Origin of the sequence: Methanoculleus nereidis, assembly GCF_032944295.1 — an archaeon.
Taxonomy (GTDB): Archaea; Halobacteriota; Methanomicrobia; order Methanomicrobiales; family Methanoculleaceae; genus Methanoculleus; species Methanoculleus nereidis.
Genome location: NZ_JABFFQ010000006.1, coordinates 1 through 53,945, shown reverse-complemented (window position 1 = coordinate 53,945; position 53,945 = coordinate 1). Strand labels below are relative to the sequence as shown.

Genomic DNA, 53,945 nt, shown 5'->3' with positions numbered 1-53,945 from the left:
GGGCAAACTCCGGGCGCACCTCATAGGTCTTCACCTCGCGGGCGATCTTTCCGAAGTAGATTGCGGCGACCCCGCTCCCGGTTCCGGCGTCGAGGACACGGTCGTCACGGTTCATCCCCGTGTAGGCGATCACCATGCCGATGTCCTTGGGGAGCATGGGCGCCCCGCTCCGTTTTGCGTGGACGAAGAAGTCGGTCGGCCGGGGGCGAAGCACCCTGAACGGGACGCTGAGGTGGGTCCGGATCTCGTCTCCCGGGTTCATGCCCGCGAGCGCCGTAAGATCGATCATCCCGCGGTCGGTGGAGAACTGCCCCTCGCCCGCCGTCACGAAGTACTCGCGGTCCTCGCCGACGAGCAGGAGACGTTCGCCAACTTCGATCATTGCTGCGCGAGTTTCAGGATCGCTTCGGCGATGTCGCCGCGGGTCTCGACGAGCGCCGCCCTTGCCACCTCATCCGTCGCACCGGTCTGGGATGCGACGAGGGCGACGTCGTCGTCGGGGATCTCCGGGACCGCCTCCTCAAACCGGGCCTCCCCCGTGAGCTGGTAGGTGGTGGTCCCCTGCATGGTGGTCGCGACGACCTGGGCATCGTCAAAGACGTAGTTTCCCGCGGGCGTGTAAATGACGACCTTCTCCACGCCCTCGATCTCCTCCATCTCCATGCCCATCTGCTTCATCATCTGCTTCATCTTTTTCGGGTTTACCTTTCCTGGAAACATTCGGATCCTCTCCCCTGCCGTACTTTTACCGCTACACCGTAATTAAATGCCAGCATCTCCCGCCCGGAGAGCAAAGCCGCCCCGGTGGCGAGGAGCATGTCGTCGCCGGTCACCACCAGCACCTCGTCTCCTGCGCGGATACCCTCGTCGGCAGCGACGACGTGCTTCGCCATTGCGTTCTTCCCGTCCGCGACGAACGGCGCCACGTCTTCCTGCACCGCCACCCGGTAGGCCGGGGGGGCCAGATGGGCGCAAAGTCGCGCCGCTGCGGTAATCCCGAGGGTCAGGCGGCCGTCCTGTGCGCGAACGGTCGCGAGCCTCTCCTTCCCGAGACGCACCTGGCGGATGCGCCCGGTCGTGGAGAACTGGAAGGTACATTCGTCGGGGAAGATCGCAACTCCGGCCCCGGCGCCGAACTGGAAGTCAGCAATCGTCCGGATCCGCCGAAGCGAACTGTCGTTTGAGTATTCGGTTGACACTATCAACAAACTCCTCTTCTGTATCGTGGGGGATGAATGCCCCGGCGGCGATCCGGTGCCCGCCGCCTGCGCCGCCGATCTCTGCCGCCGCCTCGACGAGGGCTTTCTGCAGGTCGACCCCGCGGCCGAGCGCCCACTCGTTCGTCCGCATCGAGACTTTCGTCACCTCCGGTTCGTCCACCATCGCGGCGAGCACCATCATGGGCTTCTTCCAGTTCAGTTTGGAGAGCGCCATCCCCGCCCCGATCCCGACGATGGTGTCGGGGAACCGGTCGCCGGTGTGGACGTACTGGAGATGCGAGAGCTCGGTCACCCCGGTATCAAGGATGTACTGGAGCAGGTCGCGGATGACCGTCCGGTGGTGGGCGAGCATGTGCTCCGCGTCGCGGTAGGCTTCCCCGCGCTCCCCGCGGCAGATGCTGCTCCCTGTCCGGGGCTTTGCCCATCGGCCGCAGGCGTTCAAGAGGGTGGCGTACTCGGAGGCGTTCCGGAGCGGTGTGCGCTCCGACTCGTCGGGGAAGATGTAAGTCTCGGCGAGCAGGCGGTCGGTCTCCCTCCCGTGGGCGATGAGCTGCTGGGCGAGGGCGCTGATGATCGTGCGCCGGTCCTCGAACGGGAGTTCCTCCCAGACGAGCCACCCGCCCCGCGGGTTCTTCAGCGTAACACCGAGCCGTTCGAGGAACCGGAGTGCTGCGTTCGTGTTGTTCGAGATCCCGTCGATGTAGGGGTCGTCGCAGTAGCCGAGGCAGACGTGGACCGGGCGGGTGGACGTCCCGTAGCAGTTCAGGTCATGGTCCTGCACGATGATGTTGCCGTACTCCACGCCGTCCCGGACGATCTCGCGTGCCGGGCCGACCAGCCCGCAGTTCTCCCGGGCCATCATGTCCCCGACGTTCCCGATGACGGCGAGTTTGGCGAGGTCGATGGCTGTCGGGTCGATTGCCTTCGCGACCAGGTACGCGATTCCGGCGGCGCTCATCCGGGTGATGCCGTGATCGAGGCTGTTCACCTGGGGGTAGGTCGTGCCGCAGGGCTGGCCGACGTGGTGGTCGAGGATCAGAACTTCGTCGCTGGAGAGGCCGTGGTCTTCAAGGAGGTTCTGCTGCCCGGCGCCGAGGTCGGTGAAGAGTTTCAGCGAACCATCCTTCGGGACATGGCGCATCGCCATCGGCTCGAGCTGGCGGACGAAGACGGAGTCGACAGCCATGCCCTCGCGGGTGAGTGCCTGCGCGAGGATCGCCTCCGTGCTGATGCCGTCGGCGTCGATGTGGGAGATGATCGTCACTGAGTCCGCATCAAGGATGATATCCGCCGCTCTCCGCACATCGTTTTCGAGGCTCATCTCCATTGTAGTGGGTGGTGAAGGGTCAATAATGCATGGGAGTGTGGAGGGAATCGGGGAGTTTGGGAAGGTCGGCGAAATGGAGGGTTGGAACATGAGCGGCTTGAGTCTTCAAGCGACGGACTATGCAACCCACACCCACTGGTGCTTACATCTTCTCGATTGCACATGCCCTTACACGGATTCCCACTGGATATCGCCACTGGGGGTGGGGCTGACGGCGAGGGGGGAGCATCCCCCCTCCCCTGTCTCTACCCCGTAAGGCTATGCCTGTGACCCCCACCCCGCCCGGCCTCCGGCCTCCTCCCCCTTCCTGCGGGGCGGGGGCAGTGCGTGGCGATAGGCGATGGTTCGGTGCGACTGACCAGAGACCGGGAGCGTGAGCACCGTGAGGTGCGAAGAATCGGAGCCGGAGAAGACCTAAGGTCTTGGACTGGTGGCTGGCCGAAGGTACGACGTTCTAACGGAATGCGACTGCCCTACAGGCAGGAGTTTGAGCACCGCAAGGTGCAGGGGCAGGAACTCGAGCACAAAGGTGCGACTTCCAGTGGAAATCCGTGCAAGAGCATATGCGAACGAGAAGAATATAAGCACCACTGGATACACCGGTTGCACTCTGGCTGCTCGTCTGCCACCCCTCCTCTAAACCGGCAGCCTCCCTGGCGTTTTTCCAGTCAGAAACTAAAACTATCTATGAAAGAAACGCCATAGCACCGATCAGACAACGCTCCTGGAGGTGCGGAACATGACGACAAACGATATGCGGGAATTTCTGGAGACCGGCGTGATCGACGCCGGCCGGATGAAAGCGGTCGAGGGGAACGCCGTTGCGCTCGGTCAGCCGTCGCTTTTGATGATGGAGAGCGCCGGCCGGGCGGTCGCGGATGCCGTCCTCGCCCGTGATCCCGCCCACGTTCTCATCCTCTGCGGGAGGGGAAACAACGGCGGCGACGGGATGGTGGCGGCCCGCTACCTCCAGCACCTTGATTTGATCGACGTCGTCTACCCCGACTGCGGCTCGACGACCGCCTCGGCCGCCGCCCAGCTCGCCCTCCTCCGGCACTGCTCCGTTGCCCTCCACCCCATCCGGTGCGCCGCAGATGTCAAGGCACTCTCCCGCCTCTTTGACGACGCCGACGTGATCGTTGATTCGATGCTCGGCACCGGGGTGTCGGGTGGGGTGCGGGAGCCGTTTGCAACCCTCATTGCCCGGGCGAACGCGAGCGAGGCGCCGATCATCGCTGTCGACGTCCCCACCCCTGGTATCCGGGCCAACCGTGTCGTATCGTTCCACCGGCCGAAGGTAGAGGGCGCGGACGTCGCGGATATCGGCATCCCGCTCGAGGCGGAGATATTCACCGGCCCGGGAGACCTCGTGCTCGTCCCGGCCCGGGCGTCCGGGGCCCACAAGGGTGCCGGCGGCGAGGTGCTCGTCGTCGGGGGCGGGCCCTACCAGGGGGCGCCCTACATCGCGGCGATGGGGGCGCTCCGCGCCGGGGCCGACATCGTGCGGGTCGCCTCACCCGCATACGTCCCCATGCCCGACCTGATCTACGAGCGCCTGGAGGGGAGCACGATCACGGCCGATCACCTGGAGACGATCCTCTCCCTCGTCGACCGGGCGGACGTGGTCGTCTGCGGCATGGGTCTCGGGAAAGAGAGCCACGACGTCGTGATCGCCGTCGCGGAGGCGGCGAAGCGGGCGGTCTTCGATGCCGATGCGCTCGCTCTGCCCCTGCCGGCGGCGAGGGAGACGATCTACACCCCGCACGCGGGCGAATTCGCCCGGATTGCCGGGATGGGGCCCCCGGCGGACCTTGCTGCGCGCGGGCGGTGCGTGAAGGCCGCCGCGACGGCGGGGACCATCCTGCTCAAAGGCCCGGTCGACGTCATCTCGGACGGGTCGCGGGTCCGGTTCAACCGGACCGGCACCCCCGCCATGACCACCGGCGGGACGGGCGACCTGCTCGCCGGCATCGCCGGCGCGCTCTTCTGCCGGATCCCCGCGTTCGAGGCCGCCTGCATCGCCGCGTACGTCAACGGCAGGGCCGGCATGCTCGCCGCAGAAGAGCGTGGAGAGGGCATGCTCGCCACCGATATGCCCGGCTACATCCCGGAAGTTCTCTTCCGGCGCCCTGCACCAGAATGAACTGCCGATAGCCGCCTTCTTTTATCCCTTAAGACAGAAGATCTCCTGCGATACACATGAACGAGTCCGGCGAACACGGCAAGACCCCGGTCTTCACCCACATCGAGAACGACCGCGCACAGATGGTGGACATCTCTGCAAAGAGCGAGGTCACCCGGGAAGCGGTTGCGAGCGGCAGGATCTACCTCCGGAGCGAGACGCTCCGCGCCATCCGGGAAGGAACTGCGGTCAAGGGCAACGTTTTAGCGACCGCACGGGTGGCGGCAACCCTCGCGGTGAAAGACACGCCGCGCCTCATCCCCATGTGCCACCCCATACCGCTCGGGGGCATCACCATCGACTTCGAAGAGGGCGACGGCTACATCGAGGCGACTGCCCGTGTCAGGTCCTACGGGAGGACGGGCGTCGAGATGGAAGCGCTCACCGGCGTCTCCGTCGCCCTTCTCACCGTCTGGGACATGGTCAAGTCGGCGGAGAAAGACGAGAACGGGCAGTACCCGGTCACCCGGATGGATGCCATCCGCGTCGTGGAGAAACGCAAGGGCGTGTAGGTCTTCCTGCAAGGCGGTGGGCAGCAAAAGCAATCCTTTATTTGCGCTCCCGTCAACCTGTTAGGAACCACGGGATACGTCCCGGAAAGGAATGTGGCGGAAACGCTGAACCTGAGGTGATTCTAAACATGGCAAAATCGATGTATGCCTACGTACGCGAGGCATGGAAGCGGCCTGACCGGTCCGAAGTGAAAGGTCTCCTCTGGGAGCGCCTTCAGGTCTGGCGGCGCGAGGGAAGTATCGTGCGCGTGGAGCGCCCGACCCGGATCGACCGGGCCCGGTCGCTCGGCTACAAGGCCAAGCAGGGAATCGCCGTCGTGCGGGTCAAGGTCCGCCGCGGCGGTCGGAGGAAGCCCCGGTACATCCGCGGGCGCAGATCCGCACGCATGGGCATGCGCCGGCTGACCCCGGCAAAGAGCCTGCAGCGCATGGCCGAAGAGCGCGCATCCCGCAAGTTCCCGAACATGGAGGCCCTGAACTCCTACTGGGTCGGTGAGGACGGCCGCTCCAAGTGGTTCGAGGTCATCATGGTCGACGGGCACCACCCGGCGATCAGGAGCGACCGCAACCTCGCGTGGCTGGCCGACCCGGTTCACCGGGGCCGGGCGGAGCGCGGTAAGACCTCCGCCGGCATGAAGGGTCGCGGGATGCGGACGCGCGGGCGTGGAACCGAGAAGACGCGCCCGAGCATCCGTTCCCACGCGAACCGCGGCAAATAAATACTTCTTTTTTCATACGGCCTACCCACAATGAAGATCACGGACGCCTGTGTACATCCTTATCCTGTCGGCGACTCAACGGTTGCGCGGATAGCGATCGAGGCAGCAGAACTCGGGTTCGACAGCATCGTTGCTATCGGAGATGACGGGGGTCGGTATCATGGAGTCGAAGTTCTCCGGGGTGCCGTGATCGGTGCTGCGGCCGTAAAAGAGGTTCTCAGGCGGGTGCGTGAGCCTGCAGTCCGGCGTGCCGACGTGGTCTTTGTTGACGCCGGGGATATCTCTTTCAACCGGGCAGTTGTCGCGGTGAAAGAGGTGAATGTCATCAGGAGCATCCATGCCACCCGGAGGAACGCCTTCGACCACGTCGCCGCACGGACGGCGGCGGAGCGTGGCGTGGCGGTGGACATCTCGATGGCCCCCATCGTCCACCTCCGCGGGACGAAGCGCCAGAGGGCGCTGCAGCGGTATGCGGATATCCTCTCGCTGCAGCGGCGCTACGGCTTTCCACTGACGATATCATCTGATGCACGCTCGATACTCAGGCAGCGGTCGGTCCGCGATATCCGGGGTCTCTGCGCACTCTTCGGCATGACCGGTGCGGAAGTGACCGAAGCGCTCTCGTCCATCGGCCGGATTACCGAACCACACCGGCCTGTGAGGGTGGTCGAATGAAACCGAGGCCCCCGACGATGCGGGGAAAGCGGCGCTATATCCTGGCGCGGATCCTCCCCTACGGAATGGCGGCGGACCAAAAACAGGTATACCTCTCGGTCATCGAGGCCGCGACCTCGCTCTTCGGCGATGCGGCCGTCGGGCTTGCGCAACCAGCGGTGATCTTCTGCGAAGGAGGGTATGTTGTCGTCCGGTGCCGGCGGGGAACGGAGAAGGATATCGCCGTTGCGCTTGCAACGGTCAACGCGATCGCCGACGAGCGGGCCGCACTCCGGACAGTTGCCGTCTCCGGGACCATTCGTGCACTGCGGCGCCGGATAAAGCCTGTTCGGCCTCTCTCCGAGGCCGGAGACGTGAAGTTCGGGGAAACCTATTTCACGGTGTACCGCTATCCGCGTCAAAAGGTTGATTTGGTTGAAAAAGGTATTAAGCATCAGAAGTCATTGTTTTTCACCGAAGCCGATTTGGAGGAACGATAATGCAACCACAATATCAGATGGGATATGACCGGGCGATCACTGTCTTCAGCCCGGACGGAAGGCTTTACCAGGTTGAATACGCCCGAGAAGCGGTGAAACGGGGCACGACGGCTGTCGGAATCAAATGCAGCGAAGGCGTCGTGCTGATTGTCGATAAAAGGGTGACTTCACGTCTCCTCGAACCGGTCTCCATCGAGAAGATCTTCAAGATCGACATGCACATCGGTGTGGCATCCTCCGGCCTCGTCGGCGATGCGCGGTCCCTCGTGGACAGGGCGCGGGTTGAGTCCCAGATTAACCGGGTCTCCTACAACGAGCCGATCAACGTCGAGATCCTCGCCAAAAAACTCTGCGACCACATGCAGACCTACACCCAGTTCGGCGGTGCACGCCCCTACGGGACCGCTCTCCTGATCGCAGGAGTCAGCGACGGGGAGGCCCGACTCTTCGAGACCGATCCGAGCGGCACGCTGCTCGAGTACAAGGCGACCGGAATCGGAACCGGACGTCCTGCGGTCATAAAGACCTTCGAGGACGAGTACCAGGAGGATGCGGACTTCTCCGGCGCCATCAGGCTCGGGATCAAGGCCCTGCACGCCGCGACGGAGGGCAAACTCGACGTGAGCGCTATCGAGATCGGCGTCGTCTCCATTGAGACCGGGGAGTTTCGGAAGATGGAGAAGGATGAGGTAAAGGCCTACGTCGACCAGTTTGAAGAGTGAGCCACCTGTATGATACCCCTGGACCAGGCTGTTGTAGCCCGGCTTGAGAGCTACGGAGAACGGTTTGAAGTGCTTGTCGACCCCGATCAGGCCATGCGCATCCGGCAGGGGGAGGAGATTGACATGGAAGAGGTTGTCGCAGCCGATTCCGTCTTCTCAAACGCCGCTCATGCCGAACGGGCTTCGGACGAAGCCCTTCTGAAGGTCTTCAAGACGACCGAGTTCGAACCGGCCGCACTCCGGATCATCCAGAAGGGCGAGATTCATCTCACCTCCGAACAGCGCCGTCACCTTACCGCAGAGAAGCGGAACCGGGTCATCACCTTCATCGCAAGGAATGCCGTCAATCCACAGTCCGGGTTCCCTCATCCCCCGCAGCGCATCGAGCTCGCCATGGAAGAGGCGAGGGTGAGCATCGACCCCTTCAAATCCGTCGAGGAGCAGGTCAAAGAGGTAGTCAAGGCGCTCCGCCCGCTCCTCCCCATCCGGTTCGAGGAGGTCCGTATTGCGGTGAAGATCCCGGCGGACTATGCCGCGAGGGCATACGGGGAACTCCAGACCGCGACGACGGTCGAGCAGAATGAATGGCAGAAGGATGGTTCCTGGATCGCCGTCGTCAGGATTCCAGCAGGTATCCAGGAAGAGTTCTACGACCTGATCAACAAAATCTCCAGAGGCAACGCAGAGACCCGTATCGTCGAGCGGGTGTTGTGAGTAACTATATTAATCGACAGCACAAAAACTAGAGGACATATTAGAGGTACTCGAAATGGCAAGTCGCAGACAGAAAGCCAAGGGCAGGGTAGTCGGAAGTTCTGGGCGTTTTGGCCCGAGGTATGGCAGGTTTATCCGGAAGAGAGTTAACCAGATAGAAAAGGTCACCCGCGCGAACCATGCCTGCCCCCGCTGCGATCAGCAAGCGGTCAAGCGTGAGGGAACGGGAATCTGGACATGCCGCAAATGCGGGTTCAAGTTTGCCGGTGGCAGCTACGTCCCGGAGACTCCGGCCATGCGCGTCGCCGCGCGGAGCATCGAGCGTTCGCTGCAGAAGGAGGGCTAATCGGTCGTGGCTGCCTATAAGTGCGCTCGTTGTAAACAAAAAGTCGAGATCGACATCAATATTCGCTGTCCCTACTGTGGACATCGCATCCTCTTCAAGGAACGCGGAGCCGCAATAAAAGACCTGAAGGCTCGATGACGGTCGTCACGACGTCACGCAAACCGGTCCCGGAGGTGCGGACTCTTGCACGGGATCTGGCGTTCTCGATCGGCGGGGAGTACGTCACCCGTGGGAAGGCGGGCATGGGCGAACTCCTCTCCCTTGACGAGCCTGTTCTGATTGTCTCAAAATCAGGCCCTTTTTTTCTCATTCAGGTATTTGACTGCGGGGAACCGGTTACGGAGATCCGCGTCAGGTCGTTTGCCATCGAAGAGCGGACCGGATCGATCGCCCGGGGGCTCTTTGTCTCGGACCGCTCTCTCTATGAGGCGCTCATGGATAACATCGACGTTGCGTTTGCCGGTGAGTCCCTCTCAGGGCACCGTATTGTATTTGACGGGACGCAACGGAAACGCTACATCCTGAAGGTTGCCGTATGATGCATACGGCAGTCTTCTGGTTCGCTACCGGCGATGCTCGTGCCCTCTATTTCTCCGTCTGCCAGGAGATGGGCGATGTGGGCGACCGGTCGTCCGCCCGGGTAAGGATTGAGGATGACGATACGCTCGTTCTCGAGGTGGCCGCCACCGATATACCCGCGCTCCGGGCGGCCCTGAACACCTGGCTGCGGCTGATAACCATAGCGACCGAGATGCGGGAGATTGCTGTCCTGCCCCAGCCGTCCCGGTAGGCGGGGCAGACGCCGGGCGGGAGACGAAGGTCTCTCTTTTGAACCCTCACATTTTATGGGCTTCACGCCCCTATCATGTAGAGAAAGGACAGGGAGCCGGGAAAGTCCCCTGTCCGCCACCCGAAATATTGTTACCAGTCTTCGTCCCAATCGAAGAGGTTGATGAATATGGAAAACATCCCACCGAAAGTGCAGAATCAGCTGGCGATGCTTCAGCAGATGCAGCAGCAGCTGCAGACCGTGGTCTCACAGAAAGCGCAGTACGAAATGACGATCCGCGAAGCCAGGCGGGCTGTCGAGGATCTTGCCGACGTCCCTGAGGATGCGGCGGTCTTCATGAACGTCGGCAGCGTCATGATGCAGAAGAGCAAGGAGCAGGTGGTCGCTTCTTTAAACGAGCGTGTCGAGACGCTCGATCTCCGCGTCAAGTCGCTCGAGAAGCAGGAGAAGGCGCTGCAGGGCAGGTTCGAGCAGTTATCCTCGCAGGTCAGGGGGGCGCTGGAAGGAAAACAGCAGCCTCCCGGATCCGCCTGATCCCTGAACTTTTTTTGTAAAAAGGAGTGAGTCGCTCACTCCTCCTGCTCGCGGTCGTTCTTCTGCGTCCGGCAGACGAGGTTGATCGCGTTGATCACTGCTTCGACCGATGCGAGGATGATGTCGTCGCTTGAGGCGCTGGCATCGAAGATCCGGCCCCGCTCGTCCTCGACGGAGATGGTGACGTGCCCGAGAGCATCGGTGCCCCCGGAGATCGCCTCGATGTTGAACTCCTTGAGTTGAACCGGGGCCGGGATGATCCCGAGGATCGCCCGCACGGCCGCGTCCACCGGGCCGTTGCCGATGCTCGAGAAGGCGTGTTCCTCTCCATTCACGATCGCCCGGACGCTGGCCGTCGGGATCACATGGTTGCCGGTCATGATGGCGACGTCCTGGAGTTCGAGAGTCTTTTCGTCGGGTGCAAGCTGCATGACGCTCTCCGCGATCTCGTAGAGGTCCGCGTCCGTCACCCGTTTACCCTTGCCGGCAATCGCCTTCACCCGTAGGACGATCTCGTCGAGTTGTGCATCAGCAGGCTCCATATGCACGTCGGCGAGCATTTGCTTGACAGCGTGCCTCCCGGCGTGTTTGCCGAGTTTCAGCCTGCGCCGGTGGCCGACCATCTCCGGCGTCATGATCCCGGGCTCGAACGTGTCCGACCGGGTGATCACGCCGTGGGAATGGATCCCGCTCTCGTGGGCGAAGGCGTTCTCGCCGACGATCGGCTGCGTGGCCGGAATGCTCATCCCCGCGTAGCGGGAGACGAGCCTTGAAGTCTCGACGAGGCCCGTCGTCCGGATGCCGGTATCGATCCCGTAGATGGACGATAACGCCATCACCGTCTGTGCGAGATCGGCGTTCCCCGCCCGTTCGCCGAGACCGTTCACCGTCACCTGAACCTGGGAGGCGCCGCTCTCGACCGCTGCAATGGTGTTTGCCACCGCAAGCCCGAAATCGTTGTGACAGTGGACGTCGATCGGACAGTTCACCTCGCGGTCGATCCGCTCGATGAGGTGCTTCATGGCCGTTGGGGTGATCACGCCGACGGTGTCGGGCACGTTGATGATCGTCGCTCCGGCATCCACCGCAACGCGGTATACCTCTATCAGGTAATCCGGGTCGGTCCTCGTGGCGTCCATCGCAGAGAACATGCACTGGCCGATATGGTCGCGAGTATACGCGATGATATCACCGGTGGCTTCGAGGACCTGCTCGCGGGTCTTTTTGATGGTGTACTCGCGCTGGACGTCGGAGGTCGGGATGAAGACATGAACCATATCGACGTCGCAGTCGATGCAGACATCCACGTCGGCCCTGATCGACCGCGCGAGGCCGCAGACCTGCGTCGAAAGATCGAGACCTTTAATGGCCTTTACGATCTCGCGTTCGGCATCGGAGGATGCGGGAAAGCCCGCTTCGATGGCGTGGACTCCTATTCCGGAGAGCTGTTCTGCAATACCGAGCTTCTCTTCGAGCGTGAACGAGATACCCGGTGTTTGTTCACCGTCGCGCAGTGTGGTGTCGAAAACAGTGACGTTCTTTTTCGCACGGCTATCGGTGAAGAAGACAGTACGCTTCAGCGTTCCTAGGTGCTTCAGCGTTTGTAGGGTTCATACCTATCCATTATCTGAGGTCGTATATAAACAATAACGTCTGAGTTGTGCAATACCCGGAGGATTCTGCGAAATATTTAATAACAACTCGCTCTAACATTATTAGAGCAGAGACCCGCCTTAACTCAGACTGGTAGAGTGCGCGGCTGTAGTATAGTCTTCGCTCTCGGGCGAACTGCGCGGCTACCGCGATGTCCCCGGTTCGAATCCGGGAGGCGGGATCCCCTCGAACAATGAGTGCCCAGGTAGTGTAGTGGCCTATCATGACGGCCTGTCACGCCGTCGACACGGATTCGAATTCCGTCCTGGGCGTCACTTTCTTCTACTTTTCCTCTTCAAGCGAAGCGAGTCCTGCGGTGACCGCATTACGCCAGAATACCCCGCGTATGTGTCGATAATTCGAGAAGTGTACGCTCCGGCAATTAGCGCTATTAAAAATGATTATATATGATGGTTTATTTTTATTCCTGTGGTAAAATATATATACCATGATGCGGTATCCGGTGTCATGCACGCTCTGGAAAAATGGATTGAGAGCGATCCCGTATTTGGCACTCTGGGGAAGCTCATCCTTGGGACAGGTCTTCTTGTTTTTGCAAGTCTGGTCCTATATACCTCTGGTTTTCTGACCTGACAACAAGAGGCGGCCGCCGGGATACGATGCCTGTAATGGATTCCGGCGGTCCTAAGGACTTATTACACAGCCGCTTCAACGTTTGATGCAAGACTGCTTCACGGATGTGACGAAAGATGACCCATACTACGCCAACACAGGCTGGAGACGATCGTTTGAATATACAGGCCCTGCTCGTTCGGCTCTCCGATCCGGATAAGGCGGTACGGGCCGACGCTATGCACGGGCTCGTAGAGGCCGGAAAACCAGCCGTACCCGCCTGCATAGCCTTACTGCGAGACAGCGAATGGAGGGTGCGCTACCGTGCGGCGGAGGCGCTTGGATTGATTGGCGACGGTGCAGCGTATGTGCCCCTCACTGGTGCCCTCGACGATGGGAAGGACCATGTCCGTTACATGGCGGCAAAAGGGCTCGGGCTGCTTGGCGATCCCCGGGCGATCGAACGCCTGGGACTCATGCAGCGCGATGAGAACGAGTTTGTGCGCCGGAGTGCCGCCCGATCGCTTGGCATGATCGGGGGTGAATCGGCGGTTTTGGCGCTGCGTGCCGCCCTGAAGGATGAGGCGACGGACGGCGTCCGTGCGGCAATTCTCGAGGCGCTTCGCGATACAGGAGCGGACAGAGACTAAACTCGCGCAACGATTACTGTGGTATTATCGGTGCTTGCCGCATCCCTGGAGGCATCGATCAACCTCCGGCATGCCGCCTCAGGGTCGCCGGCGAGCACGATCTCCTGGATGGTGCTCGCCGGGACGTAGTCATGGAGCCCATCCGAACTGAGCAGCAGGACCCCCCCGGCAAGATCCCGCTCATCGAGGTCGACCTGCACCCGGGACGCGAGGCCGAGCGCCTGGATCAGGATGTTTTTTCCCGGGTGGCCCATCGCCTCGGCAGGGGTGATCGCCCCCGATGCCACCAGGCCCTGGACATAGCTCTGATCGTGTGTATGCCAGACGGACGATGGCGCGATGATATGCGTCCTGCTGTCGCCCACCGTGCCGATCCAGCACCTGCCTGACTCTGCGACGATCGCCGCAGAGAGCGTTGTCCCTGCGTTCAGGCCGTTCTCCCGGTTGTATGCGTATATTGCTGCGTTCGCACGCTCGAACGCGCGTTCGAGCACTCTGGGTGGTTCGGTTTTCGGCAGATCCTCGCCTGCGACCTCTGCGAGGATCTCGACCGCCATCCTGCTCGCAACCTCTCCGCGGGCATGCCCTCCGAGCCCGTCCGCGACGGCAAATACATGATGCCCGTCCACCCGGCCGGTAAAGAAAGCGTCCTCGTTGTGGTCCCGCCCTCCGGTATCGCTCATCGCCGCATACCGGAGTCCTGACCGTTCCTTCACCTGCACCACACAATTCTGGACTGTTCAAGCGAATATTCTTTTGGTGGCGATATCTTGCCTTTCATGGGAACCCACGGGAGAGGCTGTTCTCCCTGGCGCAACGAATAGCATATTGGTACTCCCGCGACGTGATCGGGCGTTGCAGCGCCGCAAGCACCGGCCCCCTCCCTCCTTCGGCCGCCTTCCATGCCGGGTGGTACTGGGCCATGATGTTCACGTAGGAGTCCCGCGATAGTTCTTCGGCGATGAATTTGAGCACTATCTCGCTGCTTGCGAGGTTTCCGGGGAGCACCAGGTGCCTGATGATCATGCCGCGCACCGCAAGGCCGTCCCTGATCACCAGGTCGCCGACCTGCCGGTGCATCTCTTTCAGGGCGGCCTGCATACGGGCGGTGTAGCCGGGGGCGTGCGAGAGTTCCAGCGCCACGTCGTCCCGCCCGTACTTCGCGTCCGGCATGTAGATGTCGATGACGCCATCAAGGAGCCGCAGGGTCTCCACGGAGTCGTAGCCTCCGCTGTTGTAGACGAGCGGGACGTTGAGGCCCCGGGGGGCGGCGAGGGCGACCGCACCGAGGATCTGGGGGACGACATGTGAGGGAGAGACAAGGTTGATGTTGTGGCACCGGCGTTCCTGCAGGTGAAGCATGATCGCGGCGAGATCTTCGTTCGAGACCGCGTAACCGGCCCCGCACTGACTGATCTCGTAATTCTGGCAGAACTCGCACCGCATATTGCAGCCCGCAAAGAATATCGTTCCCGACCCATTTTTCCCCACGAGAGGGGTTTCTTCGCCGAAATGCGGGCTGTAACTCGAGACCCGTGGCAGGAGGCCGGTCCGGCAGAACCCCAGTTCATCCTCGATACGGTTCACGCGGCACTCCTGGGGGCAGACGACGCAGTCGCGGAGCACCTCGTGCGCCCGCCGCGCTCGCTCCTCCAGCTCGCCGCTCCCGGATAGGCGTACGTATCCGGGTAGTTGGGTTCGTTCTGCTTCTGCCATGATCCCACCTGGGCCTGAAGAAAAAGAAGGTTTGTCCCTGCATGCCCTGCATGGACAACCCGCCTCACACTCCAGGCTCTCCGGGAGTGGCTGCATTCACTGCCGGCAGTGCGGCCGAATGACGTGAACATCAATATTTCCAAATAATATTTCCCATTAATCCTTCACGTTCGAGGATTGTTTTAGAAAATTTAATACATCATGAAATTAATTTCTCATTACTATGTCCAGCGACCGCGATCGTCCGCTCGGAAATCCTGTCGGCAAGGTTATCGTCATCCTTGCCGTCCTCGGCATAATTGTCACCAGGGGCAAAGAGATCTCTTCGTCTGTAGGTGCCCTGGCCGCCGGGACGCCGGAAGATTACTGCTACCGGAACACCGGGTACGCGTTCATCGAGACAACCGTGCCGTCCATCCCGACCGATGCCGGAGGGGAGTATAGAGAGCGGTCGTCAATTGAGGTCGAACCCGAAGGTCTTCGCCGTTGCGGACGGGGACTCATTCGAGGGTTCTGGCGGGAGCATGCCGATGCAGCCGGGTGGAACACGATACGGGGCGTGCGCAGAGAACGGATCCGTATGGGCGTTACCGGAACCTGACCCAGTCGTATGGAATGGAATATTAGGGCCCGGCCGCAGGGCGCTGCACGGAGGGCGCCGCCCCCCTCCGGTTCACCGAAAGCACGCATAAGGCGGACTGCAGCGGACGAGAATGCCCTCTCGAGTACACACGGCGTACTCCTGATGGTTGCCGTAACCATCATTCTCGCCGCTCTTGTCCTGCTGATGGTGCTCGCGATGATCCCGTCCTGGTCGTGGACGGAGCCCCCACAGTCCCCGATCATCGTCACCGGGATTGCGCACACGAGCGAAGATACCGGGAAGCTGACCTACGCAAGCAGGGTCACCCTCAAGAACAACGGCAGTACGGCATATGAGAACGATTGCCTGAAAGCAGTCTTTTACAAGAACGGCCAGATCGTCTGCATCGTCCAGACCTTAAACGGCAACCTTCTCATCTCGTCGCACCACTACGGGGTGAGGTTCCTTGAGGGCGAGGGCTGTCGGACCCGCTACTGGAACCCGGGCGAGGAGATGATAGCGGATCTCTCCGACGGGACCCTCTACCCGGGAATCGAGGTCACGGTGGAGATTGTAGATAAACGCGACGAGAAGGCGGTATCGAAGCAGACAGTGAAGGTATGAGGGGACAGTCTGCAAAGACCATGTTTTTGTACCGGAACGCTCCTAGAGACTACTATGTTCAAATCAATACTCGTAGCGGTCGACGGGTCGGAGATCGGCCATCGGGCGCTCGAAGAGGCTCTGGATATCGCCCGCGTCATGGATGCCTCCGTGCATGCCATGCACGTCGTCCAGACCGGCACATACCCCACGCTGATCTTGAGCGAGCTCGAACCGCCGGATATCGCCCAGCAGGCGCTCCTTGATGCCCTCGACCGGGAGGCGAACGAGTTTCTCGCCGATGCGGAACGGGAGGCGGCCGCCGCCGGCCTCCGGATAACCGTCCACAAGCGCTGGGGGCACCCCGGAGCGGAGATCACCGCGGTGGCACAGGAACTCGGTGCCGACCTGACTGTGGTCGGGTCGCACGGCAGGGGCCGGATCGACCGCTTCTTCCTCGGGAGCGTCAGTTCCTACGTCGTCGATCATGCGACGTCAGCGGTTCTGATCGTCAGGGGCTGACAGGGATGACCGGACGAGGCCCCGGGCAATGAGCCGCGCAACCCGCACCGGCTCGGGGACCCTTCCTTCACGCGTAAAGTCGTTGCAGAGCCTCGCGGCATCATCGAGAGAGAGTCCGTAGGGACGGATAAACAGTGTATACCCGGAGTGCAGCCGAACCGGGATCCGGTCGCCGAGCCGCCGGTATGCCGCGAGTCTCCCGGCATCGCCCGGGAAGTGGCTGCGGATATCCTCTTCGAGCCCATCCGACTCTTCGTAGGTGGTGACGATGACGGGAAGACCGATCGCGTCCTGCACCGCCGACGGGTCGATGATGTTGTACCAGGCAATAACGCTCCCGCTGATCATCACGAGGTTGATGTCCCGGCGGGCAAGGCGGGTGAAGATCCGGATGACCGCATCGGTGGCGTCCGACCCGCCGACGGTCACCCGGGCGAAGGCCACTCCGTCGATCTGGAGGTCCTTTCGCATGACGACGCCAGCAAGGGTGGACTGCTCCCGCCCCGAATAACTCTCGGCGATACCGAGAGCCCGGAGCCCCGATTTGGCTACGTGCATGCGAAGTCCTTATGTTGCTCAATCGGATATAGTACACCAATGAACGTCGAGCGAGATGAGGTCTGTATCTTCATCCCCACGCTAAACGAGGCCCCGACGATCGGCGAGCTGGTCGAGGGGTTCCGGCAGCGCGGCTTTGAGCACGTCCTTGTCATGGACGGAAACAGCACCGATAACACGCCCGATATCGCGCGGGCCGCGGGAGCGGTTGTCCGGACACAGGCAGGAAAGGGAAAAGGCAACGCCATCATCGAGGCGGTAGAGGTCATCGATAAGCCCTACGTGCTCATGCTCGACGGCGACGGGACCTACTCGCCGGACGACGCGGAGAAGATGCTCGAACCCCTCGGCCGGGGATTCGATCACGTCATCGGCGACCGCCTCGCCAATCCCGGGGCGGGAGCGTTCACGCGGTTGAACCTCCTCGGCAACCAGCTCCTCAACGTGATGTTTCGGATAGCGCATGGAAAAGACCTCAGCGATATCCTCTCCGGCTACCGTGCTTTCACCCTTCACTCGATCCGGCAGATGTCCCTCAAGGAAGCGGGGTTCGAGATCGAGACGGAGATGGCGGTCGAGGCGGTCAGGAACGGGCAACGGGTCACGGTCGTCCCGGTCCGGTATCTGGCGAGGCCCGGCACTGTCACCAAACTAAACCCGTTCCAGGACGGCCTGCGGATCTTCTCGACCATATACCGGCTCGCGAAGATGAACAACCCGATCTTTTACTTCGGGATCATCGGTCTCTTCATATCGCTTCTGGGGGGCGTCATCGGCGTCTACGTCGTCCTTGAGTGGCTCAAGAACATCGAGCACCTGCCGCTCACCATCCTCACGGTCCTCCTGATCACGATGGGTTTTCAGATCTTCATGTTCGGCGTGATCAGCGACATGCTGCTCGGGTTTCACCGCGAGACCACCCGTCAGATCGAGCAGTTACAGAACCCCCCGAACCCTCCCCGATAGAAAGAGGATTCGGCAGGCGTACTCGGCGATCGAGGTGTAGATATACGCCTCGTCGAGCGTTTTTCCGGCTGCAAACGTCCCGTGCCCCCGGACGATGACGATGTGGCCGTCGCGGAGCGCCCCGGCGACGTTCTCTGCGATCTCATCGGTTCCCGGGTCCCCGGTGACGACCGGGATCTCGGGGCAGAGCGCCCCCCCTTCGCTGTCGACGGGCAGGACGAGGCCGGTATCGAGCGAGGCGGCGACGGCGTGGACCGGGTGGGCGTGGACGATTGCAGAGTGGGATGTCTCCCGGTAGACCGCCCGGTGAACCCGGTACTCACTTGAGGCCTCATGCGGGGCGTCGCCCGTATCCGGCACAAAGGCCGGCGTGTCCCCTGCATCCAGGTACGCGCCGGTCCGGGTGATGTTAAAGCCGCCCTCGCCCCGCACGCTCATGTTCCCGAAATTCGCTCCGACGAGCCCTTCCATAAAGAGCCTCTTTCCGATCCGTTCGAACTCCCGATCCAGCATTCTCGGCACCCTGACTTTCGTATAGAATGGTTTGGCGTACTCCAGGATATGTGCATGCCGCCTGGGGCATGGTGGAGTGCAATGTGGAAAGAGAGCGTAAGCCACCCGGCCAGGTAGTAATCTCGCGCCGGAGTGTTGCTGGCATCCAGGAGCCAGGTTCAAGAATGTCGCAGGCTGGTAGGGTGAGAACGCAGGCACACCAAACATTGCTTTTTCCTGGCATGTCCTGGTACAGTGAACCGCGGGGACTGCGCACCTTCGCACTCCGGTGCTCACGCTCGTTGTGTTCGCGCCTCGAAACCCGAAGGGTTTCTTGAACTCCTGTCCTTCGCACCTCCGGTGCTCACGCTCTGGTTCTTACAGACCATCGCGCTTCAGACAGTCATTCCTGCCGGAACGCCGAACCTTCGACCGGTCGCCAGTCCACATCCTGTGCACGGCTTCCCGGTGACTATCGCCATTGGGGGTGGGGCTGACGGGGAGGGGGAAGCATCCCCCCTCCCCTGTCTCCAGAGTGTATCTTTGCGGCTCCGGCTAACTATACTCGCACTTTTCTGTTAGACCCCCACCCCGCCCGGCCTCCGGCCTCCTCATTCGCACCTGCGGTGCTCAAACTCCTGCTGTTCCAGCAGTCGTTCCCCGCCCAAGGGGCGGGGGCAGTGCGTGGCGATAAGCGACGTTTCGACAGGAACGTCGCTCGAGCACCGCAGGTGCGCAGTCCCCACGGTCCACTGTACCGGGCCTGCTAAAACATCCGTACGGCACGGCCGCAAGTTCCTGGGACAGCAAACCAAACCCCAGCGGATTACAGGCTCTCCGCCCTGCCAAAAAATGGTTACACAAACTTCACGCCGACGTCCCGCATCCTGTTGAACCGTGCGATGTTGAGGAGAAGGGGCGTGACGCTCTCGACAACGGATGCGGCCGCGAGCGGCCCTGCATCATAGGCGCGGAGGTGTGAGACGTTGTTGACGATCTCCATCACCGTCTGCCTGGCCCCGTCGTCGTCGCAGCAGACGGCCACCGAGTAGTCCAGTTCTTCTTCGAGCATCTTCCACCTGTTCGCGGCGATGTTGTTGAACGCGGCACAGACGGTCGCACTTTCAGGAAGCATCCCCTTGATCATCATCGCCGCCGACCCCTCCGACGGAGGGGCGTAGTAGAAGTACGTCGTCCGCTCGATCGGGTTGACGGGACTGACGACGATCTTGTCCTCGAACCCGGTCAGGGTTTTCAGGATGGGGGCTACGTGCTTGAACGGTATCGCAAGGACGACGATATCCGCCTCATCGACCGCGCACTGGTTGGAGACGCCAATGAGGCTGCACTCCATCCCCTGCACCTGCAGGGTCTCCCGGCAGGTCTCGCAGGTCGTGATCGCCTTTGTCTCCTCGCGGGACCCCACGATAACATCGTATTTCGGAGAGAGCCGGAGCGCCATACCCCCCCCGATATCGCCGGTACCGCCGACGATGCCGATCTTCACTGCTCTACAAGCGGTTTCAGGATGCCCTCGAGAGTGCCGAGGTCCTGGACGCCCACCAGTTTCCGGACGAGCTTCCCGTCTTTCTCGATAATGAGCGTAGGTACAAACTGGATATCGTATTTCGCAGCATACTGCCGTGTCTGTTCAGAATCGACGCCGACATCGATCTTTCTAATATCGACCCGGTCGCCCATCTTTGCTTTAAGCTCATCGATGATTGGTGTCTGCTGGTGGCACGGACCGCACCACTCGGCGAAAAAGTCCATTAAAACCGGTTTTCCCATAGGACTGTACCCCGTTCAAACATTGTGTGTGAACGGGGCAATAAAGGTTGTTGTAGGATTGTTATTTTGAGAGGATCGTCATGAGTATCTTCCCGTATGCGGGCCTCGTGACCAGGATGCCGATCAGGACACCGAGTATGGTGATGATGGCAAAGCCTCTGAGGGTGGAGAGATCCATCAGCGCCAGCGGGAGCATGGCGATGAAGACCGTCGCAGCAGCAATGGCGATGATGCCGAGCGCCCGCCCGTACCGCTTCATGTAGAGGTTCGGTGACGGGACACGCCCTTCGTGGAGGACTTCGTCCGTTATGATGACGAGCTGGTCGATGCCGGTACCCACCACCGCTATCAGGCCGGCGATGGTGGCAAGATCGAGCTGGATGATGAACCGGGCGATCCCGAGCAGGATGACGATCTCGGCAAGGTTGATCGCGATCATCGGGAGGACAATCGCGGGTTCGCGGTAGCGGTAGTAGACGACGACCGCTACGGTGAGCAGCGCGAGCAGCCCGGCGAGGGCGACCGTCATCTTGAACTGCTCGCCGAGCGCCGCCGGGACGGAACCGGACCCGACGATATCCACCTTCACCGGCAGCGCACCGGCCCGCAGGTGGATCTGGAGCGCCATCGCGTCCTCAAGCCCGGCATCACCGGTCCCGGTGCTCGCGGAGAGCGACCTGGCCGGGCCCGACCGGAGTTGTGCTGCAAGGTCTCTGTCGAGGGGGGCGCTGTAAACGGTCTCGTTGTCGAGGATCATCACGAGGTGGTGGGCGTCCGGGTTGTCGACCGCTCCGGATTCGATGGCGGCATTCCGGAAGGCCTCTGCGCCCGTCTCGGTGAACGAGAACCCGACGCCCCACCGTCCATCGGGATCCCTCTGCGGCACGCCGACGCTGGTGATCTGGTCGCCGTAGAGGACGTGCTCGGTCTCGTTTCCGGTGGTCTGGACCCGTATCTCGAACAGGCCCTGCGTGCCGATGATCTCCTGTGCCGTCGCCATATCCACGCCGGCAAGTTCTATCCGCACGTACTGCGGGAACTCGCTTCCCGTCGGGGTGAGGAGGTTGATCCGTGCATCCTGCATCCCAAGGGCGTTCACTTTGTCATTGAGGATCCGCTTCACCTCGTCTGCGGTGAACGGCGATACGCCCGTCTGGTAGGTGACTATCGAGGCATCCGATGTTGCGAAGATCGGTTCGAGGTCGGCACGTGGGACGTTCTTTCGGATCTCGAGATGGTTCTCGTCGATCTGGATGACCTCCGCCTCGAGGCCTGTGCGCAGGTTCTCGACGAGGTCGCCGGCGGACCCGTCGGTCGAGTAGGCCACGACCACGGACTGGAACTCCATCTGCAGCCACGACCCACCCTGGAGATCGAGGCCGAACTGGAGGTTCCCTTCAAGCCCCCTCTCCGGGCTCGGGGGGGCAAGGTAGATCCCGACGAGGGAGCCGGCGACCAGCAGGAGCAGCAGGGCAACCCGCCAGTCTTTGACGAGGGTCTTGATGGCTTCGCTGTTCATCTCTTGTTCCCCCGGAGGATGTATCCCTTCAAGATCCCGGCATTCAGCATCCAGGTGTTCATCAGGTCCACGAAGAGCCCGATGAGGAGGACGCCTGCGATCTCGCTGATGATCTGGATCTGTCCCGCTGTCGAGACGACCCACATCGCGGCGATGGCCGCGAGCGTCGTGGTCGTCATGATGATCCCGGTCCTGAAGGCCCCGGCGAGTTTCTCGTCGAGTTTCCCCTTGCGCTTCAGGAGGCGCGTGGTCAGCAGGATGTCGCTGTCGACGGAGTAGCCGATCAGCATAAGCAGGGCCGCCGTCGTCCCGAGGGAGAGCGGGATGCCGATGACCTGCATGACCGCTGCGGTGATGGCGATATCGGCGAAGGCGGAGAGGACGACCGCGCCCGCCGGGACCACGTTCCGGAACGCTATGAGCACCACGACGGACATCCCGATGAACGAGAAGATCAGGGCGAGGAAGGCCTGGCCCTGGAGCGTCTTTCCGAACGTCTCGCCGATCTGGTCTATCTTTGCATCGGGGTATTTCTCATTGATGAGCCCAACGAGGCTCTGGTACCGGGCATCGTCCATCGGGCCGAACTGGAGGTATCTCCCGTCGCCGATCCCCTCGCCGACCGATAACAGAGGATACCCGGAGAAGGTTGCCTCTATTGCCTCTCTGCCATCAGAGGTGAACACCGTGACCGCCGTTCCTCCCGCGAAGTCGATGCCCGGTTTCAGGGGCAGGCCGGTGGTGAGCGTGGTGTAGCCCAGCAGGACCCCGGCCAGGAGGAGAAGAACGAGGGGCAGCGCTACCATCTGCCGCGGAGAGTATTTGTTGACGTCATATCTGACAAATTCCATGCTGTATGAGTGTACGATTGTGAAAGGTTAAAGGGTTGCTCATGCTTGTATGGCGTGAAATGGCGTCGCCCGGAGCCGGAAGCATACCCATCCCGGGGACATCCCGCTCGCGGGATACCGCTCAGGTGCATGCATCCCCGGGAGAGCAGTTCCCCGTGTAATGAGGCGGCGCAGCAGACGCGCATATGGGGCAGGAGGTCAGGGGAAGGGGGTATAAAGCCCGGACTGTTTGAGTGTAAAAGTGTATCAAACCGTTTATGATCCGGTTATATGGCAAACAATCTCATTACACCTCGCCGGATTGCATTTCGTCAGACAATTGTCGTCCTACTGGCAGAATCTCCGATTATATGATTGAAAAGAAAAGATATATATAAAATACCGAATCACAAGCACATATGAGATCACCCTATGAGCTCAAAAAAGAGATAGAAGCTCGACTCAAAGGTTATCTCTCACGGGACCGGGACGGAATCCGGCACGAGTTGCTCAACCTGTTCGTAAAAGTAAAATCACTCACCATACCTCAGATCTATGAGAAACTGCAGAAACAGTTCTCGATCAGTTATCACTCTATCGCGTCCATGGTAGGCATCATCGCATCCCGGATAGGCATCCTGCACGTGAGGCGGAACGCGGAGGGGACGAACACCATCTACGAGTTGAAAGACCAGTACGTAGACGTGGTAGCGAAGATTCTCGGGACAACATAGCACTCAAAAACCATACCTCTTTTTACACCCCAGAACAAATATGGAGGATTACCATGCAGAGCGACGTTGGGGAGTCAGGACCATCACGGAGCATATATGTCACGGAGGATGTCCGATCGTACGTTCTCCAGAGAAAACGCGACTTCAGAGTGAGCACATCCTGCAGCGGACCGATTCTCCTGCCGACATCGGTCAAACCTCCGAAAGTGACCGACCTGAGGATCCCGGTCGGCGATTATACTATCTATATCTCGAAGTATCAGGCCCGTTACATCGAGGCTATCCACAGGCGAATGATTCCTATATTCTACGAAGACTTCTAGACCATGAGTTTCGAAGAACTGGAGCATACCGCCGACGTTCTCATGCGGGTGCGGGGCGCGACCATACACGAGATCTTTGCCGATGCAGGCCGGGCCATGTTTCACGTGATGTACGGCCCCTGCGAGGACCGGGGTGTCGAACGGCACCTCTCCCTTGAGGCGAACAACCTCGAATCTCTCCTCATCGACTACCTCTCGGAACTGCTCTTCATCACCGAGGTCGAGAACACCGTCTTCTGCACCTTCGACATCGATCTTCGGGGCACCCGGCTTTCCGCCGTTCTCAAAGGCGAGCCCTTCGACCCTGCACGGCACTCTGCGGGGACAATTGTCAAGGGTATATCCTACTTCGGGCTCGAAATCGTTAAAGAAGAAGAAGGTTATGTGGTGGAGATCATCTTCGATATCTGAGAGGTTGTCATGCTTACTGGAATCAATAGGATCGGGGACCTCGAATGGGAGGTTCCCATTGGCTACGTCCCCAATATGCGGGTACCGGGACGTTTCTTCCTCTCCCGGACACTGGCGGAGACGCTTGAAGAGGGGGCGGTCAGACAGCTCGCGAACGTCGCAACCCTGCCGGGAATTGTGAAGAACTCGCTCGCCATGCCTGATATCCACTGGGGATACGGGTTTCCTATCGGCGGTGTCGCTGCGTTCGACATGACCGAGGGGGTCATATCTCCCGGTGGGGTCGGATTCGACATCAACTGTGGCGTCCGGTTGATCACGACACCCCTGACCGAGGCCGATCTCGCCGGCAAGAAACGGGAACTCATCGAGCGGCTCTTTAACGCCGTGCCGACCGGTGTGGGTGCAAAGAGCACCCTGCGGGTCTCGAACAAAGAACTGGCCGGGGTCATGGTCGACGGTGCACGGTGGGCGGTTGAACGCGGGCTCGGCACCGAAGCGGATCTCGTCCGGTGCGAGGGCGAGGGAGCGATGCCGGGCGCCGACCCCGAAGCGGTCAGCACCAAAGCGCGCCAGCGGGGCGTGCCGCAGATCGGGACACTCGGCGCGGGGAACCACTTTCTGGAGGTCCAGGTGGCAAAGGAGATCGTCGATCCCGAAGCGGCGAAGGCCTTCGGAATCGCCGAAGGGCAGGTCTGTTTCATGGTCCACTGCGGCTCACGGGGCCTCGGCCACCAGGTCGCCACCGACCACCTGCGAACGCTCGAAAGTGCGCTCGCAAAATACCGCATACACATCCCCGATCGGCAGCTTGCCTGCGCTCCCATTGATTCTCCGGAAGGCCGCGCCTACTACGGTGGCATGGCCTGCGCTGCAAACTATGCCTGGGCAAACCGGCAGGCCATCATGCACGAGACCAGGAACGTATTTGCACAGATGTTCGGGATCGATTACGACGAGATGCGGCTCATCTACGATGTTGCGCACAACGTCGCCAAGTTCGAGCGCCACGACGTCGACGGCGCCTCGATGGAGGTCTGCGTCCATCGAAAAGGCGCGACACGGGCGTTCGGCCCGGGAGCGGAGGGCATCCCCCGGGAGTACGCCGCGGTCGGGCAGCCGGTGATCATTCCCGGGAGCATGGGGACATCCTCCTATCTCCTCCATGGCACGGCGACTGCGATGCAGAAGACCTTCGGGAGCACCTGCCACGGCGCGGGGAGAGTGCTCAGCCGGTCGAAAGCGAAGAAAGAGGTCCGCGGAAAGGAACTCCGGGAGCATCTTGCAGGAGAAGGCATCCTGGTGCGTGCTCACAGCGATTCGGCCCTCGCGGAGGAGGCGCCCGAAGTTTACAAGCCGAGCCGGGAGGTGGTGCGCGTCGTGCACGAAGCGGGCCTCTCGAATACCGTTGTCCGGCTTGAACCGCTCGGGGTGATCAAGGGGTGACCTGCAGGACCGGGCTGCTCTGGGACAGCCCCCTCATGTTCTCGCGGCTCATCGAGGACTGCGGCGCCTGCTGCGAGACGGTCACTCCCCATATGCTCGCCTCCCCCTTCTGGCGGGGGAGATTCGTCTCGCTCATCGTGCCGACAGGGTTTGCGAACCCGGATTATTCAAACCTCCTCCCCGCTCTTCGGGCTGCAAGCGGGCGTATCCGGCGATTCGTTGAGAACGGCGGCAGGCTGCTGGTCTTCGGCGCGGGATGCTGCCGGGAGGACGCCTACGACTGGCTCCCGTTCCCGGTGACCTACTCGTTTGCATACGGGCCGCGTGCCGTCCGCTTCACCGGAGAGAGTGAATTCAACGCCCTTTTCTCCGAATACGACCTTACCGCCGTCGAGTGCGACGGTTCGTTCCCGGCCCATGGGGGCGAGACGCTTGCCGCCTCGGCAGCAGGCGAGGCGCTTCTCATCGGGAAGGCGGTCGGCGACGGTGTGATCCTGATCTCAAGCATCCATGAGTACCCCTCACGGGAGTTCCTGAAGGAGTTTTCATGCGGTGATAGGGAAACATTATTTTAGATAAACCATGATGGAAAGTAGGGATACGACCATGGAGCAATACGTCATCTCTGTCTCTTCAAGAGCGTGCGATCTCGCTCCCGTTATGCTCTGTATCCATGATCTGCTTGGCCGTCTGCCTGTCACGGCGCGATCCCGCGACTGTCCCGGAATCCGGATTGAGGAGGGGAAGGTCATCGACGAGGCCTATACGGGCCCCATCCTCGAGGAGGTCCTCGAGGAGAATGTCACAAAGAGAGTCCGGCCTCCAGGCGGCCCTTACAAAGGTATCCCGGTAGTTGTGGCGCCGGTAAGGGACGACGAAGGCAGGGCCATCGGTGCAATCGGCATCGTCGATGTGACCGGCATCTTTGATCTGGCAGGTTTCATGGAGCAGAACGCGGGGATCCGAAAACAGGTGTGCGGCGAAGATTTGCGTCCGCTCCCGACTGAGTCGCCTGCAGAGAAAAGGTAATGAACATGAAGGATACGGCAATCAACGTACTGAAGATTCTCGAAGAATCGCCCGGCCCGGTATCGGGAGAGTGGATTGCAGAGCAATTGGGCGTCACCCGATCAGCGGTCTGGAAGCAGATACGCGAACTCCGGAGGCTGGGATACAGTATATCGTCGTCGCGGGCGGAGGGCTACCGCCTCGAAACGAAGACCGACCGGCTCCTCCCGTACGAGATTCGCAAGCAGCTCCGGACCCGGGTCATCGGAAGGCAGATCCGCCACTTCGACAGCACCGCCTCCACGAGCTGGGTCGCGAAGAAACTTGCCGACGAGACCGATCCTGAAAAACTGCACGGCATGGTGATCATCGCCGAGGAGCAGACCGGTGGGGTGGGAAGGCTCGGACGCGCCTGGGTCTCGCCTGCCGGCGGCATCTGGGCCACCATTCTTTTGAAACCGAAGATCCCGCTCGACCACCTCTTCATGATCACCATGGCCGGATCGGTCGCGATTGCCCGCGCTATCCGCAAGGAGTACGGCATCAGTGCGCTCATCAAGTGGCCTAACGATATCTTCATCGGGGATAAAAAGGTCGCAGGATTACTCCTGGAACTCAGCGCAGAGGCGGATGACGTGCATTACGCCCTCCTGGGGCTCGGGATCGACGCGAACGTCTCTCTCGACGAGCTCTCGTCGAACCTGAGGGATACGGTGACCACGCTCCAGGCCGAGGTCGGCCACACGGTCGACCGCGTGGCGCTGCTTGCCCGGGTCCTGCGGGAGTTCGAACTGCGCTACCAGCAGCTCGAGGACGCCGAGTACGATTCCATCATCCGCGAGTGGAAGAGCCTCTCGCTGACGCTCGACCACCGGGTGGCCATCAAGACCGTCAACAAGACCTTTACGGGAGAGGCCATCGATATCGATGCGCACGGCGCCCTGATCATCCGCAAGGACAACGGGAAGGTAGAGCGGGTTATCGCCGGGGACTGTTTCCAGCTCTAACCTGCCGGTCAACACCCGTACACTTTTTTGGGTCATCGGGCCCCGGAGAAGACTCCTCCATCGGTAACGGAACTACCTGGAGGTTATGAGGTCATCCCAAAACGATCTCCGAACATTTGGTATACACTAATCGGAGCACTTACCTCCTAGGTATCTACTATATGAACCACACCTGGGGCAGGGAGGGGGAGACGGCTTTCCATCGCCTATCGCCACGCACTGCCCCCGCCCTCAGGGCGGGGGAGGAGCGCGAAGCGCGGGCGGGGTGGGTTCGCAGGGAGAGTTAAAAGGTGTCATCTTGCAACCGGGAGGGGGACAACCCCTCCCGGTCCCTCCCCCGCGTGGCGATAATCCCACGGTCCAGTATACGGGCGAGCCGGGGAAACCCGCACTGCTCTCCTGCAGTTGCAGTAATGCCCCGGAAGAACGGAATACGAATGCCGGAGGTGCGAACCGCGACTGGCGCGAGCATCGTGAGCGGCAGGAACGTGAGAAGCCTTAGGCTTCGAACCGCAGAAGTTCGCGAACGGGATCAGTAACATCCGTACCATCTCACGGCTTCGTATGAGGCAGGATTTTTCTTGTCAACCATCCAAAATAAAATGGTTGACATGATGCACCGGGCCCGGATTCTCGCCTACAGCGGCACGTTCGTCGCGCTGATCGCCGCCGGGAGCTGGATCTCCGTCCCGCTCCCCCCGGTGCCGCTCACGCTCCAGACCCTTTTCGTCCTCCTTGCAGGAATCGTCATGAAGCGGTACGGGGCGATCCCCGTCGCCCTCTACGTCCTCCTCGGGGCGGCGGGCCTCCCGGTCTATCACAACGGCACGGCGGGCCTCGGGGTGCTTCTCGGCCCCACGGGCGGGTTCCTGATCGGCTTCATCCCCGCCGCCCTCGTCGCCGGGCTCGCCTACGAACACGAGTCACCGGCATCGCGGATCACAGGGCTGATCGCGGCGGTCATCCTCATCTACGCCTTCGGCGTCGCATGGCTTGTCTACTCGGCGTCGCTCTCGATCTACCAGGCGATCCTTGTCGGCGTCGCACCGTTCGTCGTCGGTGCCGCCGTAAAGGCCGCGGCGGCATACGCCATAGGAAAGCGGGTGGCATGATCCGTATCACCGATCTCCGGCACCGGCTTCTCGATATCCCTGATCTTACTCTTAGTACACGTCATATCGCCGTGATCGGGCCGAACGGGGGCGGCAAGACGACGCTGCTCTCGGTCTGCTCCGGCATCGAGGAGCCCGAAGCGGGATCGGTCCGGCTCCTCGGCCGTCCGCCGTCCGCCGTGAAGGTCGGGTGGGTGGGGGAGTTCCCCGACCGGACGCTCCTCTTCTCCCGGGTCTACGACGAGATCGCGTCGTCTCTCCGATTCCGCCACCGCCCCTGCCCGGAGACAGACAGGACGGTCCGGGCGGTCGCGGAGGTGGGCGGCATCCCGCGCCTCCTCGGCAAGAAGGTCTCGGCCCTCTCCGGAGGGGAGAAAGCCCTCGTCGCGCTGGCCGCCGCCTGCGTCGACGACCCCGAGGTGCTCGTCCTGGACGAGGCTGATTCGCACCTTGATGCCGGAACAGCGGAGCGCGTCTCCCGCGTTGTGCAGGAGAGCAAGGCGGCCCATATCCTCTGGTGCACGCAGTCGATGGACACCGCGGCTACCGCGGACTACGTCCTCTTCATGGAGAACGGCCGGGTCCGGCACCGCGGCACGCCGGATGAGGTCTTCTCGGCGCTCGAGGAGACGTGCTTCTACCCGACCATGTGGAGGGTTTGCCGGTGAGGGTCGATCTCGAGGGTCTCGTCTTCGCACGTGGCCCGTTCACCCTCCGGGGCAGCGGTACGTTCGGCGAGGGCGTGCATCTGGTCAGCGGGCCGGTGGGGGGCGGGAAGTCGACGCTCGCCCTCCTGCTCGCCGGCCTGCTCAGGCCCGAAAGCGGCGCCGTCCGGCGGCACGGCGTCTCCTCGGCCCTGCTCCTGCTGCAGTTCCCCGAACACCACATCACCTGCCCGACCGTTGCCGGGGAGGTCCGTTCCTGGGGGCTTGCCCCGGAGGACGTGCTTCTCCGGGCGGACCTTCTCGGGCGGGGGGACGACGACCCCTTCCACCTCTCCCGTGGTGAACTCAGGCGGCTGACGCTCGCCTGCGCCGTCATGCAAAACCCGGACCTGCTGGTACTGGATGAGCCGTTCAGTTCTCTCGACTGCGTCGCAAAGGGGGAGGCCTGCTGGATGATCGAGGAGCGCGGCGCGGGGATCACGATCATCTTTTCGCACGAGCGCGCGGTCCTCCCCCGGGTGGACGCGATCTGGGAGATGGAGGACGGTGTTCTCACGGCCCGCGGCAGCGTGCCCGACGCGATCCCTTCCTGGCGGCACGCCCCGCCGTATCTCCGGTATGCCCTTCGGGAGGGGGCCCGTCCGGAGAACATCAGGCTCTCCGACGCCCGGGAGGCGCTATGCAGGATCCGCGGCTGAGGCTTTTTGCCGCTGCGGTCCTCTCGCTCGCTGCGTTCGCGAGTACCGCAGGAGCTGTCGCCGCTCTCGTCTGGTGGCTGCTTGTTACCCCGCGCACGAAGGTTCTCCCGCGGCCGGGGGTGTTTCTCCCCCTCATCGCAATGATCGCCGTAACGGCGGCCCTCTCAGCGTGGGGGGGCGGCGCGGGGCTCTCTTACTTCATCAGGATGACGGTGATCCTCCTCCTCGCCGCATGGGTGTACGCCGGAACAGAGGAAGGCGAAATGCTTGCCGTGGCGGTCTGGGCCCTCGGGGACCGGGTAGGGTTCGAGATCGGGCTCATCGCCGAGATGGGGCTTACCGGCCTCGCCGTGATCCGGCAGGACATCGAGCACATGCGGGTTGCCATGGCACTGAAGGGGATCCGGCCCGGTGTGCGCTCGATTGTTCCGCTCGCCGCCAACCTTATCGTCACAGAGATCCGGCGGTCCGACGAGATCGCACGGCTGCTGGTGGTACGGGGGTACACGATCGGGGGTCGGATATGCCCCCTATTCCGAACGGAGCCCGGCGACGTCCTGGCCTCAATAATGGCCTTAATACCCGTTCTTTTATCGACTCTCCCTCTTCGCGACGTTTTTATATTATTAGGATGAATTTTGTAGAGGCTTTATTGATATATTCTCAGCCCTTCGAGGTGCAAAATTCGATGTGTGCTGCCAAATTAGATTCACTCAATATCACCGATACCACGCTTAGGGACGCGCATCAGTCGCTCATCGCCACGCGGCTCAAGACTGAGGACATGCTCCCTCTTGCCCGTGCCATCGATGAAGTAGGCTTCTTCTCTGTTGAGGCCTGGGGCGGGGCGACCTTTGACAGCTGCATCAGGTTTCTCAACGACGATCCCTGGGAACGCCTTCGGGTTCTGAAGGCCGAGCTGAAGCGCACCCCCATCCAGATGCTCCTGCGGGGCCAGAACCTCGTGGGCTATCGGCACTACCCCGATGATGTGGTGGAGAAGTTTGTCGAGGCGTCGGCAGAGAACGGTATCGATATCTTCCGGGTCTTTGACGCGTTGAACGATATCCGGAACATGCAGAAAGCGATGGAGGAGGTCAAGAACGTCGGGGCGCACCTGCAGGGCGCGATATCCTACACGACGAGCCCTGTCCACTCGGTCGCGACGTTCATCGATATGGCGGAGGACCTCTATGCGCTCGGCTGCGACTCGATCTGCATCAAGGATATGGCTGGCCTGATCATGCCGCACGATGCCCGCGACCTGATCGCCGGGATCAAGAAGACGGCGGACGTCAAGGTCTGTCTCCACTCTCACTGCACGAGCGGCGTCGCGCCCCTGAGTTACCAGGCGGCGATCGATGCGGGTGTGGATATCCTGGATACGGCGATGTCGCCGTTTGCCCTCGGCACCTCCCAGCCTCCGACGGAGAGCGTCGTTGCAAGTGTTGCCGGGACGGCACGCGACACCGGCATCGACCTCCTCCCGCTCCGGAAAGTGAGGAACATCTGCCGGGAGATGCGGGAGAAGTACGAGCCGCTCTTCAACGCCATCTCAGATCGGGTCGATTCGGACGTGCTGATCTACCAGCTCCCGGGCGGGATGATCTCGAACCTCGTCTCGCAGCTCAAGGAGCAGGACGCGCTCGACCGCCTGGAAGAGGTGTTCCGTGAGATCCCCCGGGTGAGGGAGGATCTCGGCTACCCGCCGCTTGTGACGCCGACGAGCCAGATCGTCGGCACCCAGGCGGTCTTCAACGTCCTTATGGACGGGGAGCGCTACCGGAACGTGACGAAGGAGGTCAAGGACTACGTCCGCGGCCTCTACGGCCGCTCTCCCGCTCCGATCGGCCCCGAGATCCGGAAGGTGATCATCGGTGACGAGGAGCCGGTCACGGTTCGCCCGGCGGACCTTCTTGAACCCATCTACGAGCAGATGATGAAGGAGGCTACGGAGCAGGGCCTGGTTACCCGGAACGAAGACGTTCTCACCTATATCCTCTACCCGAGTGTCGCGCCGTCGTTCCTCAGGGGCGAGCGCCAGGCCGAACCGATCCCCGAGAAGGTGCACGCCGGACCGGTGGGGGTTGCGGAGATTCCCCGCTCCATGGAAGTGGAGGTGGACGGCGAGATCTTCTCGGTTCGGATCGTCACCGTGGAGGGTGGCTCGGTCGCGGCCCCGTCGGCCGCCGCTCCGTCGACCGGGATGCCTCGTGGGGACGTCCCCGGCGGCGTCAAGAGCAACATGCAGGGCATGGTCCTGAAGGTGATGACCCAGCGCGGGAGTACCGTCAAGAAGGGAGACACGCTTATCGTCCTCGAGGCAATGAAGATGGAGAACCCCATCCCCAGCCCACGTGACGGCACGGTCTCGGAGATCTTTGTGGACGCCGGTGACGTCGTGCAGAACGGCGACGTGCTGATGGTCATTGAGTGAGGCTGCCAGGACGATGAAATACTTTGATAAGATCCTGATCGCCAACCGCGGCGAGATCGCCATCCGGGCCATGCGCGCCTGTCGGGAACTGGGCATCGACACGGTTGCGATCTACTCCGAGCCGGACAGCAACGCGCTCCACGTCAAGTACGCCGACGAGGCGTTCAATGTCGGGGAGGCGCACCCGTCGAAGAGTTACCTCAACAAGGAGCGGATCTGCGACGTGGCCAGAAAGACCGGGGCCGAGGCGATCCACCCGGGATACGGGTTCCTCGCCGAGAATGCCGGGTTCGCGAAGCTGGTCGAGGAGGAAGGCCTGACGTTCATCGGGCCGTCGTGGAAGACGATCGAGGCGCTGGGCTCGAAGATCGGGTCGAAGCGGATGATGCGCGAAGCCGGCGTGCCGGTCCTTCCGGGCACGCCGGAGGGCGTCACCGACGTTGAGGAGGCGAAGAAGGTCGCCGCCGAGATCGGTTATCCGGTGATCGTGAAGGCAAGCGCGGGCGGCGGTGGCATCGGGATGCATATCGTCGAGAGCGAGGAGGAACTCGAGGAGGCGCTCGACAAGTCGATGCGGATTGCCCAGTCTGCCTTCGGGGATCCGACGATCTTTGTGGAGAAATACCTCATGAAGCCGCGCCACATCGAGGTCCAGGTCCTTGCGGATGCAAAAGGGCATACCATCCACCTCTACGACCGCGAGTGCTCGATCCAGCGCCGGCACCAGAAACTGCTTGAGGAGGCGCCCAGCCCGATCATGACGCCCGCTCTCCGGGAGCAGATGACGGCGTCGGCTATCGCTGCGGCAAAGGCGGCGAACTATACGAACGCCGGTACGGTGGAGTTCCTTTACTCGAACGGGAACTACTACTTCATGGAGGTGAACACCCGGCTGCAGGTGGAGCACACGGTCACGGAGTTCGTCACGGGAATCGATATCGTGAAGCAGCAGATCGCGATCGCAGCCGGCGAAGACCTCGCGATGGACCAGGAGGATGTCGGCATCCGGGGACACGCGATCGAGTGCCGGATCAACGCGGAAGACCCGCTGAACAACTTCGCCGCCGATCCGGGCAAGATCGTCCGCTACCGTTCCCCCGGCGGTCCGGGGATACGGGTCGACTCCGGCATCCACATGGGCTACACCATCCCGGCGCACTACGACTCGATGATCTCGAAGCTCTGCGCCCTGGGCTCCGACCGCGAGGAGGCGATCCAGCGGATGCGTCGGGCGATCTACGAGTACGTCATCCTGGGCGTGAAGACGACGCTCCCGCTCCACTACGCGATCATGCACAACGCCCATTTCATCGCCGGCGACACCCACACGCACTTCCTGCAGGAGGAGCACATCGCGACGAGCCTGCGCCGCTACCTCCACGAAGAGGAGGCGCGTATGCAGACGCTGGCCGCCTCGCTCCGCCAGGGGAAGCACGTGGCGGCGATCACGGCGGCGGTCGAGGTGTATCTCCGGAAAAACACGAAGTAACCCTCTATCCAATTTTTCCGGGGAGCCATAAGGTTTATTTGTCAATGCAACATTGTTATACTGCACTTTGTGTGCTGCGGTGGCCTAGTCGGTTAGGGCGCCAGACTCATAGGGTTTTTGAGAAGACGGTGCGTCCAAGCCTGGGACATCTGGAAATCGTGGGTTCGGATCCCACCCGCAGCATCAATTATTCTGGTTCAGATCTGCCAGCAAACGCTTTTTATATCCCCGTTCAGACCTCCTTTGCAGGAGAGCGGTCATAGCACCAACCCAAACAGACAGAGAGTTCCATCCTGTCGGGAAAAACTCCGCCACCACAGCCCGTCCGAGAAGATTGGCTAAGGGCCTCCTCACCCGCGACGAATCTCGCAGGAGCGGCACCGCGAACCGGTGCAGTGCCCCGGCTGCAAGACCATCTACGTCCCGCGTGCGAACTACTGCTCCACCTGCGGCCGGTCGTTCACCGGCGACGGGGAGGATGTGCAGGAGGCGATGGGCAAGGACGTGCTCGACAACCCTGAACTCGTGCGGAAACTGCTCAACGAGTTGATCGAGGAGAAGAAGCGGAAGGGTGAGCTCTGATGCTCACCCCCTGCCCTGTGAGGGGCAATCTTCATCATCTCCTCACCCCCAGGTACGATCAGGAGGCGAGCAGAACCCGTATGGCGGCCCGGACACAGTGTGAGGAGAAGAGCATCTTTGTCACCCGGCTCGAAGAAGTGCTCCCGCTGCTCCGGGAGCGGTTTGGCGTTACGAAGATCGGCATCTTCGGGTCTACCGCCCGGGGCGATGACCGGCCGGAGAGTGATGTGGACGTGCTGGTCGAGTTTGCGCCGGGGCAGACGACGTTTCGGAACTTCATGGAACTTGCGTTCTACCTGGAGGACCTCTTCGGGCGCCGGGTGGACCTCGTCACCGAACAGGGGCTCAGCCGATACATCCGGCCCAATGTTGAGCAGGAGGTGATCTGGTGTGATTCGTGATGAACTCTTTCTCCGCCATATCCTTGACGAAATTGCGCTTCTCCGTGAGATCGGTAGAGATCTGACATACGAGGACCTGCTTCGTGACCCGGTGCGGCAGCATGCGATCGTCCGGGCAATCGAGATCATCGGAGAGGCCACGAAGAACATCTCCGAGCACCAAAAAGAGCAGCATCCGGAGATCCCCTGGAGGTTGATGGCCGGGTCGCGGGATAAGCTGATTCACGCATATTTTGAGGTAGACTGGAGGATTGTCTGGACTATTCTCAAGACCGAGATCCCGGTTCTCGAACCGAAAGTTCAGGCAATTCTGCTCGCTCTTGACGCATCGACAAAGAATGGTGAGTGAAGGATCCATCGAGTTTCACATCGCGATCTTCCGTTGAGAACCTGACCGCCCTCCCGAACATAGTCATTGAAACGTATCCGCCAACGCTTTTTGCGGCACTCAGGTTCCAAAGAGACTGATCCCGGATATGCGGCTCACCGCCGGACCTGCCTGTTAAGCCATTCCACGATCACACCGAGAGCCTCCGGGTCGAGCCTGCGCTCTTCGCTGTTGTAGCGTGTTCCGACATCGGCGGCGGCGAGTGCATCCCGCGGTTTCTCCTCATGCTTCAGCACATGGTCCGCGTCGGGGGGGTATGCAAACGTGACGTTGCCGCCTCGGGCAGCCGCATCCTCCAGCGCGCCGCCGTCTGCCTGCCAGTCGGCCTGGATATCCTTCTTCCCGATAATGACGAGGACGGGTTCTGTCACCTTCGCGAGGAGGGCAGCCGGATCGCTCGACCAGAGCTCCCGCGAGAACGGCAGGTTGACGGGACTTGTCAGACTGAGGAGCAGAACCCTCATCCCTTCCGGGAGAGAGGGATCGGGCGTTACCGGCTCGCCGGCCATGAAAGTGGCGATGGCGCCATCATACTGGTTCATCAGGAGATCACCGTTTTCCAGGCTCGCTGCCTGGGCAAGGAGCTGGCTGCGAGCAACCTGCCCGACGGAACGGCCGGGGGCGCCGGTGAGCACAAGGCCTGCGAATCGCCGGTCCGTCGCCTGCAGCTGGTAGTGCAGAGCGTGGATGGCTCCTTCGCTGTTGGTCAGCACGAACAGCCGGGCGGGGTCCATATCGCCATCGGAGCACAGGGTGTCTACGGCACCAATCAGTTCGTCGAGATGGCTCTGCATGCTGATCCTGCCCACGAGCCGGGGGATGTTCTCCTGTGCATGCGTTCCCGAGGCCCGCTTGTCGTAGCGCAACGTCATGAACCCTTCGCGGGTAAGGACCTCGGCCATCAGGCGGCCGCTGCAATTGGTCCCGGGTAGCAGGGGGGAGCACCAGTCGCGGTCGGTCGGTCCGCTCCCGGCGACGAAGACGATTCCCGGGTGAGGACCCATGCCAGCAGGCCGGGTCAGGGTGCCCCGGACAGGAATCCCGTCCACGTCCCACGCGACCTCCTCGGATGTGAGCGCCGTGATGCATTCTTGGTGTGGGAATAGTATTAACACCTACGAGCGAAGAGCACTTCCGTGCCTTCGTGACCGCCGATGCGGAGGTAGCAGGAGTGCATCGACCGGGTTCTCATCTGCATGGCTTCTGGAGCAAAGGTGCGAGACTGGTGGATCCTCATGGCAACATTCACCCTCTCCCCACCCCCGGGTACGATCGGGGGGTGAAGAGAACTCATATGACTGCCCGGGTGTGCCGGGGGCAATCATGGCGGGCTACGGCCCCGCCATCACGCCATGCCGTTCTTGATAGAGTATTGTTTCTGCTCCGGAAACATTTTGTTTCTGAGCCAGAAACTTCAGGGACGGAGGAAGTTATCCTGCATCGCCGACGATAAACGACAGGTCCTTCTCCAGCCCGGGATCGAACCTCATCGCATTCTCAAAACACGCCGCCGCCTCGTCGGTCTTATTCATGTTCGTCAGAATGACTCCTTTCAGGTACCAGGCCAGCCCGTACTCCGGGTCCAGTTCAAGCGCCTTATTACAGCTCTCCATTGCTTCGGCGTACTGGTTGTAGTTATCGTTGTAGTACATCCCCCGGATGCACCACGCCTCGGCATTGTCTGGCTCCGCTGCAATCCGGTTATCGTAGTATTCCTGACTTCTATTCACGTTTTCCATAAATCCTGTTCCGTCTCTGGTATGGGTTATGCAGCCGCAGGAAACGAGAATAACAATCAGCGCACAGCAGAGGCATGCGGTCGGTGACGGAGCCTTCATAGTGGCGTATTGATCCCGGTGGTTAATGAAGGCTGTGTCGCTGTCGGATAATGGAAGGAGCATTGGCAATGAGGTAAACGAAGTCTTTAAGGTCTCTTCGGGCGCCGACCGGAACTCGCCACAGAACAGAGGATCAACCGAAACCCCGGAGAGGCTACGAAGAACAACTCCGGATGCCGTAAGAACCATGTCCGTGCCGGCGGTTGATCTCCGGTTTTTATAGGTCTTCTCCTGCCGAGCACGAGCAACCTTTAGAATGAGGTATTCGACGGAGATCGGGGATGTCCACTATCGGAAGGACTATCAGACATCGGGAGAATTCATTCGTATGAAAGTAGGCATTATCCGCTGTATGATGACAGAGGATATGTGTCCGGGGACCGCGGATTTCCTCGTAACAAAAGAGGGAAAAGGTGCGTTCCAGGAGACCGGGCCTGTCGACATTGTCGGGTTTGTGACATGCGGCGGATGCCCCGGGAAGAGGGCAATACCGCGGGCAAAAATGCTGGTCGAACGAGGAGCAGAAGCAATCGTGTTCGCATCGTGTATCACCAGAGGCAATCCAATCGGGTATCCCTGTCCCCATTATGCCGACATGAGGGATTGTGTCATCAAGGCCATCGGCCCGGAGATCAGGATCATCGAATGGACGCATTAGCCGGGGGGCATTTTCCCCGCACACAAGAGTTCCCGCTTCTGCGCCGCCCATTCTGATTCGTATCACTGTTTTTCATCATGCATGAATCCGGATTCATGCCTACTTCAACAGACCCCGGTGCAAAACGACGTGCCGTGAAAAACTATAGAGAGGGGTCTACCCCTCATCCTTTCGGAGGTGGGCGAAACAGCCGATCACTCATCCTCCGGCGCACCAATCACCGGCCGGGAAAAGTCGCGGTTCGCGACGAACTTATCGCCGGTAATTCCGTAGAACCTCCTGTAGAATTCCCGCTGCTCATGCTCCAGGTCGAAGGAAAAGATCTCCGGGTGGATGGTGTTTGCGAGAAACATGAACCCCAGGATCCACCGCGGGCTGCCGAAATCCCATCCTGCAGGCACATTGTAGACTCTCCCCGCCCCGACAGCGTCGGTCTCAACCGCGTGCTCGGTGCAGTAGTGGAGATAGTCGGACGCCGGTGAGGAGAGGAACCCCGAGATGAACATGTGTTCGGGGTTGAGCTCGTTCAACTCTTCGACGGTGATGTTGACCCCGGGCTTTCCCTTCCGCTTGAGGCGCTTGTTGACGCAGGTCCCTCCCGCCGCCTCCACCAGGTTGCTCTCGAACCGCTCCGCGTTCAGGGCGAAGAGCGGGTAGCCCATCGAGTAGTAGACGCGGGGACGAGTTTCGGCGAGGGCGCTGCCGGCGGCGATGCGACCGATGCGCTCCCGGAGGAACGAGATCAGTTCCCGGCCTTCCTCTTCGCGTCCCGCACGCGCTGCGAGTTCCGCGATCAGGCCGAGCCATGAGTCAATCTGGTGAATACGGTCGTGCATGCCCCGGATAAAGTCTTCCCTGACGATATCGCCGAGAACGGCGCCGAGTTCCTCGTCGTCCCGGATGCCGAGGGTGACCAGTATGGCGTGGGCCATCTCGATGGCCCGGGTGGTCCGGTAGCCGCCGAGCATGCCGTATTCCGTATACTGCTCTGCGCAGATCTCCCCTCGGACGGGAGCCTGCCAGCCGCAGGGGCACCTGCCGTCCTCGAGGGCGGCGGAGGTGCGGCAGCCCATGGGCCCGTAGAACTCCCGCTCGATGACCGCAGTGCCGCAGGCCGGGCAGACGGTGTTGAGGTAGCCCGTGCCGGGCGAGTTGAAGAGGTAGACATAGCGGAGGAACGTGTGCAGGCGGTCTGTCACGTGCTCCGATTCCCGGATCGTCGGTTCGAGGCCGGGAGCCGCTTCGCCGAAGGGCACGAACCGCATCACCTGCAGCGGGATATCGGGGGAGACCTCCGCCACCCGCCGTGCGGCGTTGAGGATCTCCTCGTCGGCGCCGTGGATGTACATCGCCGAGACCTCCACGTGCACCCCATTCTCATGCAGCGTCCGGATATTGCGAAAGACCGGGTCCGCGGACTTCGCACCGCACTCGCGGTAGCGCTCGTCGGACGATCCCTTCAGGCCGATGTTGACGAAGTCGAGGGAGGGAATGAGGGTGGCGAGCGCGTGCTCCGTGAAGTAGCCGTTCGTCGAACACCCCACCCGGAGACCGGCTGCTTTTGCCTCCCGTGCGAGGGCGAGGAAGGTGAAGTACGAGGCGGTGGGATCGTTGAGGCAGAAGACGATGCCGGTGCAGTCTTCCGCCTGTGCCCGCCGCACGACCTCCTCCGGCGACGCGGTCGTGAGGGCGCCGGCCACCGCGTCGGCGTGCACGGTCAGGGTCTCCGAGATGCACCCCGGGCAGGTGAAGTTGCACCCGACGGTGCTGACCTGGAGGAATTTGTTCTTCGGGGTGAAATGGACCATCGGCATCGTTTCTATCGTGATGGGGAGCATGGTCAGGTAGGATTCGGGGAACCGCTCGACGATCTCGCCGTCCCGGTTCACGTACATCCTGCACCGGCCGGATCGCCCCTCGGCGATGTCGCACCCGATCTCGCAGACAGGGCACTTCATGGAAGCGCACCGCCCGCCGTCTTGGAAATGACGATCCAGAACCCCTTATCCCCGTAGAGGATCTCGAACGAAGGGACGCCGATCTCGTTTAACATGGTCCGGAACCGCTCAACGTTCTCCGGTGAAATGTTCTTCCTGTTGAACTCCTTCCAGTCAGGGTTCCGGCGGATCATCTCTGCCGAGATCGCGTCGCGCAGTTCTTTGTTGCCGAACCCTCCGCCGATGCAGGTTTTCCCGCCCGGTTTAAGGACCCGGTAGATCTCGCGGAAGGCGGTGTGGATGTCGTCCCAGAAGAACATCGAACCCCTGCTGACGATCAGGTCCGCGGTGTCGTCGGCGAGCGGGATGTCGTGCACATCCCCCTGCAGGAGGTGTATACGGCCGGACAGGCCTGCTTTTGCAATATTCCGCGATGCAGCCTCGTGCATGTCGCCTGAGGAGTCCAGGGCGATGACCGAGAGGCTGGATCGTGCTGCGATGGCGATCGCCAGCGAGGCCGGCCCGCTGCCGATGTCGATGCAGGTGCCCTCGGTGATGCCGAAGCGGTCGATGACGTCCTGTGCGATCACCGGGTATATCGGGGCGAAGAGGGTCTTTGCGATCTCGTCCATTCCGCCGGCGCCTTTTTTGTCGAATTTGTCCTTTTTCTCATGCATGGGTGTGTTCCTCGCTCGGTTCGGTGTAGATGGAAATGCGTCTGCACTGGGTACTATGAAGTTAACATCGTTTAAAAGGAAAAAGAATTCCATTGATAGGCTGCCCGAACTGGTGGCAGCCTGCGACGGACAGAGCACATCGAATCCCGATCGCCGGCGATGGGGGCCGGTCGACCATAGCCGGGTGCCGGCACTGGAGAAGGAACCCGGTCGTGAGGTCTACTTACCGCAAGTCTGCTGCACAGGTCTCCGGGGCGCTCTTCGGTCCAGACACCTTCAGGACGATACCCACGAGGCAGAGGGCCACGGCAGCCCTTCAGCGCTCGATACCCGGGCGGGCCTCCACCCCTTCGTCTCGCCGGGTCTTTTGGGGAACGCGTGAAGGGCATCTCCGCCCTTGCTGTCGAGTTCCTCAGGAACCCCGCAGCATCATTATCTCCACCTACGACTTCGGGATCGTCGTGAATCTCTGCGAGGCCGGGGGTTATCGGGTACGCCCGGTCCGGAATCTACATCGCCCGCCTCATCGGCGTGAGCAGGCAGAGGAGTGCGGCGGCCGCCTGAACGGCAGACTGAAAAATCCCCTGGGGGCCAATGAGGCAGAATTTACCGGGAAGGGCAAAGACACTGCAGGGAAAGTGTTGTAATCGTGTATTCAACAACTCCTGGTATATCGCTTAAAATAAAGTATAAATAACCTAATTTCCTACCTCTTTAATTGCGATTCCTGCATCTGCAACGCAACAGACGGGCAGGAGAAGCGCACCGGGAAAGCTGCATCCCGATTCTACAGAATTGGTTCTTGTTCGGCCCGCCGTGTACGTATCGTCCTGAGTAGTGGCTGAAGGTTTGATAGTATGAAGGCGGATCGATACTTCCACCCTGGCGATTCGGATGTCGTTCTGGTCATGCTGATCCTGGGCAGCAGCGCCATTGCCATTGCCATCAGCCTTTACTCGCTCAACTCGGGCTTATACGTTATATTCCAGAACTTCTTTTATCTCCCTATCGTCCTTGCGTGCTTCTTCTATGCTCAAAGAGGGTTTGTATTTTCGGTTGTGCTCTCATGCCTCTATGTCGTCATGCTCTTTTCGTTCACCCAGGATCTGGAGCACGTCATCGGGGCACTTATACGGTTTATTCTCTTCATATTCGTCGCAGCCGTCATTGCCGCTCTCGCTGCCGGCCAGCAGCGCACAAAGGAAGAACTGGCCGCATCCAGGCAGAACCTCCATGACATCATCAACTTTCTTCCCGATGCGACGTTTGCAAGGGACATGGACGGCCGGATCATTGTATGGAACCATGCGATGGAGAAACTGACCGGCACCAGGAGCGGAGAGGCCGTAGGCAAGGGAGATTATGAGTACACTTACCGTCTCTTCGGCAAGCGTTTCCCTCTCCTGATCGATGCCGTACTCGAGAACGATCCGGATCGGATCAGGGAGAAATATCCGAACATCCAGAACATGGATGGAGTATTATCCACGGATGTCGAGATCGACGATTTTTACGGAAGGCGGGCGGTACTCTGGGCGGTTGCAACCTCCCTGCGCAACCACCAGGGCGAGGTCATCGGGGCCATCGGGTCGATCCGTGATGTAACATCGTCCTACGATACCGGGGCGCAACTGCAGCAGGCCAATACATCTCTCAGCCAGGTCAATACCAAACTCCAGCTCATTAGCAGATTAACACAGCATGACCTGCTGAACACTATTCAGGCTCTTCTGGGTTATATTGCGATGGCCCGGCAAGCAGCGCCTGCAACCCAGCCACTGCTCGAATATTTCGGTGAGATAGACGCTCTCACCCATACCCTGTGCGCGCAGGTGGAGTTCGCCAGGGACTACCAGAGGATCGGGATCAAGGAGCCGGTCTGGCAGAACCTCCAGGATACGGTTGCCAGAGGGCTGGCCACGGTCGTCACCCCGGCCGGGATAATGCTCACCACGACGATTGACCCTGTGGAGGTCTATGCCGACCCGCTCCTCGAGCGAGTGATCTATAACCTTGCAACGAACGCCATCGACCATGGGAAACGAACGACACGTATCGCGTTCTCAACGCTGCAGAAGGGTTCTGCTATGGTGATCGTCTGCGAAGACGACGGCGTGGGGGTTCTGGAACATTACAAGAAGGCAATCTTCACGAGAGAACACTATGACAACAACGGCTACGGGCTTTTCCTGGCCCGCATGGCTCTTTCCATCACCAACCTCTCCATCCAGGAGACGGGTGTCCCGGGGAACGGCGCCCGTTTCGAAATTATCATTCCGGAGGAATCGTACAGACCTGCAAAGGACAGTACATCACCGGATCAGGGGCCAGTATAACCTGATATACGCGAAGCGAGGATCCTTTGCAGGTGTGGAGTACCACATGTATTGAACTCCCTGATCCTGGGTCCTCTTCCGATCCCGCTCCTGTTCGCCTCGCGGTGATAATACATCTCCCCGAGTGCTGGCGCACGATCGGCCTGCAGGCATTTCTGCAACCCCGTCCCGGGTATGGGCGGACGCTGGTTGTCGTGCACTGGCAGGACGGCTCCCTGTACAGACGGTATTCGCCGGCACTTCCTGCAGATGGATTGGGTTGTGAACGAGCACCAGGAACCCCGAAAATAAGAATGGTGCCACTTCTCTGCCGTTAATGAAACAACACACCTATATTCCCTTACGATATACCAGTAATCAAAGCGGCTCTCTGCAGGATTTTGCAGGTATTTGTGAGCGAAACAAAGGGCGGAAGATCGTATGGCAAAACGGATACTGGTCATTGATGACGACGAAAAGATCCTTCGAATCTTTAACCTGCTGATAACATCGTTTGGGTATTCCCCGATCCTTGTGAACGATCCCGCCGAAGGCCTTAAGATTCTGCAAAACGATCCTCCTGCATTGATCCTCCTCGACCTTATGATGTCCCCTATGAACGGTTTGCAGTTTCTGGATGAACGGAAGAAGATCCCTGGAGCGCTACATGTCCCGGTCGTGATCCTCTCGGCATTGAGGTTGAACGACGAAGAATTTGCCCCCTATGCAGACAGCGTCGCTGAAGTTGCTATCAAACCTGTAGAACCGGCACAGTTGAAGGAAATCATCGCACGCTATGCCTGATGACGGAACTGCACTGCTCGCGGAGGAACACAGCAGTGTCCTGGATAGAGTCTCCCCTGGAAGTGGGTCATGAAATCGCTTCGTTTTAGTATCGCCGATATTACCCGCCTTAACTCAAAGAAAGATATCAGCGGCCTGATAGCAGCACTCAGGGATGATGAAAAGGATGTCCGGTGGATGGCGGTAGGGGCCCTTGGGGAACTGCGTGATAGCGAGTCAGTCGAACCTCTCATTTGCACACTATCCGATCCCGATCCGGACGTCCGGTGGAAAGCTGCAGAGGCACTTGGTTCTATTGGGGATTCACGTGCAACAGAAGCGATCATTCCCCTCTTAAGCGACCCTGACGGGACTGCGCGGCTCCAGGCGATCTGGGCCCTTGGGAAGATCCGCGATCCACGTGCGACAACGCAGATTGTCGATTGTCTTTCCGATACCGATCACGACATAAACATCGCGGCAATCTGGGCGCTGGGAATGATCGGAGACCGAAGGGCAATTGCAGCGTTGCGGGAGAAATTGCTCGACCGGCACTCGGGAATCAGAGCCAAGGCTGCTGAGTCCCTGGAAGCATGCGGGTGGAAACCTTACGATCTAAGAGAAAAAGGGGTTTTTGCGTTCGCTAAAAGAGACTGGAAAGAGGTTTCGCGGTATAGCAGGCCGTTGACTGATGTTCTGATCTGGGCGCTGACCGATGAATATTTTGATGTCAGAATGTATGCTGCTCGAATTCTCGGCGAAATGAGGAGCCGGTATGCAGTTCTGCACCTCCAGCAGGCCCTTGATGACCCGGTAGAGGCCGTCAGCTACGAAGCTGCTGCCGCTCTGGCTGAGATAGGAGATCGCCGGTCGGTGCGGGCGCTTGTTCACGGCCTTGAAAACAGTTTCCTGAGCACCCGCAAAGTAGCAGCAGGAGCACTCGGTCGTCTGAAGTGGAAGCCAAAGAACCTGCATCAGCGGATCCTGTTCATGAGCGCGAAGGACGACTGGCTGGGTCTTGTACGGCTTAAACGACACGGTGTTGGCCCCCTCACCCGCGAACTGCAGGAGCGGCAGGCTGGAGAGAGAGCGAAGATAGCGAAGGCCCTCAAGATTATTGGCAGATTCGCGACCGACCCTCTCATTCAGTTACTCAAAAACCCGGATCCGGATGTCAGGTGGAGGGCAGCCTCAATTCTTGCCGATATCCGCGACAGGCGGGCAGTCGGGCAGCTCATCGCAGCGCTTGAAGATACGGACGAGCGCGTTGCAAGTTCCGCTGCAATTGCGCTCGGGGAGATCGGTGATGATGCGGCTGTAGATCCCCTGATCCGGGCATTCAAAACCGGAAACGCCGACCTTCGCAAGTACTCGATAACTGCGCTGGGAAAACTGCGATCGGAACGCTCCTTTTCGACCATTATTGCCGCATCCAACGACGAACACGCTGAGGTTCGTCTCAACACAATACAGGCGATGGGCAGCATCAGGGACACTCGTATGCTTCCTGTGCTGTTCTCTTTCTTCCGCGACCCCGATCCCGCGTTTCGATTGCAGACGGTACGGGCGCTTGGTTCGTATCCTCAGGACCGGACAACGGATCTCTTTATCCAGGCATTAAGCGATCCGGATGCAGAGATACGGAGAGAGGCTGCCGACGTGCTTGGTAAGCGCAGAGCCGGCGCAGCGATTCAGCCGCTTACGGCACTGTTTGAGGATCAGGATACGGGAGTGCGGCTGTCGGCAGCAGCAGCACTCGATGTTATCGGCTGGAAACCCGCGAACGCAGGAGAGCAGCTGGCGTATCTCATTGCAAAGGAGGACTGGAAGGAGATACGGCGTCTCGGACTTCTCAAAAATCCAACCCGGAAACCGCAGGCTTCGGTACCGCTTCTGGTTCCGGAAGGTATGCACGGCAGGAGTCCGGGAAAACCGGACCCAGCCGGCCCGGGAAAGGCTGAATCTGATGAAAAAGCAGAGGGCGAAACCGGATCCGGGGCCTGGAATAAGTCTCACGCAACGGATGACGGGGTGCCGGACCTGGGTTTCTTCGTCAAGGCGCTGACCGACTCTCACACAGATCCGGCGATACGACTCAAGGCCGCTGAAACACTGGGCAAACTCGGAGACCTCCGGGGTGTGCAGCCACTGATAAACGCATTGGCTGACCCCGATGCAGAGATCCGGTGGCGTGCAGCGCTGTCTCTTGGAATGCTGGGTGATCAGCGCGCTTTTGGTGCTCTGGTCGTTGCACTCGATGATCCTATCTTTGAGGTGAAACGGCGGGCTGCAGAATCAATTGCGGTCCTGAGACCGAACGGCGCGGTTCGCCCGCTCTGCGAGCTGGCAAGCAGCCCCGATCCCGGAACCCGGTCCCTTGCCATAGAGACCCTCGGCAAATTCGAGTGTGATGAAGCCGTTCGCACGCTGCTTTCTGCACTGGAGGATGCGGATCCGGATGTCAAATCTGTTGCATTGTCGTCCTTGCTGACGTTAATCGATTACTGGGCTTCACGTATGGCTGTTTTCTTAAAAGATGAGAACCCGATTATCCGGCGTAATGCCGTCGGTACCTTACAAACTCTTCTTGGAGAGGAGGAGGCCGTATCACGGCTGGTTCCTCTCCTTCGTTCCGGCAGTTTTTCTATCCGCCGGGAGGTGCTTTGTGCACTTGAAGAGAGTGGGTGGCAGCCACAACTACCGGAAGAACCTGCAGCAGCATTGATAGCGGAGAGGAAATGGGATGAGGTTGCTGCACTTGGAAAAGAGGCAACCGGCCCGCTCATCGATGCGCTCTTTGATACGGATAGGGAGATCCAGGACGGTGCAATTGCAGCCCTGGAAAAGATCGGGGATGGCGAAACGGTCCAGCGGATCAAAATGGTCCTGAGGCGAGGGAACGATCTTCCCATCAAAGGAGTCTATGCCGCGATGAAGGTGGTCAGCCTTATCGGTGAGAGGGAGCGGAGGGTTGTTGAGGGAGAGGGAGGAGAACACGACCTCCCTCCCTCCGCCGAATCATAAACATTAATCGACGAGAATACATCTCTCCGCTCGGTTTGGGCATCTGTGCGGGTGTAATCTTTCTGGTTTATGGATGCTGTTTCGGGAGCCGAATGGTAAATGTGCTTCCCTGCTGTGGAATGCTGTCGACCGAAACGGTTCCTCCCAGTATCTCAATATTCTTCCTGGCTATGGTAAGCCCGAGTCCGAGGCGCCCGCACATCCTGGAGAGATTATTTCGATCACCGATATAAAACGGCTGAAACAGCTTCGTCCGGGTTGCCTCATCCATGCCCGGGCCATCATCGGATATGGATATGACATGGTTACCGGACTCTTCGGCATACCTGAAGACGACGTGACATGGGTGGGCCGAATGCTTCACTGCGTTGCCGCAGATTTCATACAGAGCTTCATAGAGGTAGTTTCTATCCGTCTCGATCATCTGGCCGGGGGGGATATCAATGGTATACGCCATACCATCTCCGGTATTGCACACGCCGACGATATCGGCAGCAAGCTGTTCAAGTGATATTGTCTCCCAGTACGGCTGTACGAGTTCTCGCTCTGCATCGGCGAGGCTCATGACAAGGATCCTGTTTGTGATGCTGCTCATCCTGTTTGCGCAGTCTCGAATCACGTTCAAGTATTGTACGCCCTCCGCAGTGAGTCCGAAATGCTGAGGGTTGTCGAGCATGAGATGGAGGTAACCTAAGACGGGTTGAAGAGGCGTTCTCAGTTCATGCGACGTGATGGAGAGAAAGTTCGATCGCTGCTCAGCCTCGCTCTCCCGGGCAGTTGCCGCATCTCTCTCTTCGGTGATATCGGTTGCTGTCCCGATGTACAAAACCTGATTGTCTTCACCTCTGGTGGAGAAACAACGAGCCCGCATCAGCCTGATGGTGCCATCCGGGAGAATGATTCTATAATCCGATGGATTTTCACCAGCTAACTCTCCGTCGAAGAGTATTTTGAACGACTCCCTGTCGTCGGGATGAATGGACCCGATAAGCGCTTCGGAATTTTCAAGAAGAGTTTGTGCATCGATACCCCAGACGTTTTCGGCTGCGAAGTTGAGATAAACCCGCTTTCTACCCTCCAGTCCCCTCACCCAGACGATCTCGTTATGGGTTTTGGCAGGACAGCACGTTCTCTCTGCACTGTTATCTGGGGGATCTCGCAATTGGTTCTGATCACTGGTGTGATTCGGGGTAATTGCAACATCAGGTCCCGTCTCTTGATCGTTATGCACCATTGCACCCCAGGAGTATCTGCAGGGATTCACTTCAGCCTTCGTTCCTCAAAGAGGCGGCACATTCCTGGAATGCGCCTGAACACGGATGATCTCAATCCTGTTCCCACTGAATCGCCGGCATTTGTGATCAGAGATCGAGTTGATGCGGTAATTACAGGGGAGATCCTATAGGAGGAATTGTGGGAGGAAATATATTAACTTGATCCGTTCTTTCATTTTCTGATATAAGATGCAGAGTCTTTTAAAATAGTTATTTTTTCCATCATTGGGATTATATCCCCGGTTTTGGGAAACATGCTCTCTTGTCTGAATCTGAGAGCCGCTCGGTTCGGCTTATTAATCGTATCCGCGATGTGACGAATGGTGGTGCCCGGGACCGGCTTTTGCAGATGTGCGATGACGCCCCTCCCGGTTGCCCCATCATCGGGGACTATCACGCAGTGAACAAAGATTGGCCGCAATGGATGCCGGGTAGTATGCACGGCCTTTACCGGGGTGTAATACCCGGCGGCGCTTATATCTCATGTTTCATTTTTTGAAACAAAAAAATGAAAACCTGCATATGCCTCTTCTCTATGGTCTATACAATCTGCTACAACGATATTGCAGCGGTGGTATCGGCTGCGGATGATGATCCCTCTCCTGATAGTTCGGCAGCCAGGCGCCAGCACAATAAAACGCTGAATACAATTCGCCCCCAGGTTGCTATCCTCCCGATGGACTACAGGGAGAACCTGACGTTGAGCGATATCAAGCGGACACTGACGACCCGGTATACCCGTTTGAAGATCCAGCTGGTCCGCCTCAACAGTGCCATGAACCTGCGCGTGAAGTCATAGGGGTAGCAGGGCTCTCATCTGCCTGTGTCCAGGTCAAACATGCTCTTACCATGACCCATAGCGGAAGCTGTATGATAGGACTGTACGTAACAATGGAAAATCCTTTGTATCTCCTCAAGAGGCATTTATCGGCGCCGGCCGAATAAAAATTCCTAAAACCATATCAATTGTAGGAAATTGAATCGGAATGTTTTTAGTGAAGTGAATAAAATTGAATGTGCTGCATATTTCCAGTCTTTCAGTATCTGCGTTTGCTCCTGCAATTCTAATCGGTGACTCACCATGATGTGTGCCCTGTCAGAGATGGACAGATCAGAGAACACGATATTGTTGTCGCACCTGCTTTCGTCAACAAGCCTGCTGCTCTATTCAAACGATGTAAACAAATACCACTATTTTGTTCAATATATGGATCAGGGCCTGAAACAATCCGAACACTGCCTGTACGCGTATTATCACACTAAAATACGTTCGACCCTGCAATCGGATATTCTCGCAAAAAAAATCTCTATTCTGGAACTGCAGAACTTCATCGACATAGTGCCGCAGAGGATCCGCTGGATCTGCAAGGAGAGCGATCATGGTGTCAGGTGTGTATTTGATATCTCCAGAATCGACGACTTCCAGATGATTGTGGAAATAAAACGGCAGATCTTGCAGATGCAGGACGCAGGTTTTCCAATATTCGCTCTGTTTGCACTCGATATCGACTCGATGACGGGCTGTGAAGTGTCTGAGATGGTCCAGGGGATACCGAATATTACCCTTGCGACAGCAAACGAAACAATAGTCTCTCTCCAGTCAGACTCGTTCGACCCACCACATATCGACCTCGTAGACCGCTCGATTGTTGAAGATCTGGTAAAGAAACTATTGGAACCATTCATACTCTCCTGTCTCAACCGACCGGTCTCCGGGTATGATATTATCCGCGAGATCAACGAGCAGTTTCACGTGATCGTCCCGATGGCCAGGATCTATTCCTATCTCTATGACCTCGAGCGGAGGAATTACCTTAAAACAAGAACCGAAGGGCGCTCCAAGGTGTATGAGGCAACCCCGGCCGGTGAAGAGTACATTCGTCGAAGAAGACAGGATATCTTTGCTGTTCTTGGGTATCTCTTTGAAAATAGATGACGGGGCGGTATATGCACTTTTCCCACCGAACATCCTCTCCCACCTGTCTTTTGCAGCGATTCACTGTTCACGCGAGAAGCAACAAAACAGGAAGAGTTACTGTTATTCCCAATCTTATGCGGGTATGTATCTGTTGCTCGAACCGTCTGCTACGGTCGCCTGCAACAGGTACGGGCACTGTGAGCTCCGGTGAAAACCGGGCAGGCATTCATCTGTGCGGTGAAGAATCCTGGCGAGGTAACGGCGTAAAACCGCTTGCATCGGTTCGTAGTTCTCCAGACCCGGCGAGCGTTCAGAACCCTGCAGGTGCTTGTATCGCGTGTACGAAATGCTGTTCTCGTGGGGCAGCGAGAAGCCTTAGTGTCCGGATGAGATGAAGTATGGAGTCAGGTGCCCCTCCAGAGAAGAGGATTGTCGTCGTTGAAGATGACGATTCCGTCGCCAGGTTGCTGGAAGATTCGTTGCAGCGTAATGGATTTGCCGTCCCGGCAGTCTTCAGGAGCGGGGAGGATGCACTCCAGGGACTGCCGCGTATCAATCCGGATCTGGTCTTGATGGACATTGTTCTTGAAGGACATCTGGACGGTATCGAGACGGCGAAGCAGATCCTCGATCATTTCGGGATACCGGTCGTGTATCTCACCGCCCACTCCGATACTGAAGTGCTCCAGCGGGTAGCACAGAGCGCCCCATACGGATACCTGGTAAAGCCATGCCAGATTCACGAGATCGTCAGGGGTATCGAGCTTGCACTTGCCCGTCACCGGATGGAACAGGCACTTCTTGAGAGCGAGAAACGGTATCGGGCGATCTTCGACCATGTCAGCGATGCGATTATGGTAAATGGAATCGTCGGCGGCACGCAGGGCCCCTTTGTCGACGTGAACGAAGCGGCATTGCGTAAACTGGGATATGAGCGCGGCGAGATGCTTAACCTGTCTCTGATGGACATCTGTGATGAGAACTGTGCTGATGATTGCGCCGCCATGCTGCGCAGGCTTCTGGAGGACGGCCAGGCAGCGTGCGAGGTGATCCTTGTCGGCAAGGGAGAGCGCAAGTTCCTGGTGAACGTGAATGTACATCAGTTCCTTCTGGATGGAGAGGTGCTGGTCCTCTCTATCTGCCATGATTGTGCCCTCTGAACAGCGGGTAGCAGTCACGGATGGCTCTCTGGTGGTATATTCTGTTCAGGTTCTCCGTCCGGACCTTTCAGGCGCGGTTGGAGGGCTGGTGATACGCACCGGCGGACTCCCTGCATCGCAGCCCCGCACAAAGGTATTTCATGTATGACAACAGATTAAATGAGGTAAACGGGGCGTGAAAACGCAACCGATGCATCTTCCGTCTCCGTTCGGGCGAGGGTTGCCAAGCCAGGTCAAAGGCGCCAGGTTGAGGGCCTGGTCTCGTAGGAGTTCGTGAGTTCGAATCTCACCCCTCGCATCCATTTTTCCGAAACTTGTCTCTTTATGTCCCCTGTTACGGAGTTTCCAGCACCCGGGCAATGCCGCCGGCCCAGGCCTCGATATCGTCCCGGTTGCGGAAGTCGCCCTCGGGAAGGAGCGCACGGGCGGCCGGCAGCTTTCGGAGCGCCCGGTGCGCAAAGCTGAGCCTGGCCGGGTCCAGTGCCCCGAAGAAGACGTGATGGTTCCGGGGATGGATGACCTCCCGGAACTCGCTGATCTCTTTGGGCTCCAGTTCCGGGTCGTCCGGGCTCGTTCCCGACTCGAGTTGGAGCGGGCCGCTGCTGAACAGCCACACCGGCCGTTCGGCAAGGACTGTCCGGTTCCGCCGCACGAACTCCGCCGCATCTTTCATCCAGTGCTCCATATACACGGCACTCCCGATAACGGCGGCGTCATACTCCCCGGGGTCCGGGCCTCCGCCTGCACGCCATGCTCCCGTAACGTTTCGGCGATGAACTCCGCGATGCCTCGTGTAGACCCGTATCTACTTTTGTAGACAACGATAGCGTTCATGCACGTCCACTCCTGAAGACACCTGAATCTCGCCGTCTCATAAGCGTAACTGCTTGTTCGGGCCCCGGGGGTGTACACCGGCTCGCCCGCAGAAGATGGCTCACCCATCCTGTGTGCTTTTCCAGAGCGTGAACCGGAACGCAGCGCCCTCCTCCGGACGGCCGGGCACCCGATCCTCGACCCATACCCGGCCGCCGTAGCGCTCGACGAGCATCCGGGAGATGAAGAGCCCGAGCCCCTTGCCCGGACCTCTGGCTTTTCCGCGCTCCAGCCGGCGGAAGAGTCTCTCTTTCACGTCGTCCGGAACACCGGGGCCGGTGTCCTCGACCGAGACCTCGACCTCCCCGTCCAGCTCGCTGACCCGGATGGTTACCTCAACGTCCGGTCCGCCGAACTTGACAGCGTTGCCGATGAGGTTCGCAAAGACCTCGGAGAGGAGTCCGTCCGCCCTCACCTCGACCGGCGCGTCCTCGTACCGGATCGATGCCCCGGGGAAGGTCTCGATCTCCTTTCGGACGACGGTATCGAGGTTCACCGGAACAAGCAGGGACGGCTCCTCCTGAAGCCGCCTGATGGTGGCGACATTCCGGAGAATTTCATTGCTCTTCTCGACACTGCCGCGCAGTTTCTCTGCATACACACCCGGCTCGCCCTCCAGTATCTCGACCATGAGATCCGCGTACATCGTCGTGACGGTGTTGGCGTTCCTGATGTCGTGGGTCATGATGTCGAGATACAGGTTCGCCTCACGGTGCGCATCTTCAAGTTTTTTGTGTAGTTGTGCTCGTTCTTCTTCCACCCGCTTCCGATCGGTGATGTCCCTGATATTGACGGTGGTGATCGGACTCCCGCGGACGGTGCAGTGCGCCAACGAGACCTCAAGCCACATCTCTCTGCCGTCCCGGCGCCGGAACAATATCTCCCCGGGCTCCTGCGTGCCGAAATCTTGCGGGACCGGGTTGCTTTCCAGATCCCTGATAGGCCTCCCTATGACCTCCCTGCTGCTGTAGCCGAGTATGCTCTCGGCGGCGGCATTCCATACCAGCACGTTTCCTCCCGCGTCCAGGCCGATGATTGCGTCGGGGGACGACTCGATCAGAAACCTGTAGCCTTTGCTGGAGGGAGGAAAGATGTAGTCCAGCACGTAATGAACGTCCGCCATGCGGCCGCCTGAAAGGCGGAGGAACAGGAGCAGGGCCAGCAGGAAGTACAGGGAGGCACCCCACTGCCCTGCCCTGCCTGCCCAGGCCATGAGGTCGCCGCGGGACAGGGTGAGCAGGTACGCGATCTGGCCGAGGGCGAGGAGAGCCAACGCCAGACCGTATAGATACTGGAACGACGAACGCGAACGAATATAGTTGATAAATACCACCAGCGCAGCAGCGGCAAAGAGGCCCGCGGCGAGGGTGATGACCACCTGCCGGACCGCCGTCCCTCCCTCTCCCGAGATGAAGAATTCGGGAATCACCCCGGCCGTGCTCGCGATGACGATCAGGGTGACTGCCGCTATGCTGCCGCCGTAGCCCACTGCGAGTGCAACCGCCCGTTGTCGGGGATCGGGCCTGGCGAGTCCGATCGAGAAGACTGCGATCAGAGCGCCGGCAAGATGCAGGGCACCGGCGAGAACGGCACCGAGATTCTGGATTTGCACCCCGTTGTTCAGGCTGATCGGGGTCCCGACCAGGTTCGCCAGCAGAATGGCCAGGCCCAGCACGAGAATGCCGGACCCCATCCAGACAAGCTGCAGCCGCCCGGTCTTCATCGCGGCCCATGCCACGAGAACGGCCAGGAGCACGGAACCCATGTTCGGGAGGATATTGAGTGCCGCCTGGAAGGGAGCAACGAAATCAAACGGAACATGCACGAAGAACTGGACCGCAACGACCAGTGCCAGTAGAAGGACGGGCGCGGCAGCAAGCAGCTGCCAGTTGGGCCCCTGATTCACGAGTCCGGTGCTGCTGTCCGCTGAAACCATACAAGTTGCCTGAATTATAGGCTTGTTTTTCGTACTACATTAACACCGGAGAACTTCGAAAAACCCCACCTCATCCAAAGTACTTTATAGCCACGGATCGACGTTTTTCTCATGAGCACGTTTACCAATTTTGCGATTCGGCACGAATATGCCAGCCTTGCCGCTCTGGGCGATC

General features: G+C 59.9%; 62 protein-coding genes and 4 tRNA genes (1 of these 66 running past the window's edge). 46 read left to right on the top strand and 20 right to left on the bottom strand.

The window, feature by feature from the left end; all coding sequences use genetic code 11:
- The 4 genes in view from HL657_RS08725 to HL657_RS08710 are tightly spaced (each overlapping or abutting the next) and all read right to left on the bottom strand, a layout consistent with a single transcriptional unit that may run on beyond the window.
- Positions 1–382 carry the 5' portion of a methyltransferase domain-containing protein gene (locus HL657_RS08725; RefSeq protein WP_317296433.1) on the bottom strand. Its footprint begins 344 nt before the window's first position, so only the first 382 of its 726 coding nucleotides appear in the window; it begins with the start codon at positions 380–382; its stop codon lies beyond the left edge, outside the window.
- Positions 379–720, bottom strand: a complete 342-nt coding sequence (locus HL657_RS08720; RefSeq protein ID WP_317296432.1) for a nascent polypeptide-associated complex protein — start codon at positions 718–720, stop codon at positions 379–381. Before HL657_RS08720 ends, HL657_RS08725 begins: the two co-directional genes overlap by 4 nt.
- Complete coding sequence (locus tag HL657_RS08715; RefSeq protein ID WP_317296431.1) at positions 702–1,199, bottom strand: PUA domain-containing protein; 498 nt, start codon at positions 1,197–1,199, stop codon at positions 702–704. Before HL657_RS08715 ends, HL657_RS08720 begins: the two co-directional genes overlap by 19 nt.
- A complete protein-coding gene (locus HL657_RS08710) occupies positions 1,144–2,541 on the bottom strand; it encodes a DHH family phosphoesterase (RefSeq protein ID WP_317296430.1) in 1,398 nt (465 codons plus the stop codon). Before HL657_RS08710 ends, HL657_RS08715 begins: the two co-directional genes overlap by 56 nt.
- 745 nt (positions 2,542–3,286) lie before the next feature.
- On the opposite strand from HL657_RS08710, the gene HL657_RS08705 reads away from it, so the two are divergent.
- The 12 genes from HL657_RS08705 to HL657_RS08650 all read left to right on the top strand — a co-directional run bounded on the left by HL657_RS08705 (position 3,287) and on the right by HL657_RS08650 (position 10,220).
- Positions 3,287–4,690 (top strand): NAD(P)H-hydrate dehydratase, encoded by a 1,404-nt coding sequence (locus tag HL657_RS08705; RefSeq protein ID WP_317296429.1) that lies wholly within the window; start codon positions 3,287–3,289, stop codon positions 4,688–4,690.
- A 56-nt stretch (positions 4,691–4,746) separates the two neighbouring features.
- On the top strand, positions 4,747–5,241 hold the full coding sequence (gene moaC / locus HL657_RS08700; protein WP_317296428.1) for a cyclic pyranopterin monophosphate synthase MoaC: 495 nt from the start codon (positions 4,747–4,749) through the stop codon (positions 5,239–5,241).
- A 128-nt stretch (positions 5,242–5,369) separates the two neighbouring features.
- The gene (locus HL657_RS08695; RefSeq protein ID WP_317296427.1) at positions 5,370–5,960 is read left to right on the top strand and encodes a 50S ribosomal protein L15e; all 591 of its coding nucleotides are present in this window, start codon (positions 5,370–5,372) and stop codon (positions 5,958–5,960) included.
- A 30-nt stretch (positions 5,961–5,990) separates the two neighbouring features.
- On the top strand, positions 5,991–6,635 hold the full coding sequence (locus HL657_RS08690) for an RNase P subunit p30 family protein (RefSeq protein ID WP_317296426.1): 645 nt from the start codon (positions 5,991–5,993) through the stop codon (positions 6,633–6,635).
- Positions 6,632–7,114: an Rpp14/Pop5 family protein gene (locus tag HL657_RS08685; protein ID WP_317296425.1), complete on the top strand. Its 483-nt coding sequence runs from the start codon at positions 6,632–6,634 to the stop codon at positions 7,112–7,114. Before HL657_RS08690 ends, HL657_RS08685 begins: the two co-directional genes overlap by 4 nt.
- Positions 7,114–7,836, top strand: coding sequence for an archaeal proteasome endopeptidase complex subunit alpha (gene psmA / locus HL657_RS08680; protein ID WP_317296424.1), 723 nt, complete (start codon positions 7,114–7,116; stop codon positions 7,834–7,836). Before HL657_RS08685 ends, psmA begins: the two co-directional genes overlap by 1 nt.
- Before the next feature lie 9 nt (positions 7,837–7,845).
- Positions 7,846–8,550 carry a ribosome assembly factor SBDS gene (locus HL657_RS08675; protein WP_317296423.1) on the top strand — a complete coding sequence of 235 codons (705 nt, stop codon included), beginning with the start codon at positions 7,846–7,848 and terminating at the stop codon, positions 8,548–8,550.
- A gap of 55 nt (positions 8,551–8,605) precedes the next feature.
- Positions 8,606–8,896 (top strand): 50S ribosomal protein L37ae, encoded by a 291-nt coding sequence (locus HL657_RS08670; RefSeq protein ID WP_317296422.1) that lies wholly within the window; start codon positions 8,606–8,608, stop codon positions 8,894–8,896.
- 6 nt (positions 8,897–8,902) lie between these two features.
- Positions 8,903–9,034, top strand: a complete 132-nt coding sequence (locus tag HL657_RS08665; RefSeq protein ID WP_214022658.1) for a DNA-directed RNA polymerase subunit P — start codon at positions 8,903–8,905, stop codon at positions 9,032–9,034.
- A complete protein-coding gene (locus HL657_RS08660; RefSeq protein WP_317296421.1) occupies positions 9,031–9,435 on the top strand; it encodes a Brix domain-containing protein in 405 nt (134 codons plus the stop codon). Before HL657_RS08665 ends, HL657_RS08660 begins: the two co-directional genes overlap by 4 nt.
- Entirely contained in the window at positions 9,432–9,686 is a 255-nt protein-coding gene (locus HL657_RS08655) for a KEOPS complex subunit Pcc1 (protein ID WP_317296420.1), read from the top strand. The genes HL657_RS08660 and HL657_RS08655 overlap by 4 nt, the downstream gene beginning before the upstream one ends.
- Before the next feature lie 168 nt (positions 9,687–9,854).
- A complete protein-coding gene (locus tag HL657_RS08650) occupies positions 9,855–10,220 on the top strand; it encodes a prefoldin subunit beta (protein ID WP_317296419.1) in 366 nt (121 codons plus the stop codon).
- Between the two features lie 35 nt (positions 10,221–10,255).
- Here the strand turns inward: HL657_RS08650 and HL657_RS08645 are convergent, their stop codons facing one another.
- The gene (locus tag HL657_RS08645) at positions 10,256–11,800 is read right to left on the bottom strand and encodes a 2-isopropylmalate synthase (protein WP_317296526.1); all 1,545 of its coding nucleotides are present in this window, start codon (positions 11,798–11,800) and stop codon (positions 10,256–10,258) included.
- 147 nt (positions 11,801–11,947) lie between these two features.
- Here HL657_RS08645 and HL657_RS08640 point away from each other — a divergent pair.
- From HL657_RS08640 to HL657_RS08625, 4 genes are all read left to right on the top strand, one after another.
- Positions 11,948–12,054 (top strand) — tRNA-Tyr (locus tag HL657_RS08640).
- Between the two features lie 18 nt (positions 12,055–12,072).
- Positions 12,073–12,145, top strand: a tRNA-Asp gene (locus tag HL657_RS08635).
- A gap of 196 nt (positions 12,146–12,341) precedes the next feature.
- The gene (locus HL657_RS08630; protein ID WP_317296418.1) at positions 12,342–12,467 is read left to right on the top strand and encodes a hypothetical protein; all 126 of its coding nucleotides are present in this window, start codon (positions 12,342–12,344) and stop codon (positions 12,465–12,467) included.
- Positions 12,468–12,583: 116 nt separating this feature from the next.
- On the top strand, positions 12,584–13,096 hold the full coding sequence (locus tag HL657_RS08625) for a HEAT repeat domain-containing protein (protein ID WP_317296417.1): 513 nt from the start codon (positions 12,584–12,586) through the stop codon (positions 13,094–13,096).
- Here the strand turns inward: HL657_RS08625 and HL657_RS08620 are convergent.
- Positions 13,093–13,818 carry a PP2C family protein-serine/threonine phosphatase gene (locus HL657_RS08620; protein WP_317296416.1) on the bottom strand — a complete coding sequence of 242 codons (726 nt, stop codon included), beginning with the start codon at positions 13,816–13,818 and terminating at the stop codon, positions 13,093–13,095. The genes HL657_RS08625 and HL657_RS08620 overlap by 4 nt on opposite strands.
- A 55-nt stretch (positions 13,819–13,873) precedes the next feature.
- Positions 13,874–14,812, bottom strand: coding sequence for a radical SAM protein (locus HL657_RS08615; RefSeq protein ID WP_317296415.1), 939 nt, complete (start codon positions 14,810–14,812; stop codon positions 13,874–13,876).
- Positions 14,813–15,035: 223 nt separating this feature from the next.
- Here HL657_RS08615 and HL657_RS08610 point away from each other — a divergent pair, with 223 nt between their 5' ends.
- From HL657_RS08610 to HL657_RS08600, 3 genes are read left to right on the top strand one after another with little or no spacing between them, the layout of a single operon-like run.
- Positions 15,036–15,413 (top strand): hypothetical protein, encoded by a 378-nt coding sequence (locus HL657_RS08610; protein WP_317296414.1) that lies wholly within the window; start codon positions 15,036–15,038, stop codon positions 15,411–15,413.
- Positions 15,414–15,422: 9 nt separating this feature from the next.
- Entirely contained in the window at positions 15,423–16,019 is a 597-nt protein-coding gene (locus tag HL657_RS08605; RefSeq protein ID WP_394804652.1) for a type IV pilin, read from the top strand.
- A 54-nt stretch (positions 16,020–16,073) separates the two neighbouring features.
- Positions 16,074–16,520 (top strand): universal stress protein, encoded by a 447-nt coding sequence (locus tag HL657_RS08600; RefSeq protein ID WP_317296412.1) that lies wholly within the window; start codon positions 16,074–16,076, stop codon positions 16,518–16,520.
- Here the strand turns inward: HL657_RS08600 and HL657_RS08595 are convergent.
- Positions 16,494–17,078: an endonuclease dU gene (locus HL657_RS08595; protein WP_317296411.1), complete on the bottom strand. Its 585-nt coding sequence runs from the start codon at positions 17,076–17,078 to the stop codon at positions 16,494–16,496. The two genes, HL657_RS08600 and HL657_RS08595, sit on opposite strands and share 27 nt — an antisense overlap.
- Positions 17,079–17,117: 39 nt before the next feature.
- Between HL657_RS08595 and aglJ the strand changes: the two genes are divergently transcribed.
- Positions 17,118–18,044 (top strand): S-layer glycoprotein N-glycosyltransferase AglJ, encoded by a 927-nt coding sequence (gene aglJ / locus HL657_RS08590; RefSeq protein ID WP_317296410.1) that lies wholly within the window; start codon positions 17,118–17,120, stop codon positions 18,042–18,044.
- Here aglJ and HL657_RS08585 read toward each other — a convergent pair.
- From HL657_RS08585 to HL657_RS08565, 5 genes are all read right to left on the bottom strand, one after another.
- Positions 18,015–18,557, bottom strand: coding sequence for an aldolase (locus tag HL657_RS08585; RefSeq protein WP_317296409.1), 543 nt, complete (start codon positions 18,555–18,557; stop codon positions 18,015–18,017). The genes aglJ and HL657_RS08585 overlap by 30 nt on opposite strands.
- Positions 18,558–19,392: 835 nt before the next feature.
- Entirely contained in the window at positions 19,393–20,043 is a 651-nt protein-coding gene (gene npdG, locus HL657_RS08580; RefSeq protein ID WP_317296408.1) for an NADPH-dependent F420 reductase, read from the bottom strand.
- The gene (locus HL657_RS08575) at positions 20,040–20,327 is read right to left on the bottom strand and encodes a thioredoxin family protein (RefSeq protein ID WP_317296407.1); all 288 of its coding nucleotides are present in this window, start codon (positions 20,325–20,327) and stop codon (positions 20,040–20,042) included. The genes npdG and HL657_RS08575 overlap by 4 nt, the downstream gene beginning before the upstream one ends.
- Positions 20,328–20,388: 61 nt before the next feature.
- Entirely contained in the window at positions 20,389–21,846 is a 1,458-nt protein-coding gene (locus tag HL657_RS08570; RefSeq protein WP_317296406.1) for a preprotein translocase subunit SecD, read from the bottom strand.
- On the bottom strand, positions 21,843–22,697 hold the full coding sequence (locus HL657_RS08565) for a protein translocase subunit SecF (protein WP_317296405.1): 855 nt from the start codon (positions 22,695–22,697) through the stop codon (positions 21,843–21,845). The genes HL657_RS08570 and HL657_RS08565 overlap by 4 nt, the downstream gene beginning before the upstream one ends.
- A gap of 398 nt (positions 22,698–23,095) precedes the next feature.
- Between HL657_RS08565 and HL657_RS08560 the strand changes: the two genes are divergently transcribed.
- The 17 genes from HL657_RS08560 to HL657_RS08480 all read left to right on the top strand — a co-directional run bounded on the left by HL657_RS08560 (position 23,096) and on the right by HL657_RS08480 (position 35,338).
- Positions 23,096–23,410: a DUF2551 domain-containing protein gene (locus HL657_RS08560; protein WP_292366398.1), complete on the top strand. Its 315-nt coding sequence runs from the start codon at positions 23,096–23,098 to the stop codon at positions 23,408–23,410.
- 53 nt (positions 23,411–23,463) lie between these two features.
- Positions 23,464–23,733: a hypothetical protein gene (locus tag HL657_RS08555; RefSeq protein WP_317296404.1), complete on the top strand. Its 270-nt coding sequence runs from the start codon at positions 23,464–23,466 to the stop codon at positions 23,731–23,733.
- Positions 23,734–23,736: 3 nt separating this feature from the next.
- Positions 23,737–24,144 carry an archease gene (locus HL657_RS08550; RefSeq protein WP_317296403.1) on the top strand — a complete coding sequence of 136 codons (408 nt, stop codon included), beginning with the start codon at positions 23,737–23,739 and terminating at the stop codon, positions 24,142–24,144.
- A gap of 9 nt (positions 24,145–24,153) precedes the next feature.
- Positions 24,154–25,590 carry an RtcB family protein gene (locus HL657_RS08545; protein WP_317296402.1) on the top strand — a complete coding sequence of 479 codons (1,437 nt, stop codon included), beginning with the start codon at positions 24,154–24,156 and terminating at the stop codon, positions 25,588–25,590.
- Positions 25,587–26,165 carry a hypothetical protein gene (locus HL657_RS08540; RefSeq protein WP_317296401.1) on the top strand — a complete coding sequence of 193 codons (579 nt, stop codon included), beginning with the start codon at positions 25,587–25,589 and terminating at the stop codon, positions 26,163–26,165. The genes HL657_RS08545 and HL657_RS08540 overlap by 4 nt, the downstream gene beginning before the upstream one ends.
- Positions 26,166–26,172: 7 nt before the next feature.
- Complete coding sequence (locus HL657_RS08535) at positions 26,173–26,619, top strand: DUF2111 domain-containing protein (protein ID WP_317296400.1); 447 nt, start codon at positions 26,173–26,175, stop codon at positions 26,617–26,619.
- Positions 26,620–26,624: 5 nt separating this feature from the next.
- A complete protein-coding gene (locus HL657_RS08530) occupies positions 26,625–27,605 on the top strand; it encodes a biotin--[acetyl-CoA-carboxylase] ligase (protein WP_317296399.1) in 981 nt (326 codons plus the stop codon).
- Positions 27,606–28,207: 602 nt separating this feature from the next.
- Entirely contained in the window at positions 28,208–28,717 is a 510-nt protein-coding gene (locus HL657_RS08525) for a biotin transporter BioY (RefSeq protein WP_317296398.1), read from the top strand.
- A complete protein-coding gene (locus tag HL657_RS08520) occupies positions 28,714–29,385 on the top strand; it encodes an ATP-binding cassette domain-containing protein (RefSeq protein ID WP_317296397.1) in 672 nt (223 codons plus the stop codon). The genes HL657_RS08525 and HL657_RS08520 overlap by 4 nt, the downstream gene beginning before the upstream one ends.
- Positions 29,382–30,080: an energy-coupling factor ABC transporter ATP-binding protein gene (locus tag HL657_RS08515; protein WP_317296396.1), complete on the top strand. Its 699-nt coding sequence runs from the start codon at positions 29,382–29,384 to the stop codon at positions 30,078–30,080. The genes HL657_RS08520 and HL657_RS08515 overlap by 4 nt, the downstream gene beginning before the upstream one ends.
- Positions 30,062–30,715, top strand: a complete 654-nt coding sequence (locus tag HL657_RS08510) for an energy-coupling factor transporter transmembrane component T (RefSeq protein ID WP_317296395.1) — start codon at positions 30,062–30,064, stop codon at positions 30,713–30,715. The genes HL657_RS08515 and HL657_RS08510 overlap by 19 nt, the downstream gene beginning before the upstream one ends.
- 53 nt (positions 30,716–30,768) lie before the next feature.
- Positions 30,769–32,517, top strand: coding sequence for a sodium-extruding oxaloacetate decarboxylase subunit alpha (oadA, locus tag HL657_RS08505; RefSeq protein ID WP_317296394.1), 1,749 nt, complete (start codon positions 30,769–30,771; stop codon positions 32,515–32,517).
- Positions 32,518–32,530: 13 nt separating this feature from the next.
- Positions 32,531–34,006 (top strand): acetyl-CoA carboxylase biotin carboxylase subunit, encoded by a 1,476-nt coding sequence (locus tag HL657_RS08500; RefSeq protein ID WP_317296393.1) that lies wholly within the window; start codon positions 32,531–32,533, stop codon positions 34,004–34,006.
- A 73-nt stretch (positions 34,007–34,079) separates the two neighbouring features.
- Positions 34,080–34,189: transfer RNA gene (locus HL657_RS08495), tRNA-Met, on the top strand.
- Between the two features lie 207 nt (positions 34,190–34,396).
- Positions 34,397–34,588 carry a hypothetical protein gene (locus HL657_RS08490; RefSeq protein ID WP_317296392.1) on the top strand — a complete coding sequence of 64 codons (192 nt, stop codon included), beginning with the start codon at positions 34,397–34,399 and terminating at the stop codon, positions 34,586–34,588.
- Between the two features lie 80 nt (positions 34,589–34,668).
- On the top strand, positions 34,669–34,989 hold the full coding sequence (locus tag HL657_RS08485) for a nucleotidyltransferase family protein (protein ID WP_317296391.1): 321 nt from the start codon (positions 34,669–34,671) through the stop codon (positions 34,987–34,989).
- Positions 34,979–35,338, top strand: a complete 360-nt coding sequence (locus tag HL657_RS08480) for a HepT-like ribonuclease domain-containing protein (RefSeq protein WP_317296390.1) — start codon at positions 34,979–34,981, stop codon at positions 35,336–35,338. The genes HL657_RS08485 and HL657_RS08480 overlap by 11 nt, the downstream gene beginning before the upstream one ends.
- 134 nt (positions 35,339–35,472) lie before the next feature.
- Here HL657_RS08480 and HL657_RS08475 read toward each other — a convergent pair whose 3' ends face one another.
- Together HL657_RS08475 and HL657_RS08470 are read right to left on the bottom strand one after the other, a co-directional pair.
- The gene (locus HL657_RS08475; RefSeq protein ID WP_317296389.1) at positions 35,473–36,426 is read right to left on the bottom strand and encodes an alpha/beta hydrolase family protein; all 954 of its coding nucleotides are present in this window, start codon (positions 36,424–36,426) and stop codon (positions 35,473–35,475) included.
- A gap of 381 nt (positions 36,427–36,807) precedes the next feature.
- Positions 36,808–37,404, bottom strand: a complete 597-nt coding sequence (locus HL657_RS08470; protein ID WP_317296388.1) for a tetratricopeptide repeat protein — start codon at positions 37,402–37,404, stop codon at positions 36,808–36,810.
- A gap of 67 nt (positions 37,405–37,471) precedes the next feature.
- Between HL657_RS08470 and HL657_RS08465 the strand changes: the two genes are divergently transcribed.
- Positions 37,472–37,873, top strand: a complete 402-nt coding sequence (locus HL657_RS08465) for a CGGC domain-containing protein (protein WP_317296387.1) — start codon at positions 37,472–37,474, stop codon at positions 37,871–37,873.
- A gap of 194 nt (positions 37,874–38,067) precedes the next feature.
- On the opposite strand, the gene HL657_RS08460 is transcribed toward HL657_RS08465, so the two are convergent.
- Entirely contained in the window at positions 38,068–39,831 is a 1,764-nt protein-coding gene (locus tag HL657_RS08460) for a radical SAM protein (RefSeq protein WP_317296386.1), read from the bottom strand.
- On the bottom strand, positions 39,828–40,487 hold the full coding sequence (locus HL657_RS08455; protein ID WP_317296385.1) for a class I SAM-dependent methyltransferase: 660 nt from the start codon (positions 40,485–40,487) through the stop codon (positions 39,828–39,830). The genes HL657_RS08460 and HL657_RS08455 overlap by 4 nt, the downstream gene beginning before the upstream one ends.
- Positions 40,488–40,599: 112 nt before the next feature.
- Here HL657_RS08455 and HL657_RS08450 point away from each other — a divergent pair, with 112 nt between their 5' ends.
- From HL657_RS08450 to HL657_RS08435, 4 genes are all read left to right on the top strand, one after another.
- A complete protein-coding gene (locus tag HL657_RS08450) occupies positions 40,600–40,869 on the top strand; it encodes a hypothetical protein (RefSeq protein ID WP_317296384.1) in 270 nt (89 codons plus the stop codon).
- A gap of 475 nt (positions 40,870–41,344) precedes the next feature.
- A complete protein-coding gene (locus HL657_RS08445) occupies positions 41,345–42,823 on the top strand; it encodes a sensor histidine kinase (RefSeq protein ID WP_317296383.1) in 1,479 nt (492 codons plus the stop codon).
- Positions 42,824–43,243: 420 nt separating this feature from the next.
- Positions 43,244–43,606 carry a response regulator gene (locus HL657_RS08440; protein WP_317296382.1) on the top strand — a complete coding sequence of 121 codons (363 nt, stop codon included), beginning with the start codon at positions 43,244–43,246 and terminating at the stop codon, positions 43,604–43,606.
- Positions 43,607–43,675: 69 nt separating this feature from the next.
- On the top strand, positions 43,676–46,609 hold the full coding sequence (locus HL657_RS08435; RefSeq protein ID WP_317296381.1) for a HEAT repeat domain-containing protein: 2,934 nt from the start codon (positions 43,676–43,678) through the stop codon (positions 46,607–46,609).
- Positions 46,610–46,676: 67 nt separating this feature from the next.
- Here HL657_RS08435 and HL657_RS08430 read toward each other — a convergent pair whose 3' ends face one another.
- On the bottom strand, positions 46,677–47,843 hold the full coding sequence (locus HL657_RS08430) for a sensor histidine kinase (RefSeq protein WP_317296380.1): 1,167 nt from the start codon (positions 47,841–47,843) through the stop codon (positions 46,677–46,679).
- A gap of 575 nt (positions 47,844–48,418) precedes the next feature.
- On the opposite strand from HL657_RS08430, the gene HL657_RS08425 reads away from it, so the two are divergent.
- The 4 genes from HL657_RS08425 (at position 48,419) to HL657_RS08410 (ending at position 51,259) form a co-directional block, all read left to right on the top strand.
- Positions 48,419–48,682, top strand: a complete 264-nt coding sequence (locus HL657_RS08425; protein WP_317296379.1) for a GvpL/GvpF family gas vesicle protein — start codon at positions 48,419–48,421, stop codon at positions 48,680–48,682.
- A gap of 408 nt (positions 48,683–49,090) precedes the next feature.
- Positions 49,091–49,819 (top strand): PadR family transcriptional regulator, encoded by a 729-nt coding sequence (locus tag HL657_RS08420; protein ID WP_317296378.1) that lies wholly within the window; start codon positions 49,091–49,093, stop codon positions 49,817–49,819.
- A 380-nt stretch (positions 49,820–50,199) separates the two neighbouring features.
- Positions 50,200–50,961, top strand: coding sequence for a response regulator (locus HL657_RS08415; protein ID WP_317296377.1), 762 nt, complete (start codon positions 50,200–50,202; stop codon positions 50,959–50,961).
- A gap of 213 nt (positions 50,962–51,174) precedes the next feature.
- A tRNA-Leu gene (locus HL657_RS08410) sits at positions 51,175–51,259 on the top strand.
- 36 nt (positions 51,260–51,295) lie between these two features.
- On the opposite strand, the gene HL657_RS08405 is transcribed toward HL657_RS08410, so the two are convergent.
- Together HL657_RS08405 and HL657_RS08400 are read right to left on the bottom strand one after the other, a co-directional pair.
- Positions 51,296–51,646, bottom strand: coding sequence for a flavodoxin domain-containing protein (locus HL657_RS08405; RefSeq protein ID WP_317296376.1), 351 nt, complete (start codon positions 51,644–51,646; stop codon positions 51,296–51,298).
- Positions 51,647–51,895: 249 nt separating this feature from the next.
- Entirely contained in the window at positions 51,896–53,770 is a 1,875-nt protein-coding gene (locus tag HL657_RS08400) for a sensor histidine kinase (RefSeq protein WP_317296375.1), read from the bottom strand.
- Positions 53,771–53,945: the final 175 nt, after the last annotated feature.

Excerpts from the sequence above, each read along its gene's own strand:
- HL657_RS08460 (WP_317296386.1), bottom strand. The coding sequence starts at position 39,831 with ATGAAGTGCCCTGTCTGCGAGATCGGGTGCGACATCGCCGAGGGGCGA.
- HL657_RS08535 (WP_317296400.1), top strand. The coding sequence starts at position 26,173 with ATGATGGAAAGTAGGGATACGACCATGGAGCAATACGTCATCTCTGTC.
- HL657_RS08455 (WP_317296385.1), bottom strand. The coding sequence starts at position 40,487 with ATGCATGAGAAAAAGGACAAATTCGACAAAAAAGGCGCCGGCGGAATG.
- HL657_RS08660 (WP_317296421.1), top strand. The coding sequence starts at position 9,031 with ATGACGGTCGTCACGACGTCACGCAAACCGGTCCCGGAGGTGCGGACT.
- HL657_RS08420 (WP_317296378.1), top strand. The coding sequence starts at position 49,091 with ATGGATCAGGGCCTGAAACAATCCGAACACTGCCTGTACGCGTATTAT.
- oadA (WP_317296394.1), top strand. The coding sequence starts at position 30,769 with ATGTGTGCTGCCAAATTAGATTCACTCAATATCACCGATACCACGCTT.
- HL657_RS08710 (WP_317296430.1), bottom strand. The coding sequence starts at position 2,541 with ATGAGCCTCGAAAACGATGTGCGGAGAGCGGCGGATATCATCCTTGAT.
- HL657_RS08530 (WP_317296399.1), top strand. The coding sequence starts at position 26,625 with ATGAAGGATACGGCAATCAACGTACTGAAGATTCTCGAAGAATCGCCC.
- HL657_RS08570 (WP_317296406.1), bottom strand. The coding sequence starts at position 21,846 with ATGAACAGCGAAGCCATCAAGACCCTCGTCAAAGACTGGCGGGTTGCC.
- HL657_RS08615 (WP_317296415.1), bottom strand. The coding sequence starts at position 14,812 with ATGGCAGAAGCAGAACGAACCCAACTACCCGGATACGTACGCCTATCC.
- HL657_RS08525 (WP_317296398.1), top strand. The coding sequence starts at position 28,208 with ATGGTTGACATGATGCACCGGGCCCGGATTCTCGCCTACAGCGGCACG.
- HL657_RS08435 (WP_317296381.1), top strand. The coding sequence starts at position 43,676 with ATGAAATCGCTTCGTTTTAGTATCGCCGATATTACCCGCCTTAACTCA.
- HL657_RS08685 (WP_317296425.1), top strand. The coding sequence starts at position 6,632 with ATGAAACCGAGGCCCCCGACGATGCGGGGAAAGCGGCGCTATATCCTG.
- HL657_RS08470 (WP_317296388.1), bottom strand. The coding sequence starts at position 37,404 with ATGGTTCTTACGGCATCCGGAGTTGTTCTTCGTAGCCTCTCCGGGGTT.
- HL657_RS08510 (WP_317296395.1), top strand. The coding sequence starts at position 30,062 with ATGCAGGATCCGCGGCTGAGGCTTTTTGCCGCTGCGGTCCTCTCGCTC.
- HL657_RS08430 (WP_317296380.1), bottom strand. The coding sequence starts at position 47,843 with ATGGTGCATAACGATCAAGAGACGGGACCTGATGTTGCAATTACCCCG.
- HL657_RS08690 (WP_317296426.1), top strand. The coding sequence starts at position 5,991 with ATGAAGATCACGGACGCCTGTGTACATCCTTATCCTGTCGGCGACTCA.
- HL657_RS08425 (WP_317296379.1), top strand. The coding sequence starts at position 48,419 with ATGGTCTATACAATCTGCTACAACGATATTGCAGCGGTGGTATCGGCT.
- HL657_RS08695 (WP_317296427.1), top strand. The coding sequence starts at position 5,370 with ATGGCAAAATCGATGTATGCCTACGTACGCGAGGCATGGAAGCGGCCT.
- HL657_RS08485 (WP_317296391.1), top strand. The coding sequence starts at position 34,669 with ATGGCGGCCCGGACACAGTGTGAGGAGAAGAGCATCTTTGTCACCCGG.
- HL657_RS08675 (WP_317296423.1), top strand. The coding sequence starts at position 7,846 with ATGATACCCCTGGACCAGGCTGTTGTAGCCCGGCTTGAGAGCTACGGA.
- HL657_RS08705 (WP_317296429.1), top strand. The coding sequence starts at position 3,287 with ATGACGACAAACGATATGCGGGAATTTCTGGAGACCGGCGTGATCGAC.
- HL657_RS08400 (WP_317296375.1), bottom strand. The coding sequence starts at position 53,770 with ATGGTTTCAGCGGACAGCAGCACCGGACTCGTGAATCAGGGGCCCAAC.
- HL657_RS08585 (WP_317296409.1), bottom strand. The coding sequence starts at position 18,557 with ATGCTGGATCGGGAGTTCGAACGGATCGGAAAGAGGCTCTTTATGGAA.
- HL657_RS08650 (WP_317296419.1), top strand. The coding sequence starts at position 9,855 with ATGGAAAACATCCCACCGAAAGTGCAGAATCAGCTGGCGATGCTTCAG.
- HL657_RS08405 (WP_317296376.1), bottom strand. The coding sequence starts at position 51,646 with ATGGAGCACTGGATGAAAGATGCGGCGGAGTTCGTGCGGCGGAACCGG.
- HL657_RS08555 (WP_317296404.1), top strand. The coding sequence starts at position 23,464 with ATGCAGAGCGACGTTGGGGAGTCAGGACCATCACGGAGCATATATGTC.
- HL657_RS08655 (WP_317296420.1), top strand. The coding sequence starts at position 9,432 with ATGATGCATACGGCAGTCTTCTGGTTCGCTACCGGCGATGCTCGTGCC.
- HL657_RS08500 (WP_317296393.1), top strand. The coding sequence starts at position 32,531 with ATGAAATACTTTGATAAGATCCTGATCGCCAACCGCGGCGAGATCGCC.
- HL657_RS08465 (WP_317296387.1), top strand. The coding sequence starts at position 37,472 with ATGAGGTATTCGACGGAGATCGGGGATGTCCACTATCGGAAGGACTAT.
- HL657_RS08565 (WP_317296405.1), bottom strand. The coding sequence starts at position 22,697 with ATGGAATTTGTCAGATATGACGTCAACAAATACTCTCCGCGGCAGATG.
- HL657_RS08550 (WP_317296403.1), top strand. The coding sequence starts at position 23,737 with ATGAGTTTCGAAGAACTGGAGCATACCGCCGACGTTCTCATGCGGGTG.
- HL657_RS08625 (WP_317296417.1), top strand. The coding sequence starts at position 12,584 with ATGACCCATACTACGCCAACACAGGCTGGAGACGATCGTTTGAATATA.
- aglJ (WP_317296410.1), top strand. The coding sequence starts at position 17,118 with ATGAACGTCGAGCGAGATGAGGTCTGTATCTTCATCCCCACGCTAAAC.
- HL657_RS08630 (WP_317296418.1), top strand. The coding sequence starts at position 12,342 with ATGCACGCTCTGGAAAAATGGATTGAGAGCGATCCCGTATTTGGCACT.
- HL657_RS08415 (WP_317296377.1), top strand. The coding sequence starts at position 50,200 with ATGGAGTCAGGTGCCCCTCCAGAGAAGAGGATTGTCGTCGTTGAAGAT.
- HL657_RS08605 (WP_394804652.1), top strand. The coding sequence starts at position 15,423 with ATGGAATGGAATATTAGGGCCCGGCCGCAGGGCGCTGCACGGAGGGCG.
- HL657_RS08440 (WP_317296382.1), top strand. The coding sequence starts at position 43,244 with ATGGCAAAACGGATACTGGTCATTGATGACGACGAAAAGATCCTTCGA.
- HL657_RS08600 (WP_317296412.1), top strand. The coding sequence starts at position 16,074 with ATGTTCAAATCAATACTCGTAGCGGTCGACGGGTCGGAGATCGGCCAT.
- HL657_RS08575 (WP_317296407.1), bottom strand. The coding sequence starts at position 20,327 with ATGGGAAAACCGGTTTTAATGGACTTTTTCGCCGAGTGGTGCGGTCCG.
- HL657_RS08560 (WP_292366398.1), top strand. The coding sequence starts at position 23,096 with ATGAGATCACCCTATGAGCTCAAAAAAGAGATAGAAGCTCGACTCAAA.
- psmA (WP_317296424.1), top strand. The coding sequence starts at position 7,114 with ATGCAACCACAATATCAGATGGGATATGACCGGGCGATCACTGTCTTC.
- HL657_RS08610 (WP_317296414.1), top strand. The coding sequence starts at position 15,036 with ATGTCCAGCGACCGCGATCGTCCGCTCGGAAATCCTGTCGGCAAGGTT.
- HL657_RS08720 (WP_317296432.1), bottom strand. The coding sequence starts at position 720 with ATGTTTCCAGGAAAGGTAAACCCGAAAAAGATGAAGCAGATGATGAAG.
- moaC (WP_317296428.1), top strand. The coding sequence starts at position 4,747 with ATGAACGAGTCCGGCGAACACGGCAAGACCCCGGTCTTCACCCACATC.
- HL657_RS08595 (WP_317296411.1), bottom strand. The coding sequence starts at position 17,078 with ATGCACGTAGCCAAATCGGGGCTCCGGGCTCTCGGTATCGCCGAGAGT.
- HL657_RS08520 (WP_317296397.1), top strand. The coding sequence starts at position 28,714 with ATGATCCGTATCACCGATCTCCGGCACCGGCTTCTCGATATCCCTGAT.
- HL657_RS08670 (WP_317296422.1), top strand. The coding sequence starts at position 8,606 with ATGGCAAGTCGCAGACAGAAAGCCAAGGGCAGGGTAGTCGGAAGTTCT.
- HL657_RS08445 (WP_317296383.1), top strand. The coding sequence starts at position 41,345 with ATGAAGGCGGATCGATACTTCCACCCTGGCGATTCGGATGTCGTTCTG.
- HL657_RS08545 (WP_317296402.1), top strand. The coding sequence starts at position 24,154 with ATGCTTACTGGAATCAATAGGATCGGGGACCTCGAATGGGAGGTTCCC.